This window comes from Arthrobacter arabinosi (assembly GCF_054511115.1).
Genome location: NZ_JBTNDF010000004.1, coordinates 55540 through 111587 on the forward strand (window position 1 = coordinate 55540; position 56048 = coordinate 111587).

Here is a 56048-nt window from a genome sequence, read left to right on the forward strand (position 1 = left end):
CGACGTCGACGGCGGCCTGCCGGTGACACTGGGGAACCTGCTGGCTCCCCCGTCGCCCCTGACCCTGCTCAGTGACCGGGACGTCGCCCTCGCATCGGCCTCCGTCGCCACGGGAGAGGTGGGCCTCCTGCTCGCACTGGAGCATCGCTGGGCGCGCCGGCTGACCGAGCGCATCCAGGACGGGGGCGGCGAGACCCGGCTGCACGAACGCGTGCCGCACGACGCCGTGGTCCGCGCGTTCCGGGCCGACGGCGCAGCAGCGACCTGATCCGCTGCCGGTGAATCCGCCGGGCACCTAATTCCTATTCATGCATTCACCCCTGAATAGGGGGAATTCGGCGATTGCTACCGCCCGCACTACTTCCCGCGATAGGCTCGGAACAATGGGGCTGATGATCTTGATTCCGGACGACACAGGAGAGAATAATGGCCCAGCGCGTGCAGGTACACCTGGTGGACGACCTCAGCGGAGAGGAAGCACAGGAGACCGTGCGATTCTCCCTCGACGGCACGGACTACGAGATAGATCTCACCGAGAAGAATGCGGAATCATTGCGGACTGCTTTGTCCGATTATGTGGGCAAGGGGCGCAAGGCCGCATCGGGCAAGCAGCCGTCCGGCAGCCAGAAGGCGGCATCCTCCCGCTCGAAGCGTGAGGACACGCAGCAGATCCGCCGGTGGGCCGAGGAGCACGGATTCAATCCGAGTTCGCGTGGGCGGATCACGCAGTCCATCATCGACGCCTACAACGAGAGCCGTTGAGGTAATCCCTCCCCCCCGATATCGGGAGTGCCGGTGCATTCCGGGATCGGGGGGAGGGTTGCCCTTTCCCGTTCCGGACCCGGAGAGAGCGGCGTCAGGTCCGTCCGTCCGTCCCGGGTGACATGCCGCGGGCCCACGCTTCAGCGTCGGGGGCGCTCTCGAAATAGCGCGTCTCCGACAGCGCGTGCGCCAGGAAGGCAGCGATGACCTGGTCCACGGGCCCCGTGCCGACGAAGGCGATGCGGGAGGTCAGGGCTCCCTCGAGGATGATCAGCCGGGCCGCCGACGCGATCCCCGCCAGTCCCTGCAGATGGACGACCAGCGGCAGGACATAGCCGTCGGACAGGCTGCGGAGACCCTCGTAGGCCGCCAGGACGTCCGGGAGGGTCAGGAGCGAGCCGGGCGCCCACCAGAGGACGAGCAGCCCGTCGCGTACTTCGACGCAGTGCCTGCCGGCGCAGTGGCGCCGCGCGTGGGGTGCGTGCCCCGGACCGGGACACACCCGCGGCGGCGCGGGGCTCCCGACGTGGATCTGACGCAACGGTGCCTCCCGGTGAACGTGGCTTCAGCTCCCCAGCGACCGCACCGTTCCACTGTGGCACAGTGCTCCCGCCCGTCGGCGGAATGCGGACAAAAGGGGGTAGCCGGCCCTGTACAAAACGAGTGGCCGATGGCAGTCTCCCAAGTGCTATCGATCACATGCGCGCTTTCGCGGCCGCTTCCATGCACGGGGGACACCATGACAGCATCAGGGACGACGCTCCTCGCCATCGGCACCAAGAAGGGTCTGTGGCTCGCGTCGAGCGCCGACCGGAAGGAGTGGACGCTCTCCGGACCGATGTTCCTCATGGAGGAGATCCCCAGTGTGGGCATCGACACCCGGGGCGGACGCACCCGCCTGTTCGCGGGCCGGATGTCGTGGCACTTCGGCCCCTGCATCGCCCATTCCGACGACCTCGGCGAGACCTGGGTGGAGCCGCAGGAAGGCGGGATCCGGTTCGCCGCCGACGACGGCGCCGCCCTCGAGCGGATCTGGCAGATCCAGCCGGACGCGGAGGAACGCCCCGGGGTGGTCTGGGCCGGCTGCCAGCCCATCTCCGTCTGGAAATCCACGGACCACGGGGAGACGTTCACGCTGAACCGCGGCCTGTGGGACCACCCGCACCGCAGCGAGTGGGGCGCGGGCTTCGGCGGTGCAGCCGCCCACACCGTCCTGCCGAGCCCCGTCGACGACACGCTCCACGTCGCGATGAGCACGGGCGGTGTCTACCGGTCCGACGACGGCGGGGCGTCCTGGGAGCCCCGCAACAGGGGCATCAGCGCGTATTTCATGCCGGATCCCGATCCCGAGTTCGGCCAGTGCGTGCACAAGGTGGCCCGCGACGCCGTCGACCCCGACCGCCTGTTCGCGCAGAACCACCACGGCGTGTACGCGAGCACCGACCGCGGTGATTCCTGGCAGTCGATCGCCGACGGCCTTCCCGCCGACTTCGGTTTCGTCATGCTCACCCACCCGCACCGCAGCGGCACGGCGTGGGTCATCCCCCTCAAGGCCGACGGCGAGCGCATCCCGCCCGACGGGCGCCTCCAGGTGCACCGGACGGACGACGGCGGGTCCACCTGGGAGGGCAGCAGCACCGGACTGCCGCAGGCGGAGTACAACGCGGTGCTGCGCGACGCCGCCTGCGTCGACACGGCGGACGTCCCCGGCGTGTACTTCGGGACGCGCGGTGGGTCCGTCTACGCGAGCGCCGACGAGGGACGCACCTTCCGGGAAGTGGCCAGTCACCTGCCGGACGTGCTCTCCGTGCGCGCCGCCGTCCTGCCCGCCTGAGCGGACGGCCCATGTCCCCCGCCTCCCCATCGTCCGCGTCCTCGGTGATCGTCCTGATCCCCACGCTGCTGCGCCCGTACGTGGAGGGCCGCAGTGCCGTCCGCGTGAGCGTGGCCGACGACGGCGACGTGGCCTCGCTGCTCGACGGACTGGCCGAGGGGCGACCCCTGCTCGACCAGCGGATCCGCGAGGAGACGGGGACGCTGAGGCGCTACGTGAACATCTACGTCGACGGCGAGGACGTGCGGCGCCTGGACGGCCTGGCCACGGCGGTTCCGGCGGGCGCCACGGTCATGATCATGCAGTCCGTGGCCGGCGGCTAGGGGTGGGATTCCGCTTAATCCAGAGTTAACGGCGCCCGCCCGGAGCTGAAACCCGGCACTGCCTACCATGGCTCAGCGCGGCGTGCCGTCCCGGGGCCGCACCACCCGCGGTGCGGTCCCGGGCCCAGTCCCGTCCGGTACGCCCAGGCGCTGTCACGGAAATGGACTCCCCATGGACTCTGGAAACGTCGCCTGGATCCTCGCAAGTGCAGCGCTCGTCTGCCTGATGATCCCCGCCCTGGCCCTGTTCTACGGAGGAATGGTGGGTTCCCGCCGCATCCTCAACATGATGATGATGTGCTTCGGCGGGGCGAGCCTCGTCGCCGTGCTGTGGGTACTGTTCGGCTACTCCATGGCCTTCGGCAACTCGCTCGGTGGACTCGGACTCGTCGGGGACGTCGTGGAACACGCCGGAATGGGCCGGCTGCTGGCGGAGGATCCCTCCGCGTCCATCCCGCCGGTCCTCTTCGCGGCCTTCCAGCTCTTCTTCGCCTGCGTGACGACGGCGCTGGTCGCCGGCGCGGCCGCAGGCCGCATGAAGTTCGGCGCGTGGATGACCTTCGCGGGCATCTGGGCCACGCTGGTGTACTTCCCGATCGCCCACTGGGTGTTCGCCTTCAGCTCGGAGGACGGCACGGTGGTGGGCGGCTGGACCGCGAACAGCCTCGGCGCGATCGACTTCGCGGGTGGCCTCGCCGTGCACATGAACGCCGGGATCGCCGCCCTCGCCCTGTCGGTGGTGCTCGGCCGCAGCCACGGCTGGCCGAAGGCGGACCACGCCAGGCCGCACAGCCGCCCGCTCGTCCTCGTGGGCGCGGGCCTGCTGTGGGTGGGCTGGTTCGGCTTCAATGCAGGCTCCGCCCTCTCCGCGGGCCAGTCCGCGTCGGTGGTCTTCCTCAACACGGCCGTCGCGGCGTCGGCGGGCCTGCTGGCCTGGGCCGTCGTCGAGCGGGCCCGCAACGGTGCGGCGACCAGCATGGGGGCTGCGTCGGGGCTGGTCTCGGCGCTCGTCGCCATCACTCCGGCCTGTGGCGCGGTCAGCCCGATGGGCGCCCTCGCCATCGGCGCGATCGCCGGGGCGGTCTGTTCCCTCGCGATCGAGCTGAAGTTCCGCCTCGGCTTCGACGATTCGCTGGACGTCGTCGGAGTGCACCTCGTCGGCGGGATCCTGGGGACGCTGCTGATCGGCCTCTTCGCGACGGCGGATGCCCCCAACGGGGTCTCGGGCCTGTTCTACGGCGGCGGCTTCGAACTGCTGGGCATCCAGGCGCTCGCCACCGTCGCGGTCCTGGCCTACTCCTTCGTCGTCACCTGGGTGATCGCCGCGGTCCTCCAGCGCACCGTCGGCCTGCGGATCGAGGAGGCGGACGAACTGCGGGGCATCGACCTCGCCGCGCACTCCGAGTTCGCCTACCTGACGGACGAGGATCCCGTGCAGCTGGGCGCGCCCCGCACGTGACCGCCGGTCCGGGGACCTGCGGCGCGACGCGGCTCGACCGGCGGCGGGCGGCCTCAGCGGACCAATCGGAAGCGGACCTCCGATCCCGGCGGGAGCTGCGCTGCGCGGTCCAGGTCCTCAGGAATGACGACTGCGACCACCGGGTAGCCGCCCGTGACCGGATGATCGGCGAGGAACAGCACCGGCAGGCCCGACGGCGGCACCTGGAGTGCGCCGCGCACGGCGCCCTCGCTCGGCAGTTCCCCCTCGAGCCGCCGTGTCAGGGCCGGCCCGTCGAGGCGCAGGCCGATCCGGTTGGACTGGGCCGTCACCGTCCACGGCGCGGCGCCCAGGCGGGCCGGACCGTCGTCGAACCAGTCGTCCCGCGGGCCGGGCACCACCCGCAGGATCTCCGGCGATGCGGGGCGGCGGGGCGCCTCGGGGTCCCCCACCATGGACCCCGGCACGGGCGGGTCCACGGGCAGCCGCGTACCCCGCGAGAGGGCGGGCGGCCCGAGGCCCGACATCGAATCCGTCGACCGGCTGCCGAGGACCGGTTCCGCCCCGAATCCCCCACGCACGGCCGTGTAGGAGTACAGGCCCGCCGCGGGCGCGGACTGCCGGAGCACCTCGCCCGCCCGCAGGAGGAAGGGCGCGCAGGGAGCGGGCTCGTGCTCCCGCCCCTCGGGCGTCACGATGAGCAGGCCGACGTCGGCCCCCGTGACGGCCAGCACCTGGTCCTCCGCCGCCTGGAGGGCGAGTCCCCCGTGGAGCGTCTCGATGACCGCCGCCCCGGCCTCGTTGCCCACCAGCCTGTTCGCCTGGCGCAGCGCGGCGCGGTCCAGCGCGCCGGACCCCGCGACGCCAATACGCATCAGCCCGGGCCGTCCGAGATCCTGCAAGGTGCTCGAGAGGCCCGGGGCGACGACGGTCAACCCGGCCGGCGTGTCCGGTCCGGGACGGGCGCCTTCCTCCGCGCCGGTGCCGCTCCCCCCGCCCCGGCCCCGGGGGGTGCTGAGGGAAGCGCGTACCTCGGTGCGTTCCCGTACCGCCGCGAAGCGGACCCGGGTGCCCGGCTCGATGAGGGCGGGCGGTGCCCGGTGCGTGTCCCACAGCACCGCGTCCGTGCGACCGATCAGCTGCCAGCCGCCCGGGGATTCCCGAGGATAGACGGCCGAGAAACCGCCCGCGAGCGCCACCGCGCCGGCCGGGACCGCCGTCCGTGGCACGTCCCGCCGCGGGACCTGGAGCCGGGGATCCCCGCCCGTGAGGTAGGCGAAGCCCGGCGCGAAACCCCCGAACGCAGCGATCCAGCAGGTCCCCGTATGGGCCGCGACGACGGCGTCGACGCTGAGGCCCGTCAGGTCGGCGACGACGGCGAGGTCGGCGCCGTCGTACCGGACCTCGAGCGTGACGGACGCGCCCTCCCGGACCACCGGGACGGCAGGGTCGAGGAGGCGGAGCCGGGCCGTGAGGGCGTCCACCTGCCGGGCATCGCCGACGGTGACGAGCACTGTGCGCGCCGCGGCGACCACGTCCACCTGCCCGTCCACCGGGTGCTCCAGCAGCTGCGCCTGCACGCTGAGGACCTCCGGCAGCCCGGGCAGTTCCGCGAGCACGGCGCGGTCGCCGACCCGCCTCAGGATCAGGGCCGGCCGGTCAGGGCCGGCGGGATCAGGCGAACGCACCGACCGTCACGCCGGCGGCGTCGAGGGCCCTCCGCACCGCCGCAGCCATGCTGACGGCGCCAGGGGTGTCGCCGTGCACGCAGATGCTCTCCGCGGTGATCGGGATCCGGCTGCCGTCCACGGCCACGACCTCGCCGTCGGTGGCCATCCGCAGGACCTGCGCGACGACGTCGGACTCTCCGTGCAGCACCGCGCCCGGTTCGCGCCGTGGCACCAGCGCACCGTCGGGCGTGTAGGCGCGGTCGGCGAACGCCTCGACGATCGTGCGCAGCCCTGCCGCCCGCGCCTCGGCCTCGATCGCACTGCGGGGCAGGACCAGGACGGGCAGGGTGTCGTCGACGTCGCGGACGGCCCGCACCACGGCGCGTGCCTGCTCTTCATGGACGGCGATGGCGTTGTAGAGGGCTCCGTGGGGCTTGACGTACCGCACGCCCGTCCCGGCAGCCCGGGCCAGCGCCTGCAGGGCACCGATCTGGTACACCACGTCGTCGGTCAGTTCACGAGGGTCCACGTCCATGAAGCGGCGGCCGAAGCCCGCGAGGTCCCGGTAACCCGGGTGCGCGCCGACCGTCACCCCCGCCTCGGCCGCGGCAGTGCACGTGACACGGATCCCGACCGGGTCGCCGGCATGGAAGCCGCAGGCCACATTCACGCTCGAGACCGACTCGATGATGCGGGCGTCGTCGCCGAAGGTCCAGTTCCCGAAGGACTCCCCGACGTCGCTGTTCAGGTCGATCACCATGCGCGGACTCCCTCCGGTGTTCCACCAAGCATGCCGTACGGGCCAGGATCGTCCATCGACAGCGGGAAGGGGACGTGCCGCGCGTCAGGGCTCCGAGCGGAAGCCGGTCAGTTTGTGGGAACCGTCGCAGTAGGGCTTGAGCACGGAGGCGCCGCACCGGCACAGGGCCACGGTCCGCCGTGTCCGGGGCAGTTCCTCGCCGTCGGCACCGAGGAGCGTGAAGTCGCCGCGGACGAGCAGCGGTCCGTCAGGGCACGCGACCACGGATACCGGGGCGGCGGTGCCGGAGTTCAGCCGATGGTCCGCCCGGGCATCCGGGGTGTCGGTCGTGGCGGCGACCCCCTCCGCGTCCGTCACGCCGCCACCATCGAAGTACGCAGCGAGGACCGCCCTGACTCCCAGGCCTCCATGATGTGCACCGTCATGAGGGTGTCGATGGCCAGGCCGGCCGCAGCACCGAACAACACGTCCTCGAGCAGCTGCGGGTCGGACTCGACGAGCCCGCCGGCCATGTCCCGGCCGGCGATCTGCTCGTGGACGGCGTCGGCCGCGACGTGCTCGTCGAAGTACTCGGTGGCGTCGGGACCGTATCCGTGGCGCTTGAAGCCGCGGGAGTACAGGCGGTTGGGCTGGGAGGACGTCATCTCGTAGGCGGTGAGGTGCCCCACGATCGCCCCCCGGAGGCGGCGGTGGAGTCCGAACAGCGACATCAGGTTGTTGACGGCGAGCGTGATCGCCGGGACGGCGTCGAGATAGGACCCGTAGGCGTCGTCCATGCCGAGTTCGCGCATCGTCCGCGCGAAGAGCGCGGAGTGCATCCGTGCGGGCATCCCGTTGCCGTACTCGTCCGCCTGGATCTCCACCATCGCGGCCTTCGCTCGACCCGCCAGGCGGGGGATGGCGAAGGTGTGCGGATCGGCTTCCCTCAGCTGGTTGATGGACTTGTGCACGAGGAACTCCCGCAGCTGGTCGTCCGAGGCCGTCTTCGCCACGAAGCGGGACATGCTGGGCCCGCCGTCCTCGCCGGTCATCCGGAAGAGCTGCGCGCAGACAGCGTCACTGGTGGGCGCCGGGAGGGTTCCGACGGCGGTCTCGTCGCGGACCCTCTGCTCGAAGGCGGCCTCGATGCGATGCCGGACCGTGAGGAGCTCCGGATTCCACTCCCAGTCGTCACCCGCCTCGTCGATGCCGCTGTAATGCAACTCGTACAGGCAGAAGAGTGCGAGCTGGAGGTCGTCGTCGTGCAGGATGTCCGGCGTCCGGGACAGTGTCTCCGCGGCGAGCGCGTCGAGCCCGGCGAGTGCTTCCTGCCCGGACTCCACGGACCCGGCGATGACCGACAGGACCTGGGCGCTGAGTGCTCCGCGCGGGGAGGGCTGCTTCATTCCGGACCTCTTCTGTGGGCGGGGGAGCCCCTGTGAGCCGGGGCCGATAATGGTAAGCGTACTTCGCTTCTGCACTGGTGGCACACCCGGCACGCGCGCCTCCGCACGGCCTCCGGCGCGGTCAGGCGCGAGTCCTCGACCGCGCGTCGCGGCCGAGGACCAGGGCGAGCGCGATCATGCCGGCCGCGAGCACGAAGTGGAGCCAGTTGTCCGCACTGTTGAGCGGGACGAAGTTGGCTGCCGACTCCTGGCCGATGAACAGGCCGTAGAGCCAGAGGACGGCGTAGACCACGCCGCCGCCCAGCAGGTAGTTGCGGGCACCGGAGACGGTCTTCGCCATGGCCAGACCGGCGACACCGAAGAGCAGGTGGACGATGTTGTGGAGGACCGACACCTGGAAGATGCCGAGCAGCATCGCCTCGGACTCATGTCCCGCGAACATCATGCTGCCGTAGTTGGAGGTGACTCCCGGGACGAACCCGAGGATCCCGACCAGCAGGAAGACGACGCCCACCGCCTGGGCGGCGCGCTGCACGGTGGTCCGACGTCCGTCCGCCGTGCGGTTGTTCGTGTTCGTCATGCGAATCCCCTTCTCTCGGGATCCCGGGTGGATCCACTCCTTCTGGAAGCGGCCGTACGAGATCCTGTCGTGTCGACGCTAGCGTCGGGCCCCCGGCTTCCGTAGGGTACTAAGTCTACTTGTTTTCGTTTTGCGGTTCTGGAAGAAAGAGCTTGCGAGATTGAAGCTAAGCATGCTTAGCTTCAGGGACAAGTCCAGCACGAACTGCCGGACCATCGCATCGAGAACACGATGGAGCATCCGCTTTAACGGCAATATCAACGTTAGGAACAACCATGACTACGCAGAATTGGCCGCAGGATCCCCTGGTTCCCTCCACCACCGGGCCTGAGTCGTCCACCGCGGACCTCAGCACCCACGAGCTCGGCAGCTCGGACTTCTCCGGTGGCAGCACCGGCTCCGGCGACTCCAAGAAGTCCGCGGCCAAGGACCAGGCCAAAAAGGTCGGCCAGGACAGCAAGGAAGCGGCGAAGAACGTCGCCGGCACCGCAGCAGCCGACGCGAAGGACGTCGCCGGAACGGCCGCTGCCGAAGCGAAGAACGTCGCGGCCGAGGTCGGCTCGCAGGCGAAGAACCTCCTGGGCACTGTGACCTCCGAGGTCAAGAGCCAGGCCGGCACGCAGCAGCAGAAGCTCACCGAGGGCATTCGCGGCGTATCCGACGAACTGCGCTCCATGGCCGACAAGTCGGACAACCAGTTCGTGTCGGGCCTCGTCGAGCAGGCATCACAGCGCACGGGATCGGCGGCGAGCTGGCTCGAGAACCGCGACGCCTCCGACATCCTCGAGGACGTCAAGGCGTTCGCGCGGCGCAAGCCCGGAGCCTTCCTCGCCATCGCGGCGAGCGCCGGCCTCGTCGTCGGTCGCCTGACGCGCGGCGCCAAGGACAACAACGATTCGGGCAGCACCTCCGATCGTGGCACGACGGGCACCTACCCCCAGTACACCCAGGTCGGCTCCGACGCCTACAGCGGCACCCCCGCTTCCGCAGGCTTCGCCGAGACCTCCCGTGGCCAGCACGTCGCGGGCTCCAACCCGGCCTTCGTCGACCCCACGGACGATTACCCGACCATCGCGCCGGGCACCCCTCCCGTAGGCACCCTGCCGAATGACGGGGGCCTGCGCTGATGAGTGAGGCATACACCGGCGGCGCGCACCAGGCCGCCGCCCCCCTGCCGACCGAGGCCGAGCAGCGCTCTGCCAACGCCTCGGTGGGAGAACTGCTCGGGGAGGTGACGAAGGACCTCTCCAAGCTCATGCGCCAGGAAGTGGCCCTGGCCAAGGCCGAGGCCACCGAGTCGGCGAAGAAGGCCGGCAAGGGCGCAGGCATGTTCGCCGGCGCAGCCGTCGGAGGCCACTTCGTCCTCCTGTTCCTGTCACTGGCCCTCATGTGGGGCCTCGGCGCCCTCATGCCCCTGGGCTGGGCCGCCGTGATCGTGGCCGTCATCTGGGGCATCATCGCCGCAGTGCTGGCCTCCAAGGGCAAGAAGGAAATGCAGCAGGTCAAGGGTCTTCCCCAGACAGCGGAGACCGTCAAAGAGATTCCCCCGACACTGAAACCAGGTGAGCAGACACGATGAGCCAGACGCCAGATGAGATCCGTGCAGATATCGAACGTACCCGCCTCGAACTGGGCACGGACGTCGACGCCATCGCTGACAAGGTGAATCCCGCCAACATCGCGCAGCGCCAGACCGACAAGGTCAAGCACAGCTTCAGCAACGTGAAGGAGACCGTCATGGGCAAGGCCGAAGACGTCAAGGATTCCGTGCTCGGCAAGGCCGAGGAAGTGACGGGTTCGGTCAAGGACAAGGCCGGACACGCCAAGGACAAGACCGGCAGCGGCTTCGACAGCGGACTCGGCAGCGCCCACTCGGCAGCAGACACCGCCCGCGACAAGATGCACCACGCGGGCCAGGCTGTCCAGGGAGCTCCCACTCAGATCTCGAACAAGGCTGCGGGCAACCCGCTCGCCGCGGGTCTGATCGCCTTCGGCGCCGGGCTCCTTGCGGGCTCGCTCATTCCTGCCAGCAAGAAGGAGCAGGAAGCCGCCTCGCAGCTCAGGGAGCAGGTGGCCCCCCTGAAGGACAAGGTCACCGAGGCAGCCAAGCAGGTCGTCGAGGAAGTCCGCGAGCCTGCGCAGGAAGCGGTGCAGTCCGTGAAGGAATCGGCCGCCGACTCCGTGCAGACCGTCAAGGACCAGGGCCAGCACGCCGTGGCCGACGTCAAGGGTGAGGGCCAGAAGGCCGCCGGCGACGTCAAGGGCAGTGCCCAGGACGCCAAGGCGAACGTCCAGCAGCGCTGATCCACCACGTACGCACGGCGGTGGCCATCGGATCGTCTCCGGTGGCCACCGCCGTCGTCGTATGCCGAGAGCCGAGACGCCGGGGAGGCGGTCCCGCCTGGTCCTGCCGGCCGGGCCTCAGGCGAACAGTGACTCTGCTTCCGTCCGGCCGAGGACAGGCTGTCGATAGCTCACGGAGAGAATCTCCAGCATCGCCTCCGCGTATTGCTGGTTCGTGCCGGCGATGGCCTCGAGCGCGTAGCTGACCCCGAAGTCGTGGGCGAAGGCGTCAGCCCCGGTCTGAGCGATGCAACTGTGCGCGGATACGCCCGCCAGGACCAGGTGGTCCACGTCCAGGCCGCGCAGACGCGCGGCGAGATCGGTGCCGAAGAAGGCGCTGTCGCGTACCTTCGTCACCACCTCCAGGCCCTCCGCGCGGAGTCCCTCGACGAAGGCCGCCTGGTGTGTGCCGCGGAAGATGAAGCCCTGCCCGTCGTCGAGCATGGACCGGGTCCACGTGGACCCGTCCCGGAGGTGTTCAGTACGGGCCAGGACCACCGGAGCCTGTCTACGCTGCGCGGCCCCGATCAGTCCGTTGCAGGCCGCGACGAGGGCTTCCTGTCGCCGGGCGAGGTCCTCGTTCTCGAAGAAGGCGTTCTGCATGTCGACGATCAGCAGCGCCGTCCGGGACCCGCTCACGCCGGCACCGGATGACGGGAGATGCCTGGTGTCAGGCTGTGACATCCGGCTCCCGCGCCGCCTCGTGGGACAGGTCGAGGAATGCCCGTCCCTCGCGGTGGCGCACCGCGGTCATCAGCGAGGGATCGAGGTGGATCAACGATGCGTCCTGGGCCCGGGCCGGCGACGCCCCGCCGAGGACGTCGGAACCGCCCAGCGGCGCTTCCGCGAGGCGTCGGACCTCCCCCTCGGAGAGGCCTGCAGCGAGCCCTATCTCGGCGTGCGTGAGGCCCGTCGCAAGAGCCTGCCGAATCGCCTCGCCGCAGGCGAGCGCCAGCCGGTCACGTTCGAACTCGGCGTTCTCGAGGTCCGCGGCGGCGATCAGGACCTCGTTGATGAAGGGGGGACGTGGAGCTGACATGGATGCCCTTTCCTGGGGGCTCAGCGAGTCGTCCGCCGGCGTGTCGGTGCATGCTCCGGATCCCGCTCCGTCATCGGGCGTCCCGGGTGGCTCACCGGCGCTCCGCCCTGACGACTGCAGCGGATCCTTCGCGTCGCACGCGTGCGTGGGTCGACTCGGAGGGAGGTAGGCCGGTGGCTGGACCTGCTTACGATGATACGGAAGTGAACCCCGCCGTGGAAGCAGCCGTTCCCCCGTCGGCGTGCCCGGAGGAGAGACCACCGTGCCGCCCGGTTCGAAGAAAGACGCTAAGCCTGCTTCCCATTCGGTACTAAGTATGCTTACTCTAGAGGCCGGTGGTCTCGGGGGCTCTTACCCCCGGTGGAACCTCCCGGTGGTATCAACAGCCGAGAAATCCATACCCTCACAGTGAGATTACTCAGAAGGAGAAGGAAATGATTACTCAGGAACACATCGACACCATGCTCGGCAACGGCGGCAACGTGGTCGGTTCCGATGGAGAGAAGATCGGCTCCATCGGCCAGGTCTACCTCGACGACCAGACCGGCGAGCCCAGCTGGGTCACGGCGAAGACGGGCCTGTTCGGCACCTCCGAGTCCTTCATCCCGCTGCAGGGCGCCGACCTCGAGGGCCATGACGTCCGGGTGCCCTACAGCAAGCACCAGGTGAAGGATGCCCCCCGCATCGAGTCCGACGGCAACCTCAGCCCCGAGGAAGAGGATCGCCTCTACCGCCACTACGAGATCGGTGGCGGCACCAGCGGCTACACCGACACCACCCGCACAACGACCGGCACCGCCGGCACCGCCGGCCTCACGGACCGCGACGTCGACATCGACACCAGCGGCCGCCGTGCGGACCTGACGGACACCGACCGCGGCACCGTGGGTCACGACACGTCGGGACCCACCACGGACGAGGCGATGACCCGCTCCGAGGAGCAGCTGCGCGTCGGCACGGAGCGTCGCGAGGCAGGCCGTGCGCGCATGCGCAAGTACGTCGTCACCGAGAACGTGACGAAGACCGTCCCCGTCAGCCGCGAGGAAGTCCGCGTGGAGCGCGAGCCCATCACGGAAGCCAATCGCGGCAATGCGATGTCCGGCCCGGCCATCAGCGAGGAGGAGCACGAAGTCGTCCTCCACGCCGAGCGCCCCGTCGTCGAGAAGGAAGCGGTTCCCGTCGAGCGCGTGCGCCTCGACAAGGAGACCGTCACCACCAACGAGACTGTCAGCGAAGAAGTTCGCAAGGAGCAGATCGAAGTTGAGGGCGACGAGAGCACGCGCCGGGGCAACAACCTCTAGCATGTGCTGATCGCGGAAGGCCCGGGGCGTCGCCCCGGGCCTTCCGCCGTCGGGCGCCGCCCGGCCGGACGACGGCGTCACGACGCCCACGAAGACGTCTCACCCGTAAGGCAGGAAATATCATAAGCCTGCTGTCTATTTCGGGTATTGTTATCTCAAGTAAGTAGCAGGAACGAGCGGATTCTCCGCTGACGACCGAGGGGAAGGACACCTATCGTGCCCGAATTGAACGATTGGTCGACCAGCCGCCTGTTGACGACCGCGGCCCGCATCGTCGAGCATTCCTGGAACGAGAAGCTCCTGAACATCGGCATCACCCACGCCGGTCTCACGACGCTCGGCGTCCTGGAGCGCGAGGGCACCCTCACCGGCGTGCGGCTCGCCCAGCTGGTCCACGTTCAGGCGCAGACGGTCGGACGCACCCTGGATCGCCTCGAGAAGCGCGGCCTCGTGACGCGGCTCCGCAACACCGCCGACCGGCGCAGCCAACGCATCACGATCACCTCGGCCGGCCTGAAGGCCCTCGAACGGGCGAAGAACATCGAGCACGAGCTGATGGCCGAGGACGGCCTCGCCTCCGAGGACCTGCGGGACCGCCTCAAGACCGTGATCCTCGAGCTGGGGCCCAAGAAGGACTAGTAGCCCCCGCCGTCGGCGGCCATGTTGTTGAAACGCGAATAATGGCCCTGGAACCCGACGACGAGCGTCTTGGTCGGACCGTTACGGTGCTTCGCAACGATGACATCGGCTTCGCCGGCACGCGCCGACTCCTTGTCGTACACGTCGTCGCGATGCAGCAGGATCACCATGTCGGCGTCCTGCTCGATCGATCCCGATTCACGCAGATCGGACACCTGGGGCCGCTTGTCGGTCCGCTGCTCGGATCCGCGGTTCAGCTGCGAGAGGGCGACGACGGGGACATTGAGTTCCTTCGCCAGCAGCTTCAGGGCTCGTGAGAACTCCGAGACCTCCTGCTGGCGCGACTCCACCCGTTTGCCGGAGGACATGAGCTGCAGGTAGTCCAGCACCACGAGCTTGAGGTCGTGGCGCTGCTTCAGCCGCCTGCACTTGGCCCTGATCTCCATGAGCGACATGTTCGGGCTGTCGTCGATGAACAGCGGGGCGTCGTTCATGCGCCCCATGGTCGTGGCGATCTTCCCCCACTGCTCGTCCTTGATCGTGCCCTTGCGGAGATCCTGCAGCCCGATGGTGGCCTCGGCGGAGAGCAGGCGCATCGCGATCTCGTTGCGGCCCATCTCGAGGGAGAAGAAGACCGTCGTCATGTTGTGCTTGATGGCCGCGGACCGCGCCCAGTCCAGGGCGAACGTCGACTTGCCCATCGCAGGCCGCGCAGCGATGACGATCATCTGTCCGCCGTGGAGGCCCTGGGTGAGTTCATCCAGCTCGTAGAACCCGGTGGGCACGCCCGTCATGCCCTCGCCCTTGTGCCCTGCGGACTCGATCTCATCGACCGTGCCCTCGATGATGTCCTTGAGCGCCACGTAGTCCTCGGCCGTGCGACGCTCCGCCACCGCGTACACCTCGGCCTGGGCGGCATTGACGAGGTCGTCCACCTCCCCGTCGTTGGAGTAGCCGAGCTGGACGATCTTGGTGCCCGCGTCGACCAGCCGGCGCAGGACGGCGCGCTCGCGCACGATCTCCGCGTAGAAGCCCGCGTTGGCCGCTGTCGGCACGGACTGGATCAGTGTGTGGAGATAGGCGGGGCCGCCGATGCGCGAGATCTCGCCGCGCTTGGTGAGTTCGTCCGACACGGTGACGGCGTCGGCCGGCTCGCCGCGCCCGTAGAGGTCGATGATGGCCTCGTAGATGCTCTCGTGGGCGGGCCGGTAGAAGTCCAGGCCGCGGAGCACCTCGACGCAGTCCGCGATCGCGTCCTTGGACAGCATCATGCCGCCGAGTACGGACTGCTCCGCGACGAGGTCCTGCGGTGGAGTGCGCGAGAATTCAGGGATCCGTGTGTCCGGTGATGAATCTGCATGTGCCAGGGACACTGAAGGGCCTTTCTCTTACTGTCGAAGCGGTTGCGCCGGGGCGCCGACCGGACGCCCGGGGCGGGTCCGACAGGGACAGGCCTATCACCCGGCACCCTCACTTTCGCGAATCCCCCGCAACGCTATCCCCCTCTTGCTGCCCTGCAAAGCGCTGTCCCAACAGGGGCTGTGGGTAAGTGTGAATAACCTGTGGATTGCGGGGCGAATCTTGTGCACAGGATGGGGACAACCCTGTGGACAAAGAAGAAGTTTTGGATGAAATAGGCCTCTGACCTGCGGAAACGTTATCCCCGGGCTGTGGAGGGAAACTAGTGTGGGGGCCTGCGCCATCCACAGGACTGCTGTTGACAACGGGTCCTAGGGCACTTCGCGCGCGGCGTCAGGAGATATATACGCGCCCGGTGACCCCGTCCGGAAGCCTCCGTCCGCGGCGATCCGCCCAGCCCGCAGGCATATACTGCGGGGCGCACGTCTCACCCCTCCGGAGGGCTGCCGGATGGAGTCGCCCACGGGTATGGATACGGGCCACTCCGGACGGAGAGATGCCTGCGAAGGGATGGCCGGAAGTGCCCGCCGGTTAAACAGCAGGGAGCCCCCGCGGATACACGGGGGCTCCCTGGGCGGTTGACGCCGGGCCGCCCAGAGCCAGGCGGCCCTCCCCGAACTCGCTTCGCGAGTTCCGGGCACCTCGCTGCTAGCTTGCGACGACGTCCAGGTCGATGACCGCCGCTACGTCCTCGTGGAGACGGACGTTGGCCTGGTACGAACCGACCGACTTGATGTGGGCCGGGAGTTCCACCTTGCGCTTGTCGATCTTGCCGAGGCCGGCGGCCTCGACGGCCTTCGCGACGTCGTCGGCCTTGACCGTGCCGAACAGGCGGCCGGAGCCGCCCGCCTTGACGGTCAGGGTGACGGGCTTGGCCGAGAGCACGGCGGCCTGGCGCTGGGCGTCCTCGAGTGATGCGTGCTCGCGTGCGGAGCGGGCAGCCTTGATCGACTCGACCTGCTTCTCGCCACCCTTGCTCCACATCAGGGCGAAACCGCGGGGCAGAAGGTAGTTACGTGCGTAACCGTTCTTCACCTCGACGACGTCGCCTGCGGCACCGAGTCCGGTGACTTCCTGGGTCAGAATGAGCTTCGACATAGTGTGTCCCTTTCCCTAGCCGCGGCCGGCGCCGGAGTACGGCAGGAGGGCGACTTCGCGGGCGTTCTTGATTGCCTGAGCGATCTTGCGCTGCTCCTGGACGGTTACGCCGGTGACGCGACGGGCGCGGATCTTTCCGCGATCGGAAATGAACTTACGCAGCAGGGCTACGTCCTTGTAGTCGATGACGGTGACGTCAGCGGCCTTCAGGGGGTTGGACTTTGGTTTGGGCTTACGGAGTTCAGCCTTAGCCATCGTGGTGCTCCTTTGAATGGTGGAGCCCGCAGAACGATTCTGCGGGATGGGACGTGCCAGTCACCTGTGGGCGACTGCGGCAGGAGTTCCGGGAACGGAACCGCTGCCTGGAGGGATGCCTAGAAGGGAGGCTCGGAGTCCTGGCCGGTGCCCCAACCCTGCGAATTCCCGCCTGAGGGAGCACCCCAGGGGTCGTCCGCGGGCTGCTGCGCCTGCTGGGTCTGCTGGCCGCCGCCCCAACCCGAACCCGACTGCTGGTTCGAGCCGCCGGAGTTGCCTCCGGAGTTGCCACCGAAGCCACCGCTGTTCCCGCCGCCGGAGCGCTGGGTGCGGGTGACCTTGGCGGACGCATAGCGCAGGGATGGACCGATCTCGTCCACCTCCAGCTCCATGACGGTGCGCTTCTCGCCCTCTTTGGTGTCGTACGAACGTGACTTCAGTCGGCCCTGGGCAACCACGCGGGTTCCCTTGGTCAGGGTCTCGGCGACGTTCTCCGCGGCCTCACGCCACACCGACGCCCGGAGGAACAGCGTTTCGCCGTCCTTCCAGTCGTTGCTCTGGCGATCGAAGGTGCGAGGAGTGGACGCGATGGTGAAATTGGCGACCGCCGACCCCGACGGTGTGAACCGCAGTTCGGGGTCGTTGGTGAGGTTGCCGATCACCGTGATGACTGTTTCGCCTGCCATGGTGCCTCCTTGAGTCACTTCCCGCCGGAGCGGGGTGGGTGGATAAGGGATCTGCCGAGATTATTCGGCGGAAACCTTCTGCTCCTCGGGGCGGATGATCTTGGTGCGCATGATCGTCTCGTTGAGGCTCAGCTGGCGGTCGAGCTCGGAAGCCACGGCCGGGGTCGCGGTGAAGTTGACGACGGCGTAGATGCCCTCGGTCTTCTTCTGGATCTCGTACGCAAGGCGCCGGCGTCCCCAGATATCCACCTTGTCCACGGTGCCGCCGCCATTGCGGACGACATTCAGGAACTTCTCGAGTGTTGGGTCGATGGAGCGTTCCTCGACGTCGGGGTCGATGATTACCATCAATTCATATGCACGCATGTGTGAACCCACCTCCTCTGGGCTGAGCGGTCGCGGTCTTTCCGCAACAGGAGGTTCTTTAGCGTTGGTCCGGCCGCCGTTCCCGGTACTTACCGGGGAACGTCTGCGGCACAGACCTCTCAATGCTACCGGACGGACCGGCGGGGGCGAACTCCTGGGGAAGCCCCCTACTGTCCGCCACGGAAGAAGGCACCGCCGACCCGCGCGAGGTACCCGGGATCGTCGGCGCCGCAGAGCTCACGCGCCGAGTGCATGGACAGCAGCGGTATCCCGACGTCGACCGTGCGGATCCCGAGCCGGGTCGCCGTGAGCGGGCCGATCGTGGAGCCGCAGGGCATCACGTTGTTGGACACGAACTCCTGGTACGGGACGCCGGCGGCGCGGCAGAGCGCCGCCCAGTACGCCGCGCCGGGCGCGTCGGTGCTGTAGCGCTGGTTGGCGTTGATCTTCAGGAGCGGCCCGCCGTTGAGGACGGGCAGGTTCGCCGGGTCGTGCCGCTCCGCGTAGTTGGGGTGGACGGCGTGGCCGGCGTCGGCGGAGACGCAGAACGACGCCGCGAGGGCCCGGAGCCGTTCCTCCGTGCCCGCGCCCAGCCCCAGCGAGATCCGCCGGAGCATGTCCTCGAGGAAGGGGCCGCTGGCACCGGACCGGGAGCCGCTACCCACCTCCTCGTGGTCGAACGCCGCCAGGACGGCGATCGGCCCGTCCGCGCGCGCGTCCGGGGACGCCTCGATGATGGCTGCGAGCCCGGCGTGCACCGAGGACAGGTTGTCGAGCCGCCCGGAGGCGAAGAACTCCTCCCGCGCGCCGAAGACGCGGGGTTCCTGCGTGTCGGCGACGACGACGTCGAACCCGCCGACCGCGTGCGGGTCGACGCCGGCGCGCGCGGCGAGGAGCCCGAGGAGGTCCGCGTCGGCAGGCTCGCCGAGACCCCAGACCGGGTTCATGTGGCGCTGCTTGTCCAGCGCCAGGCCGTCGTTGACGGCGCGGTCGAGGTGGATGGCGAGTTGGGGGAAGCGGAGGATCGGCCCGGTCGCCACGAGGTGTTCGGTGCCGTCGCGGAGGGTGAGGCGGCCGGCGAGCGCGAGCTCACGGTCCAACCAGGAGTTCAGGAGGGGCCCGCCGTACACTTCCACGCCGGCCTGCAGCCAGCCGTACTTCCCGGTGGTAGGGCGTGGCTTGAGCTTGAACGACGGCGAGTCAGTGTGCGCACCGAGGATGTGGAACCCTGTGGTGGGTCCGGCCGCCGACGGGACGGTCCACGCGACCAGGGCGCCGTCGCGGACGACGAAGAAGCTGCCGGCACCTCCCTCCCACGCGTCCTGCTCCGCGAGCTGCCGGAATCCCGCGGCCGAGAGCCGGCGGCCGGCCTCCGCGACGGCGTGGAAGCTCGACGGCGACGCCGAGACATAGGCTCCGAGGTCCTGGATGTGCGCGGGTGCTGGGCTCATCCTCCGATTCAACCAGACGCCGTCCCGGTCAGTGCGGGCCGGCCGGCCCCGGCACCACGATCGCGTTCTCGTACGCGTACACCACGGCCTGCACCCGGTCGCGCAGATCCAGCTTGGTCAGGATCCGCCGCACGTGCGTCTTGATGGTCGCCTCGGACAGGAAGAAGCGGGCGGCGAGTTCGGCGTTGGACAGGCCCTCGGCGATCGCCTCGAGCACCTCCCGCTCCCGCGGCGTCAGCTCGGCCAGGCGCCGGTCCGGAGCGGCCGCGGTCCTCTGCACCGGGGGAAGCGACCGCACGTAGGTCTCCAGGAGCCGCTGCGTGACGCGGGGTGCGACGACGGCATCGCCGCTCGCGACCACCCGCACCGCCTGCACCAGGCCCTCGGGTGCCACGTCCTTGAGCAGGAACGCGGAGGCACCGGCCTGCAGGCCGGCGAAGGCGTACTCGTCCAGGTCGAAGGTCGTCAGGATGATGATCCGCGCGGACGACCCGGACGAGGTGATCCGGCGCGTCGCCTCAATGCCGTCCCCCTGGGGCATCCGAACGTCCATCAGCACGACGTCGGGCGACAGGTCGGCAGCGAGCCGTACGGCTTCGGCCCCGGTGGACGCCTCGCCGACGATCTCCAGGTCGGGTTCCCCCTCGAGGATGAGCCGGAAGCCCATCCGAAGGAGGGGCTGGTCGTCAGCGAGGAGAACCCTGATGGGCCTGGTCGGCGTGCTGTGCTGCGTGGTCATCTTTCTCTTTCCCCCGTCGGTTTCCCGGTCCGCCCGTGGTGTCGGGGACCGTCAGCGATACCTCGACGAGCCATCCGCCCGAGGGGCGTCCGCCGCACTCGACGGTGCCCGCGTAGATGGCGGCGCGCTCCCGCATGCCGGCGATGCCCTGGCCGGAGCCGAGGGACGCCACGGGTCCCATGCCACCCCGCCCGTCGTCCGCGACGCGGAGCGCCACGTCGTCCCCCGCCCGGGAGATCGCGACGTCCACCAGCGTAACGCCCTTGCCGTAGCGCAGGACGTTGGTCAGGGACTCCTGCAGGATCCGGTACACGGTCAGCTGGAACGCGGGATCGTCGGGCAGCCTCGGCCCGCTCGTGGTCACCCGAAGCGGCAGGCCGGCCGCACGGAAGCCTTCCAGCAGGTGGGCCAGCGAACTCGACGCCGGCAGCGGTTCGAGGGAACCGGTCACCGCTTCCGCGCGCAGGACCCCGAGGACCCGCCGCATGTCGGCGATGGCCGTGCGGCCCGTGCCCGACAGCTCACCGAGCACCGCGGCGGCGCGTTCCGGGTCGCGCTTCATGAGGACGGCCGCGCCGTCGGACAATGCCACCATCACCGTGAGCGAGTGCGCGACGACGTCGTGCATCTCGCGAGCAATCCGGTTGCGCTCACTGGCGGACGCCAGCTCGGCGTTACGGGCAGCCCACTCGCGCAGCACGCTCTCGTGTTCGCGATCCCGGCGCACGGTGACTCCGGTGCCGACGGCGACGGCCAGGAACATCACGACGAACCCGCTCAGGAGCCAGATCACGCCCGGCGCGTCGCCGAAGGTGCTGACCGGGATGAGGAACAGGGCGCTCACCGAGACGACCGTCGCCGCCGCAGCGGCGAGGAGTGTCTGCCGCAGCGGGTGTGTCGCGGCCACGGTGTAGAGCGCGAACATCGTCGCGACTCCGCTGCTGCCGGCACCCTCGGTCAGGATGCTGACGGGGACGTCGAGGACCGAGACGAACGCGAGGACGAGCAGCGGCCGGTCCCGGCGGAAGGCCAGCGCCGCGGCGGCCAGCGCCACACCGCCCACGCCGAGCCAGTTGTCGCCATCGAGGACGACGAGCAGGGCGTTGGGGAAGGCGAACAGGACGAACAGGAGCATGACGACGGCGTCCATCGCCCGGGGATGGCGTCGGAAGAACCGACGGAACGGCCCGAGCCGGCGGGCATTGAGCTCGGAGAAGGAGACCACGGCCGTTCGTTCCGCGGTCTCCCCCGCCAGGGGTCTGTCAGTCATGGCCACCCATCAGGGGCTCCGGTCGCAGGGATCCCTACACGTCCCGCTTCCGGGTGACCACGAGGGATGCCACCAGGAGCACGAGCGCCCAGGCGCCCATGACGAGGCCGCCCTGGACCTGGGTCAGGGCGTCGCTCCCGGTCGAGATGGCGATCAGCTGGTTGCCGGCGTTGGTCGGGAGGAAGCGTGCGGCGTCGGGGATCCAGTCGGCAAGCCCGGACAGCAGGTTCACGATGATCACCGGAACGACGAAGAACAGGGCGACGGCCGTGACCACGCCCCCCGCCGTGTTGCGCAGCAGCGTCCCGATGCCCATCGAGATGATCGCGATGAAGGCGAGGTAGCTGCCGGAGTTCAGGATGCTGGGCAGGACGCCGTCGGTCGTGATGGCGAAGTCGAGGTCCTCTCCGGCGAGGATCGGCTGGGCCACGGCGTAGGAGAGGAAGGCGGACACGGCGCCGATGACGAAGGCGATGATCGCGATGATTCCGTTCTTCGCCAGCAGGGCCGGGAGGCGCTTCGGGACGGCGACCATCGTGGACCGGATCATGCCGGTGGCCCACTCGGACGCGATGAGCACCACGGCGAGGGATGCGATCAGCAGTTGCCCGAAGATGAGGCCCGAGGACGGGACCTCCCACGCCTGGCTGGCCGGGTCGAAATCGGGGGGCGGTCCGCCCTGGCCCCCAGGACCGCCACCCTGGGGCACTCCGGCGGACTCCAGGTTCTGCTGCGTGATCGAGATGGCCCAGGCGGCGAGGGCGGCCAGTCCCACCATCACCACGACGGTGGAGACGATCAGGATGACGGTCGAGGGGACCGTGGTCACCTTGATCCACTCGGACTTCAGGACACGGCCGAAGTTCACGCCGGGACCGGGTCCGGCCTGCCGGCGGGACTTCTGGGGGGCGGGAGCCGCAGGGGTCGAGGTCGACATGGTCAGCGTCCTTCCACGGGGGCCGGGCCGACGGGCAGTGCGTGCGAGTGGTACTCGACCTCGGTCTGGGTGAGTTGCATGTAGGCGTCCTCGAGGGACACCTGCAGGGGCGTGAGTTCGTACACCAGGACGCGCTCGCGGAGCGCGACCTCGGCGATGCGGCGGGGCTCGACCCCGGTGATCTCGACCAGCTCGGGCTCGAGGACCTGGGAGGTGACCCCCTCACCTGCGAGGCCGCCGAGCAGGTCCTCGGGGCGGTCCGCGCGGACCCTCACCCGGGCCTTGCCCTGGCCGTCGATGATCGACTGGATGGGGGCATCGGCGATGATGCGGCCGCGGCCGATGACGATCAGGTGGTCCGCCGTCAGTGCCATCTCCGACATGAGGTGGGAGGACAGGAAGACCGTGCGCCCCTCGGATGCGAGCCCCTTCGCGAGGTGACGCACCCACTGCACGCCCTCCGGGTCGAGGCCGTTCACCGGTTCGTCCAGGATGACCGTATGGGGGTCGCCGAGGAGGGCCGCCGCGATGCCGAGCCGCTGGCCCATGCCGAGGGAGAACCCCCCGACCCGCTTCCTCGCGACGGGGCCGAGTCCGGTGAGTTCGATGACCTCCCTGACCCGGCTGTTCGGGATGCCGTGGGTCGCCGCCATGGCCCGGAGGTGGTTGTAGGCGGAGCGCTTGGTGTGGACGGCCTTCGCGTCGAGGAGCGCACCCACCTCCCGCAGCGGGGCCCTGTGCTGCGCGTAGGGCCGGCCGTTGACGGTGACGCGCCCGCCGCTCGGGTTGTCGAGCCCCACGATCATGCGCATCGTGGTCGACTTGCCGGCACCGTTCGGGCCGAGGAAGCCGGTCACCCTCCCGGGCTGGACGGTGAAGGAGACGGCGTCGACCGCCGTCTTGGCGCCGTACCGCTTCGAGAGGGCCTGTGCCTCGATCATGGCTGCGTCCTTTGACTTGTATCCGCCGACCGGTATCCGCGCCCGCGGTGCCGCAGGTGCGGCTCCCTACCAACAGTAGGCCGGGGGCCGGTGGGGGTCACCGGCCCCAGGGATGATCGAGGGGGCGCAGCAGTACCTCTTTCGGACGACGGCGCGACCCCTCGCCAGGAGCGCGGACCCCTACCGGCTGCTGATGGACGCGAACTTCCTGACGCAGAGCGGGACGAAGACCACGAGCATGAGCACGGCCCCGATCAGCACGGTCAGGACGGCGTTCTGCATGGGCCATGCGTCGGGCTTGGGGACGGTCCCCGTGTTACCGAACAGTTCACGGACCGCCTGGACCAGCGCGGAGACCGGGTTCCAGTTCGCGAAGGTCTCCAGGGGCCCCGGGAGGTTCTGGGCCTGCACGAACGCGTTCGAGATGAACGTGAGCGGGAACAGGATCATGAAGGAGGCGTTGTTGATGACCTCCGGGGTCTTCACCGACATGCCCAGCAACGCCATGACCCAGCTGAACGCGTAGGAGAAGAGCAGCAGCAGGCCGACGCCGGCGAGCGCGCTGGCCAGCGAGGTGTTGACGCGCCAGCCGACCAGGAAGCCCGTACCCATCATGATCAGCACGGAGAGCGTGTTGAGCACGAGGTCGCTGTTGGTCCGCCCGATGAGGACGGCCGACGAGCTCATGGGCAGGGTGCGGAAACGGTCGATGATGCCGTCCTTGAGGTCCTGGGCCATGGCGGAGCCCGAGAACGTGGATCCGAAGATCACCGTCTGCGCGAAGATACCCGCCATCAGGTACTGGGTGTAGTCGCTGCCCTCCACCTGGATGGACCCACCGTAGATCTGGCTGAAGAGCAGCACGAACATGATGGGCTGAAGGACGGCGAAGACCAGCATGTCCGGCGAGCGCTTCAGCTTGATGAGGTTGCGTTTGGTGACGGTCCAGCCATCCGAGAACCACATGGCCACATCGGACGGGGGTCGGGACGTCGGGCCCTGGGTGCGCGGGCCCCGGTTCTCGGGCTGCCGGTCCTCGGGCGCCAGGACGCTCATGCTGCTGCCTCCTTCTGGGGTGCCGGCTGCTCGGCGTCCTCGGCGCGGTGCCCCGTCAGCTTGAGGAACACGTCGTCGAGGCTCGGGCGCCGCATGCCGGCGTCGTGCAGGGGGATCCCGCGCTCCCCGAGATCGGACAGGATGTACTGGAGGGCGCGCGGACCCTGGGTGACGGCCACCTCGATGCTCCGGCCGTCGGCGCCGACCACGGGCACGCCCTCGCCGTGGCGTGCGAGGACCTCCGTCGCGGTTCCGGCGTCGGCGGCGTCGACGAGCGACACCACGACGCGGTGCCCGCCGATCTGCGCCTTCAGCTGGTCCGAGGTGCCCTCGGCGATGGTCCTGCCCCCGTCGATCACGGCGATGTCGTCCGAGAGCTGATCCGCCTCCTCGAGGTACTGCGTGGTCAGGAGCAGCGTGGTGCCGTCCTGGACGAGGTCCTTGATGACGCCCCACAGGGAGAGGCGGCTCCGGGGATCGAGGCCCGTCGTCGGCTCGTCGAGGAAGAGGATCTTGGGGTTGATGACCAGCGCCCCGGCCAGGTCGATCCGGCGTCGCATGCCGCCGGAGAAGCCCTTGACCGGACGGTTGCCGGCTTCCGTGAGCTCGAACTGGTCGATCAGTTCCTGTGCCCGGCGTCGTGCGTCCCGCGCGCCGAGGTGGTACAGCCGGCCCACCATCTCGAGGTTCTCGAGGCCGGTGAGGTTCTCGTCGACGGCCGCGTACTGGCCGGAGACGCCGATGATCCGGCGGGCGGCCTTCGGGTTCCGCCGGACATCGATGCCGTCGAGGCGCGCGGTGCCCTCGGTCGGCTGGATGAGCGTGGTGAGGATCTTGACCACGGTGGTCTTCCCCGCGCCGTTGGGCCCCAGCAGGGCCTTGACCGTCCCCTGGGGAACGGAGAGGTTCATGCCGTCGAGAGCATGCACGGGGCCGCTCTTCGACGAATACGTCTTCTTGAGTCCTTCTGCCTCGATGATCGCCATGGGGAAAAGGGTAGGGCCCGTTCTCCGGCGTTTCCTAGGGGATTCGGTCAGGAGTTGTCCGCAATGCCTCGCGGGCGACGGTCCGCTCACGGGCGGTGGGCGCGACGAGGAAGGACGCCAGGACGGCGACCCCCACGGCGAGCAGGGCGGTGCGTATCCCGACCGCGTCCCCCAGGAACCCGAGGAGCGGCGGGCCGGCGAGGAATGCCGTATACCCGATGGTGGACACCACCGAGACCCGCGCGGCGGCACGCTCTGGCTCGTCCGCCGCGGCGGACATCCCCATGGGGAAGCCGAGGGCGGCCCCTGCACCCCAGAGGATGGCACCGACGGCGGCCAGCGGCACGTTGGGCGCGACGACGAACAGGACGAGTCCCCCGAGGGAGGAGCCCAGGCTGGCCTGGAGGACGCGCACCCGGCCGAACCGGTCGATCAGGGGGCCGCCGACGAAACGCAGCCCCGTCATGGCGGCGACGAAGACGGCGAACATGAGCGCTCCGGTGCTCTCCGTGGTCCCCAGGCCGTCCACGGTGGCCTTCGCCACCCAGTCGTTCGCGGCACCCTCGGTCAGTGCGGCACCCAGCACGACGAGGCCGATCAGCAGGGTCCTGGACTCGCCCCACGCGCCGAGGCCCCTGCTCCCGGACCGGCCCGACGTCGCGGCGGCCACGGCCCCGCCGACCGCGGTGTCCGGCAGGAAGTAGCGCGGCGTCCACAGCGACACCGCCAGGCTGAGGGCCGCCACCGCCACGAGGTGCGCCGCGAGCGGGACGTCGAGCGCCGACAGTCCCGCCCCGATCAGGGCGCCCAGGAAGGCGCCGCCGCTGAAGGCGGCGTGGAAGCGCGGCATGATGGTCCGGCCCACCCTGCGTTCGACGTCGGCCCCCTCGATGTTCTGTCCCACGTCCCACAGGGCGACGCCGCTGCCGAAGAGGAACAGCCCGACGGCGACCACGGGGACGGAGACGGCGAGGAGGCCGGCCGCGACGACGAGCGCCGCCAGCGCAGCCGCGGTTCCCCCGAGGCGCACCGTGTTCCCGGTGCCGAAACGCGCGGAGGCGAGGCCCGCGAGCGGCAGGGACAGGACCGAGCCGATGGCTCCGACGAGCAGGATCGTGCCCGTCTGGCCGGAGCTGAGGCCCAGGGTGCTCGAGGCTGCGGGGATCCGTGCGGCCCAGCTGGCGAACACGAGGCCGTTGAGCCCGAAGATGATGTACGTGGCGACCATGGCGGCTCGGACCGAGGGCTTCATCCTGCAACCGTAGGGGCCGCCGCCGCCGCACTCCAAACGGATGTCGCCCGCACGTCCTTCCTCTCCAGGCCGACCTCGATCGCCTCGGCCGTGACGGTCACGGTGGCCCTGATGGTGAGGTGCCGTGCGTCCTGCTCCAGCTCCCGGGGCAGCCGGTCCTCGGGCTCGGCGTTCCGCTCGTACGAGAAGGTGGCCGATCGGACGCGTTCAGGCGGGTGCGGAGGACGGCGCTACTTATCCACCGGTTGGGGATAAGTCTGTGGACAGCGTGTGGAGGACGTGTGGACGACGGGTCCTAGCGTGCGCGGACGACGCGGCTCTCGTCCCAGACGGGTTCCTTCGTCTCGTACACCTTGCCGTCGGAGCCGAAGACCAGGAAGCGGTCGAAGCTCCGCGCGAACCAGCGGTCGTGGGTGACGGCGATGACCGTCCCCTCGAAGGCGTCGATGGCGTGCTCGAGCGCCTCCGCCGAATGCAGGTCCAGGTTGTCCGTGGGCTCGTCCAGCAGCAGGAGGGTGGCGCCGGAGAGTTCCAGCAGCAGGATCTGCAGGCGGGCCTGCTGGCCGCCGGACAGGGAGTCGTACGGCTGCTCGGCCTGCGGGGCGAGTCCGTAGCGGTCGAGCACGGCGGACGCGGCCTCCCGGCCGAGCCCCGACCGGTGCTCGTCGCCCCGGTGGAGGATGTCGATGAGGGTCCGCCCGAGCAGATCCGGGCGGGAGTGTGTCTGGGCGAAGAACCCGGGGCGGATCCGCGCACCCAGCTTCACGGAGCCCTCGTGCGGCACGGCGGCGATGTCGACGTCGGACACGGGCTGGTGCTCCTTGTCCGGGTCGGACCCGCCGCTCGCGAGCAACCGCAGGAAGTGCGATTTCCCCGAGCCGTTGGATCCGAGGACGCCCACCCTGTCACCGAACCAGATCTCGGTGCTGAAGGGCTTCATGAGGCCCGTGAGTTCGAGCTTCCGGGCGACGACGGCGCGCTTCGCGGTCCGTCCGCCCGCCAGCCGCATCGACACGTTCTGCTCGAGGGGGATGGCCTCCGGCGGCCCGGCCTCGAGGAACTTCGCGAGCCGCGTCTGCGCCGCGTGGTACCGGTTGGCCATGTCCGAGCGGAACGCCGCCTTGTTCTTGTACATGTTGACGAGTTCCTTGAGCTTGAGGTGCTCCTCGTCCCAGCGCTTGCGCAGTTCCTCGAACCGCGCGTTGCGGTCCTCCCGCGCCTTCAGGTAGGTCTCGAACCCTCCGCCGTGGGTCCACGACGACGCCCCGAGGGCTCCGGGCTCCAGCGTCACGATGCGGGTGGCCGCGTTGGCGAGCAGCTCGCGGTCGTGGCTGACGAACAGCACCGACTTCTTCGACTCCCGGAGCTTCACCTCCAGCCAGCGCTTGCCGGGCACGTCCAGGTAGTTGTCGGGCTCGTCCAGGAGCAGGAGTTCGTCGGGGCCCGAGAACAGGGCCTCCAGCACGAGGCGCTTCTGCTCCCCACCCGAGAGCGACGACGCCGCACGGTACTGCGCGCGATCGAACGGGATACCGAGGGCGGCCATCGTGACCTCGTCCCATGTGGTCTCCAGCTCGTAGCCGCCCGCGTCACCCCAGTCGGCGATCGCCTGCGCGTACGCCATCTGCGTGGGTTCGTCGTCGGTCTCCATCATGGCCAGTTCGGCGTCGTCGATCCGTTGCGCGGCCGCCGCGAGCATGGGGGGCGCGGCGGAGACGAGGAGGTCCCGGACCGTCGAGTCGTCGCGCACCTGGCCGACGAACTGCCGCATGATGCCCATCGCCCCCGAGCGGCTCACCGAGCCCTCGTCGGGGGACAGGTCCCCGGAGATGATGCGCAGGAGGGTCGTCTTGCCGGTGCCGTTGGGGCCGATCAGGGCCGTCTTGTGGCCGTCGCCGACCCTGAAGGCCACGCCGTTGAGGAGCTGCCTGCCGTCGGAGAGGAAGTAGTCGATACCGGAGATGTCGAGATGTGCCACGATCCAAGTGTTTCATCCGGCGACAAGTCGAGGCCGCGCCCGGGACGGCGCGGGGACGAGGCCGGTCACGCTCAGCGCCGGGGGTCCCCCGGCATCATGCGGTACCCGACGCCGCGGACGGTGCGGATGAAGCGGGGGTTGGCCATGTCCTCCCCGAGCTTCTTGCGCAGGTTGCGGATGTGCACCTCGACGAGGTGGTGGTCCTGGCTCCAGCCGTCCCCCCACACGCGGTTGAGCAGCGCCTCCCGCGTCCACACGCGGTGCGCGCCGGTGAGGAGCGTCTCGAGGAGGTCGAATTCGATGCGGGTCAGCGCCAGCTCCTGGCCCGCCAGGGTCACCATGCGCCCCTCCACGTCCATGGTGAGCTCGCCGTGCCGCAGCAGGCCGTCCGCCTCGGGCTCCGACGGCTCCTGCTGCGGCGACGCGGTGCGGGGGCGGCGGAACATCGCCGAGACGCGGGCGGAGAACTCCCGCGGGCTGAAGGGCTTCCCGATGAAGTCGTCAGCCCCGATCTCCAGGCCGATCAGCCGGTCGATCTCGTCCTGCCGGGCGGTCACCATCACGATGTAGGCGTCGCTGACGGCCCGACACTGGCGGCAGACCTCCACGCCGTCGAGATCCGGCAGGTTCAGGTCGAGGGTGATGAGGTCCGGTCGGTGCTCCTTCAGGGCGGCCAGGCCCTCGAACCCCGAGGACGCTTCGATGACCGTGAATCCGTTCATGCGCAGGGTCGTCGCCAGCAGGTCCCGGATATCCGGATCATCCTCGACGATGAGCGCCGAGCGCTGCGGCGTGGGAACGGACATACGACAAGACTTTCACAGAATGCGGCCTCCCGTGCGCGGGAGTTGACCTGACCGTGAACAGAACGTGAGGCAGGGTTGAGACGTGCCCGTAGACTGCCCCGATGCAGCCGACCATACTCCGAACCGTGCAGGTGGGCGGCCACACCCTCCGCATCCGCACCACCCCCGGGCCCGAGACCCCGGTCTCCCCGCGCAGCCCCTACGTCCTCGTGCACGGGCTGGGCATGACCCACCGTTACCTCGACCGGCTGCGCGCCGAGCTGGCGGTCGACGCCGTCGTGCATGCGGTGGATCTTCCGGGGTACGGCCCGGACCCCCGGCCCCGGACGCCGCTCGGCGTCGAGGACCATGCCGCGCTGATCGTCGAAGCGCTCGGGGCGCTCGGCATCCGGTCCTGCACCCTGGTCGGGCACTCGATGGGCGTGCAGTTCGTCACGGAGGCCGCCCTGCAGTCCCCGGCCCTGGCGGAGCGGGTCGTCCTGATCGGACCGGTGGTGGACCGGCTGCGCCGCACCGTCCTCCAGCAGGCCGTCTCCCTCGCCCACGACACGTTCCGCGAGAGCCCGTCCGCCAATCGGATCGTCTGCAGGGACTACCTGCAGACCGGCACGCGATGGTACCTCCGCCAGCTGCGGCCCATGATGGAGTACCCCCTGGAGCGCGCCGTCGAGCGCCTGCAGTGCCCCGTCCTGGTGGTGCGGGGCGGCCGGGATCCGGTCGCGCGACGGCGCTGGTGCCAGGAGCTCGCGGCCCGTGCCCGGAACGGCGCCCTGGTCGAGATCCCCGGTCAGCCGCACGTCGTGCAGCATTCCGCGGCCGACCGCGTCGCCGCCGAGGTCATGGCCTTCAGCCGGCGCCGGGACCTCGCGCCGGCGGTCTTCTTGCCGGAAGCTTCGGACGGACCGTCGGGAAAACTTGAAGATCGAAGCGCATAGTGGGTGTAGTGCGATTGCCGGCGCCGGCAGGGTGCTCCAAGTCTTCGGGAGGAAGATCGTATGTCTGAATTGGAAGAGTGGTCCACCAGCCGCCTGCTCACCACCGCCGCCCGCCTCGTGGACCACGCGTGGAACGAGCGCCTGCTCGACATCGGGATCACCCATGCCGGTTACACCACCCTCGGTGTGCTGTCCCGGGTGGGCACCATGACCGGCGCGAAGCTGGCTCTCGCCGTCCACGTCCAGGCCCAGACGATCGGCAAGACGATCGAGAAGCTCGAACGCCAGGGGTTCATCTCCCGCATCCGTGACAGCATCGACCGCCGCAGCCAGCGCATCACCATCACCCAGGCGGGCATCGAAGCGCTCGCGAAGGCCGAGGACATCGAGCGCACGCTGATGGTCGGCGAGGGACTCGAGTCCTTCGAACTCCGCAGCCTCCTGCGCGGCATCATCGGCGAACTCGCTCCGCAGCGGCAGAAGCCGGCCGCCGCCGCCGTCTGACCCCGGACTCCGGGACCCTCCTGGTCGAGGTACGGCCGTCCTTCGGGGCGGCCTTTCCTGTGAGCGGGACCCGACCGGCGCCGAGCCTGCTGGGGACGCCGGCTCACCGGACGGGGCGCGCCACCCCTGACGCCGCGAGTCCGGCGAGGTCGTTGAAGCTGTACAGGTGGAGCCCCGCGTATCCGGCGCCGTCGAGCGCGGCCACCAGGGGTGCCGGATCGTAGGAGGCCGAGGACAGCAACTGCCGGACCACGGACCCTGCGTCGGCACCGCCGGCGGAGCGCCGGAGGAACCCGACCGACTGTCCCACCCCGATCGTCCCCGCCAGCCGGAGCAGGCGGCTGACGCGGACGGGTCCGGGGATCCCCGCCCAGACCGGCAGCGCGACCCCGTCCCCCCGGAGCCGGGACGCATAGGCGCGCAGGGTGTCCGGGGAGAAGCAGAGCTGGGTGACGCACCAGGAGGCCAGGACCTGCTTCGCCAGCAGCGTCCTCGTGAGCTCCTCGTCCGGGGTGTCCGGGTGCCCTTCCGGGTACGCCGCGACGCCCAGGCGCAGCGCCCCGCCGGAGAGCTCCGCGATGTCCTCCATCAGCGCGCCGCTCCAGGCATAGGGGCCCGCCGCGTGCGCGGCATCCCCGCCGACCACGAACACGTCACCGATCCCCGCGTCCATACACCGCGCCACGTGGTCGGCGAGCTCGGACCGCCCGCCGACGGACCGTGCGGCCAGGTGCGGGATCGCCGTGTACCCGGAAGCCGCCAGTCGCACTGCGGTGTCCACGGCCTCCCGCGGCCCGTGGTGCGGCAGGCAGGTCACGGTGACGACGGCGGGGGCGGGCAGGTGCGCCCGGAGCCGGTCCTCGAGGCCGTCGCCGGGGATGACCTCGATCCGGACCGGGAGGTCAGGCACGAGCGCTCAGCACTCCACGACGTTCAGGGCCAGCCCGCCGCGCGCGGTCTCCTTGTACTTGTCCATCATGTCGGCGCCGGTGTCCCGCATGGTCTTGATGGCGACGTCGAGCGAGACGTGGTGCTGCCCGTCACCGCGGACGGCCATCCGCGCGGCGGTGATCGCCTTCATCGCCCCGACGGCGTTGCGTTCGATGCACGGGATCTGCACGAGCCCGCCCACGGGGTCGCAGGTCAGCCCGAGGTTGTGTTCGATCCCGATCTCGGCGGCGTTCTCGACCTGCTCGGGGGTTCCCCCGAGCACCTCGGCCAGCGCCCCGGCCGCCATCGCGCACGCCGAGCCGACCTCGCCCTGGCAGCCCACTTCGGCGCCCGAGATCGAGGCGTTCTGCTTGAACAGCGAGCCGATGGCGGTCGCCGCGAGCAGGAACCGGACGACGCCGTCCTCGTCCGCTCCGGGGACGAAGTCCACGTAGTACTTCAGGACCGCCGGGATGATGCCGGCCGCGCCGTTGGTCGGAGCCGTGACCACGCGGCCGCCGGCCGCGTTCTCCTCGTTGACGGCCAGCGCGAAGAGCGTGACCCATTCCGTCGTGCCGAGGCGGTCGTTCGGATCGTCGGCCTTCTCGAGGAGCTGCCGCTGCCGCTCGGCCCTGCGCCGGACGCCCAGTCCGCCGGGGAGGATCCCGCCCGTCGTGGTGCCGCGCCGGATGGTGTCCTGCATGACGGCCCAGATGGCGAGCAACCCCTCCCGGACCTCGGCCTCGGTCCGCCAGGACAGTTCGTTGGCGAGGACGACGTCGGAGAAGGACCAGCCGGTCCGCCGGCAGAGATCCAGCAGCTGGTCCGCGGTGTCGAACGGATGGGACACCGGGACGGCCGGCAAGACAGCCGTCTCCGAGCCGATCTCGTCCTCGTCGAGGACGAACCCGCCCCCCACGGAGAAGTATTCCCTTGTAAGCACAGGTTCTGCGCCGGCGGTGTATGCCGAGAAGCGCATGCCATTGGTGTGGTAGTCGAGGCGCCGGCCGCGGTGCAGGAGCACATCCGTCTCCGGGTCGAAGGTGATGCGTCGACGACCCGCGAGGTTGAGGGACCGGCACTCCCCGATGTACGCCACGCGGGCATCGGCGGACGTCGGGTCGACGAGGTGCGGCTGGTCACCCTCCAGCCCCAGCAGCACGGCCTTCACCGTACCGTGGCCGTGGCCCGTCACACCGAGGGAACCGAAGAGATCAACCTGCACGCGCTCCACGTCGGCCAGCACGCCCTTCGTGGCGAGCAGCCCGGTGAAGAGGTGGGCGGCGGTCATCGGCCCGCCGGTGTGCGAACTGGAGGGGCCGATCCCGATCTTGAAGAGGTCGAAGGCGCTGATCGTCATTGCGGGGTACCGGCAGCCTTCTCGCGCCGGTAGAACGGGGTGGGGATCACGGTGAAGGGCTCCGGCCGGCCACGGAGGTCCACCTGCACCTCGCTGCCGACGGCGGCGTGCGCGGCGTCCACGTAGGCCAGGGCGATCGGGTAGCCGAGGGTCGGGCTGGGCAGTCCGGAGGTGACGGTGCCGACGGGGGAACCGTTGACGACGACCTCGTACCCGGCGCGGGCGGAACGGCGCCCGACGGCGCGCAGCCCCACGAGGCGACGGGCGGGTTCGACGGCCTTGAGGGGCTCGAGCACGGCGCGGCCCACGAAGTCGTCGGCCTTCTTGGTGCTGACCACGGGGCCGAGGCCGGCCTCGAAGGGATTGGTGTCGAGCCCGAGTTCGTGCCCGTACAGCGGCATGCCGGCTTCCAGCCGGAGCGAGTCGCGGGCCGCCAGGCCGCAGGGAAGGAGCCCGTGGGCGCCCCCGGCCTCCAGGGCGGCGTCCCACAGGCGCACCGCGAAGCTGGTGCCGATGAAGATCTCGAAGCCGTCCTCACCGGTGTATCCCGTGCGGGCCAGCAGGACCGGGAGCCCCGCGAGTTCCACCTCCACGGCGGCGTAGTACTTCAGGTCGCGGATGGTGTCCGCGTCCTCGGGGCGCGCCAGGTCGAGGAGGACGGCCTCGGCGGTGGGGCCCTGCACGGCGACGAGGGCCGTGGTGTCGGACTGGTCCTCGACGGCGACGTCGAATCCCTTGGCGCGCTGGCGCAGTTCCTCGGCGACGACGGCCGCGTTGGAGGCATTCGGCACCACGAGGAAGGTGTCCTCCGCGAGCCGGTACGTGATGAGGTCGTCGATCACCCCGCCGTCGGCGGTGCAGATCAGGGAGTACTTGGCCTTGCCGACGATCATCACAGCGAGGTTGCTGACGAGGGCGTAGTTGAGGAACGCGGCGGCCTGGGGGCCGCTGACGAGGACCTCGCCCATGTGGGACAGGTCGAAGAGGCCGGCCGCCCGGCGGACCGTGTGGTGCTCCTCGAGTTCACTCCGGTACTTCAGGGGCATCTGCCACCCGCCGAAGTCCGTGAAGGACGCTCCGTGCGCCTCGTGCCGGGTGTACAGGGCCGTGTGCTTGCTCTGCTCGCTCATGGTCGGTCTCCTAGTCTTCGAAGGCTTCGATGGGCGGGCAGGAGCACACGAGATTGCGGTCGCCGTGGGCGCCGTCGATCCTGCGCACCGGCGGGAAGTACTTGTCGTGGTGCAGCGAGCGCAGCGGGTAGGCGGCGAGTTCGCGCGGGTAGGCCTGCGCCCACTCGTCGGCGACGAGGACCCGCGCGGTGTGGGGTGCCTGCCGGAGCGGGCTCTGCTCGATGCTGAACTCGCCGGCCGCCACGCGGTCGATCTCGCCCCTGATGGCGATCATGGCGTCGATGAAGCGGTCCAGCTCGGCGAGGTCCTCGGATTCCGTCGGTTCCACCATGAGCGTCCCCGCGACCGGGAAGGACAGTGTGGGAGCGTGGAAGCCGTAGTCGATGAGGCGTTTGGCGACGTCCTCGGCCGTGACGCCGGTGGCGGCCGTCAGCGGGCGGAGGTCCAGGATGCATTCGTGGGCCACGAGCCCCTGCACCCCGGTGTAGAGCACGGGGAAGTGCTCGGTCAGGCGTGCCGCGACGTAGTTGGCGGCGAGCAGGGCGTGCGCGGTGGCGCTGGTGAGGCCGTCGGAGCCCATGAGCGCGATGTAGGCCCAGGAGATCGGCAGGACACCGGCCGAGCCGTACATGGATCCGGAGACCGGCGTGCCGCCCTCGGCGCCGGGGCCGCCGTCCGTGGCGATGTCGCGGTTCGCGTCGCCGGGCAGGAACGGGGCGAGGTGCGCGGCCACCGCCACGGGGCCGACGCCGGGTCCGCCGCCGCCGTGGGGGATGCAGAACGTCTTGTGCAGATTCAGGTGGGAGACGTCGCCGCCGAACTCGCCGGGCTGCGCGAGCCCCACCAGCGCATTGAGGTTGGCGCCGTCGATGTAGACCTGGCCGCCGGCCTCGTGGACCTTCTCGCAGACCCAGCGCACGTCCTCCTCGAACACCCCGTGCGTGGAGGGGTAGGTGATCATGATGGCGGAGAGGTTCCCGGCATGCTGCTCGATCTTCGCGAGGAGGTCGTCGTGGTCGATGTTGCCGTTGGACGCGGTGCCCACCACCACGACCTTCATGCCGGCGAGCACGGCCGACGCCGCGTTGGTCCCGTGCGCCGAGGACGGGATGAGGCAGACGGTGCGGTCCTCGTCGCCGCGGGAGCGGTGGTAGCCGCGGATGGCGAGCAGGCCCGCGAGTTCACCCTGCGAACCGGCATTGGGCTGCAGGGAGACACGCGCGTAGCCGGTGATCTCCGCGAGCCGCTCCTCGAGGTCCGTGACCAGCTCACGCCACCCCTCGGTCTGGCTCTCCGGCGCGAACGGGTGGATCGACGCGAATTCGGGCCAGGAGATGGATTCCATCTCGACCGTCGCGTTGAGCTTCATGGTGCAGGAGCCCAGCGGGATCATGGTGCGGTCCAGCGCCAGGTCCCGGTCCGAGAGCCGGCGCAGGTAGCGGAGCATGGCCGTCTCGGACCGGTGCAGCGAGAACACCGGGTGCGTCATGAACGCGGACGTGCGGTGCAGGTCCGCGGGGATCCGCTCGCCGTGCGCCGCAGCGGCGTCGGCGGTTGCACCGAAGACGGCGGCGACGGCGGCGACGTGCTCGGGCGTGGTCGTCTCGTCGCAGGAGATGCCGAGGTGGTCGGCGTCGATGCGGCGGAGGTTGTAGCCGGCGGCCTCCGCCGCGTCGGCGTACTCGGCGGCCCTGCCGGGAACCCGGACGAGGAGGGTGTCGAAGAACGCGTCGTGCACCACGGTCGCCTCGGACCCCTCGAGCGCGGCGGCGAGCGCGACGGCGCGGCGGTGGGTGGTGCGCGCGATCGCCCTGAGCCCCTCGGGGCCGTGGTAGACGGCGTACATGGAGGCGACGATCGCGAGCAGCGCCTGCGCGGTGCAGATGTTGCTCGTGGCCTTCTCGCGGCGGATGTGCTGCTCGCGGGTCTGCAGCGCCAGGCGGTAGGCGGGGGCGCCGTCGGCATCCTTGGAGACGCCCACCAGGCGGCCGGGCAGCATGCGCTCGAGGCCCTTGCGGACCGCCATGTACGCGGCGTGGGGGCCACCGAAGAAGAGGGGGACGCCGAAGCGCTGCGCGGAGCCGACCGCGATGTCGGCGCCCTGCTCGCCCGGGGCGGTGATGAGGGTCAGGGCGAGGAGGTCGGCGGCGACCGTGACGAGGGCGCCGCGCTCCCTGGCGGCACCGATGACGGCGGTGTGGTCGCGCAGGGCACCGGAGGCGCCGGGCTGCTGGAGGACGACGCCGTTGATGTCGCCGTCGGGCAGGCCGTCCGAGAGGTCCGCCACCTCGACCTCGAATCCGAGCGCCTCCGCGCGGCCTCGGACGACGGCGACGGTCTGCGGGAGGGCATCGGCGTCGATCACCGTGCGGCCCTTGTTCCTGCCTGAACGGCGCATGAGCAGGACGGCCTCGGCGACGGCGGACGCCTCGTCGAGCAGCGACGCGTTGGCGATGTCGAGGGCCGTGAGGTCCTGCACCATGGTCTGGAAGTTGAGCAGCGCCTCGAGGCGGCCCTGGGAGATCTCCGGCTGGTAGGGCGTGTAGGCGGTGTACCAGGCGGGCGACTCGAGGACGTTGCGGCGGATGACGGGCGGCGTGACGGTGTCGAAGTAGCCCTGCCCGATCATCTGGACGGCCGTCCGGTTCCGGCCCGCGATGCGGCGCAGCTGCGCCAGGACCTCCGTCTCGCTGAGGGCCGCCGGGAGGTCCAGTGCCCGATCCAGCCGGATGCTGGCGGGGACCGCCAGGTCCACGAGCTTGTCGAGGCTCGGGTAGCCGAGGACCTCGAGCATGTGCCCGGCGTCCGAGGTACGCGGACCGATGTGGCGGTCGGCGAAGGTCGACGCGATGTCGGGGGAGGCAGTCATGGGAACTCCGTACGTCGGATGTGGTGCGCGAGCGCGCGCGTGCCTGGTCGGGTTCCTCCCCGCTCTGTAGGGAACCTGAGAGTTTCCGCAGGGCTCCGCGCCTGCTTGCACCGTCGGTGAGCGCCGGACGCCGTCCGGGGCTGCTTTCCAGAGTTGCCTAGCCGCAGCGGTACGTTCGCCTGAGAGATTCCTGGGGAGGATTTGCTCCTACGGCGCCTGCCGGTGTGTGGTCAACGGCAGAACTCTCCCGCTGCAGATCGATGGCGTATTCAGTTGGGATGATGCGGCATGTGAGCCGTCCCACAGCGTACCGCGAGCAGCGGAGCGGAGGCAAAGGGCGGAACCCTACCCCGCCGGCATCGTCCGAGGGAAGGTTCGGGCAGGAGTCGTCGTCGGACCCCTCCCGCGCGCGCCCGCGCAGGACTAGCGTGGCCTCATCAGCCCCGTCCGCACCTGGAGTATCAATGACGATCCCCCGCCTCCGGTCCACCGTCGCCTCCCTCGCCCTGCTGGCCGCCGTCGTCGTCCCTGCATCCCCCGCGACCGCGGCACCGGCCTCGTACGTCGCCCTCGGGGACTCGTACTCCTCGGGGACCGGCACGCGCACCTACCTGGCGGACGGGACGACCTGCCAGCGCTCCGTCCACGCCTTTCCGGTGCTCATCGCGAGCTCCCGGGGGTACGCCCTGGATTTCCGGGCCTGCTCGGGTGCGACCGTCGCCGACGTCGCTGCCGGCCAGCTGGGAGCGCTGACGCCCGCGACGTCCTACGTGTCCGTGAGCGTCGGCGGCAACGACGCCGCGTTCACGGCCGTCCTGACGGAATGCGCGAAGCCGGCGTGGATGAGCAACTGCACCGCGGCGATCGATCGGGCCCAGGCCGTCGTCACCCAGCAGCTCCCCGGGCGCCTCGCCTCGCTGTACGCGCAGATCCGGGCCCGGGCACCGCAGGCGTCCGTCACGGTGGCGGGCTACCCGCGTCTCTTCAACGGCGAGGACTGCAACGCGGCCACCTGGTTCTCCCCCCTGGAGGAGGCACGGCTCAATGCGACGGCGGACCTGCTCAACCGGACGACGGCGGCGGCGGCGGGCGCGGCCGGTTTCACCTTCCGGGATCCGTCCCCGGCGTTCGCGGGACATGCGGTGTGCGACGACGTCGAATGGCTGAACGGCCTGTCCAACCCCGTCTCCGACTCGTACCACCCCAACCGCTCCGGCCACACCGCGGGCTACGTCCCCCTGATGGGCCCGGCGCTGACGGGCGCCCCCGTGGCCGTGACCGCAGCAACGCTGCAGGCCGCCGCGCTCTCCGGCCCCGCGCTGGCCCGCGACCAGCGCGCCCACGCCGCGCAGGATGCCCGGATCCTCCCGGAGCGGTTCGTCCTGCCCGACCTCGAGTCCCCCGCCGCGCGGACCGCCGCAGCCCGTGCCGGCGTCGACCTCGCCGATCCGGCGAGCATCGCCCGGGCGGACCGGGCCGCGGAGGTCCGGCAGACCCGATCGGAGGGGGTTCCGGCGGGTCCCAAGTAGATACGTATGCATGGAATAAGCGGAGGGGAGTGCCCGTTCTACCAGCAGGCCCAGGGCGGGCCCGCACGCTGAGCACGGGAGCACCACGATGGCACGCGAACTGGAACTCGGACTGGATACCTTCGGGGACGTCACACGCGGTGAGGACGGCACCCCCGTCCCGTACCCGCAGGTCATCCGCAACGTGATCGCCGAGGCCGTCCTCGCCGACCAGGTGGGTGTCGACTTCATCGGCGTCGGCGAGCACCACCGCGACGACTTCGCCATCTCCGCACCCGAGACGGTCCTCGCGGCGATCGCGGGGCAGACGCAGCGCATCCGCCTCGGGTCCGCCGTGACAGTGCTCAGCTCGGATGATCCGGTGCGGGTCTACCAGCGGTTCGCCACGCTCGACGCCGCCTCGAACGGCCGCGCCGAGGTCATCCTCGGGCGCGGCTCCTTCACCGAGTCCTTCCCGCTCTTCGGCTACGAGCTGTCCGACTACGAGCGCCTGTTCGAGGAGAAACTCGACCTCTTCTCGGAACTCATCGAGGAAGGGCCCGTCACCTGGTCCGGCAGCACCCGTCCCGGCCTGAAGGACCACGAGGTCTACCCGAAGACCGAGGGCGGACGCCTGAAGACGTGGATCGGCGTGGGCGGCAGCCCAGAATCCGTGGTGCGCGCGGCCCGCTACGGCATGCCGCTGATGCTCGCGATCATCGGCGGCGACCCCGCACGCTTCGCCCCCTACGTGGACCTGTACCACCGTGCCCTGGACCAGCTCGGCCGGCCCACACTGCCCATCGGCGTCCACTCGCCCGGGTACATCGCCGACTCCGACGACCAGGCGCGCGAGGAACTGTGGCCGGACAACCGGATCATGCGCGACCGCATCGGCCGGGAACGCGGCTGGGGGCCGACGACGCGCGAGGAGTTCGACCACGAGGCGGACTCCGGTTCCCTCTACGTCGGGTCGCCGGAGACCGTCGCACGGAAGATCGCGGCGACGGCACGACACCTCGGGATCGACCGCTTCGACATGAAGTACAGCGCCGGACCGCTGCCCCACGGGAAACTCATGCACAGCATCGAGCTCTACGGCACGAAGGTGATCCCGATGGTGCGGGAGATGCTCGCGTAGGCACGCAGCGGACGACGACGGGGCGGGCGGCCTTCGGCCTTTCTTCGGTCTTCTTTCGCACTAAGACCACGGCGTGTTTGAGCGGCGGCGGCCAGAGTGGAACGCAGGAGCACCCCTCCGTGATCGTCCCGCCGGTTCCGGTCCGTCCACCGGAGCCGGCGGGCAGCCTCGACGAGGGGGCTCCCGCTCCGCGCAGGGTCAGCCACCAACCGACAGGACCGACGTGTCACAGCTTCCCGCGCTCGACCGGCGGATCCTCGAGAACCTCGGGGAGGAACTGTCCAACCCGGCCGGAGCCCTCGAGTTCGCACGGATGTTCGTGCAGATGCTCCCGCAGCGGATCAGCGCCGTGGAAGCCGCCTTCGCCGCGCGGGCACCGGACGACGCCGTCGTCGCCCTGCTCAGCCTCCACGCGAGCGCGTCCATGGTCGGCGCGCGCCTGCTCGCGGAAGCCTCGTCCTCCGCCCTGGAACTCATCGACACCCCTGCGGAGCACGGCCCGGCGATCGCACGGCTGCGGTGCCTCGCGACGGACTGTCAGTCCGCGCTGGGCGGCATCATCCTGTAGCCGACGCCGCGCACCGTCCGGATGAACCGCGGTGCCTTGGTGTCCTCGCCCAGTTTCTTCCGCAGGTTCCGGATGTGCACTTCGACGAGATGCTGGTCGTTGACCCACCCGTCACCCCAGATCCGCGAGAGCAGCGTCTCGCGTTGCCAGACCCGGCGGGGTCCGGAGACGAGCGTGGCCAGCAGGTCGAACTCGATGCGCGTGAGCGGGAGCTCGACGCCGTCGAGCATCGCGATCCGCCCCTCGGTGTCGATGCTGAGGGGGCCGTGGATCAGCATCCCCGCCACGGGCTCCGGGACGGCCTGGGGCGCCGGGCGGGGCAGCGGCGCGTCCGCGCCCAGCAGGGGCTGGGAGACGCTCCGCACGGTGCTCCGCGGGCGGCGGAACATCGCATTCACCCGCGCCCCCACCTCGCGGGGGCTGAACGGCTTGATCACGAAGTCGTCCGCCCCGATCTCCAGCCCGATGAGGCGGTCGACCTCGTCCTGCCGCGCCGTGATCATGATGACGTAGGCGTCCGTCAGCGGACGGATCTGGCGGCACACCTCCACGCCGTCGATGTCGGGGAGGTTCAGGTCGAGGGTCACGAGGTCGGGCCTGCGGTCGCGCACCAGGGCGACGCCCTGGCGCCCGTTCTCGGCCTCGATCGTGGTGAAGCCGTTCATGCCGAGGGTCATGACCAGCAACTGCCGCACGTCGGCGTCGTCCTCGATGATGAGCGCGACACGCGCATCGGGGTCAGGTGTCATGGCCAATACCCTGCCAGATGTCGGTAACGGCACCGAGCGCATCGGAGCGGTTCTGCGTACTTTCCGTCCCGTCCCGCCGGCTCTGCCCGGCGACCGTTCCCATCAGCGGCCCGCTGCCACGACACGGGCGGCGAGCCACGGCCCGACGTCGGACGCCGGGAGCGGCATGCCGAGGTGGAAGCCCTGCCCGAAATCGCAGCCGCGGTCCAGCAGTTCCTCCCGGGTCTCCTCGCCGTTGACGCCCTCCGCGACCACGCGGAGGCCCAGGCTGTGGGCCATGTCGATGATCGAGCCCACGAGCGCGCCGGCCCGCCGGTCGCCCCCCATCGCCGTGATGAAGGAGCGGTCGAGCTTCAGTTCGTCGACGGGAAGGTCCCGGAGGTAGGCCAGGGAGCTGTACCCGGTGCCGAAGTCGTCGATCGAGATCTGCACGCCCGCGGCCCGCAGCTGCGCGAGGATCCCCGCGGTCCCGGTCGGCGTGGACATCAGGACGTCCTCGGTGATCTCGAGCATGAGGCTGGACGCCGGCACGTCGTGCTGCTCGAGCAGGCCCAGGATCTCGTGCGGGAGGCACGGGAGGATGCAGGAGCCGGACATGTTCACGGCGACGACGACGTCCAGGCCCTCCGCGCGCCAGCGGGAGACGCGCCGGACGGCCCGCCGGAGGATGAGCGAGGACAGCCGGGGCATCAGGCCCGCCTCCTCGGCGAGCGGGAGGAACGCGCTCGGCGGAAGCTGCCCGCGCGTGGGATGGTTCCAGCGCACGAGGGCTTCCACCCCGGTCACCTCGTGATCCGCCAGCCGGACCTTCGGCTGGTAGTGCAGTTCGAACTGGTCCTCGGCGAGCGCCGTACGGATCTCCTGGACGGTCTGCAGCCGCAACTCGCCGTCGTCGTCGTCCGTCGTGTCGTACACGTGGTATCCGGTGCGCTGCGCCTTCGCCCGGAACATGGCGATGTCGGCCTTGCGCATGAGCAGGCTGATGTCGGTGCCGTGCTGCGGGGTCAGGGCGATCCCGATGCTGGCGCTGACCTGCAGGGAGGCCGTGCCGACCTCCACCGGGCTGGCGAGTTCGGCCCCCAGCCTCTGCGCCGCAGCCGCGGCACCCTCCTCCGTCACCCCGTCGAAGAACACGGCGAACTCGTCGCCGCCGAGGCGCGCCAGCAGGTCACCCGGGCGCAGCTGCCGCCGGAACCGTCGGCCGACCTGCACGAGGAGCGCGTCCCCGACATCGTGCCCGAGGGCGTCGTTCACGTGCTTGAAGCGGTCCAGGTCGACGATGAACAGCGCGCCGGCATCACCGACGGCCAACCGGTCGGGGACGTCGGTCAGCAGCGCGCGGCGGTTCGGCAGGCCCGTGAGCTCGTCGGTCCGTGCAAGGATCACGAGCATCCGGTTCCGGAAGGCGAGGGGAACCGACGCCAGGCCCAACGAGGCGGCCGCGAAGACCACCGCGAGCAACGGGATGTCCAGCTGGGAGCCGATGACGAGCACCGCGAGCGCCGACGCCGTGGACACCAGGGGCGCGGCGAGCTCCGGGACGCCGCGGCTCCTGCAGCCCTGGCCGGTCCCTGCCGCGCCGTCGACCCACGCCGCCACGGCCACCACCCCGGCCACCCAGCCCGCGTCGATGATGGAGCCAGAACTGTAGTCCTCGATGCCGAGCGCGTAGGCGACGTCGGAGGCCGAGAAGATGATCATCCCGGCGATCAGGACCGGCCAGCGCGGCCCCATATCGAGGCCCTTCGACGCCAGGACCCCGCCGACGGCGGTCACCACCAGCAGGTCCAGGAGCGGATAGGCGACGGTGACGGCCACCTCGAAGACCGTGCCGCCGACGGTGCCGGTCTGCAGGATCGGCGCCAGCAGCAGCGCCATGAGCGAGGCCGCCGCGAGCGCTCCGACAAGGCTGTCCAGGAGGACCGGCCACATCAGGCCGCGCAGCTTCCGCACGAGCACGACCGCGAGGGATCCCAGCATCAGCGGGTAGAACGCGAGGTACGCCACGTCCGCCAGCGAGGTGAACCCGAGCGAATCGGCCCCGTCGAGCGACGCCGCGTAGTAGGCGTCACCCGCCGTATAGGCGATGACGGCTCCGGTGCCGAGCAGGATCTGCGGGTCGGAGAAGCGGGTCCGCGCGGCAGCACCGATGCAGAGGGCCACGGCGGTGAGCTCCGTGAGGACGCACAGCCACCCGTCGGTGAACGGCTCGAACGTCTCCGGGTCCCCGACGAGGAGCCCACCGGTGTAGACGACGAGCAGGCTCACCATCACGGCGGTCAGCACCCGCGTGGGCCCCCACTGCTCGCCGACGCGCCTGTCGGCGGCGAGGGGTGTGTCGCGCCGCATGGGGCCCCATCCTCTGTTCCGGCCATGACGGTCATGGCAAGGGCCAGCATAGGCAGGCCGGCCCCGCACGGCAGGCCGACGGGGCGCGTCCTGTGGAAATCCTTGGGTGACCCTGTAGCGCGGGAAGCATCTGTACCCTCGACCTATGCTGCGTATCGTCGGACAACTCCTGATGGTCCCCGAGGTCGCGCGCCTCGCCCGGCGCACGCCCCGTGACCCGGCGAAGGCGTGGGAGGGCTACTGGAGCGGCGTCGGGGCAACAGGCACGCAGGGCGAGGTGCTCTGGGACGCGGACATCGGCCCTGAGGCGGAGCAGTACACGCAGGCGATGGAAGCGTCCATGGACCCCACGCTGCCGATACTCGACGTCGGGTGCGGCAACGGGCAGTGGACGCGCTGGCTGGCGCCCCGTTTCCCGGCCGCCGTCGGCGTGGACATCGCCGGGAGCGCCGTCGGGCGGGCCCGGCAGGAGACGGGCGCCGGGCAGGCCGTCTCCTTCCGCACGCTGGACCTGACCGAGCATGACTCAGGACACATGCTGCACGAGGAATACGGGGACATGAACGTGTTCGTCCGCGGCGTCTTCCATGTCCTGCGGGCCCGTCAGCGCAGACAGCTCGCGGAGAGCCTTCACGCCGTGGTGGGGCGGCAGGGACGCCTCCTGCTCACGGAGACCAATTACCGGGGCAATCCGCTCAGCTACATGCAGAGTCTCGGTGCGGCCCCGGGCAGCATCCCGCTCCCCCTGCGCAAGGCCATCGGCGGTATCCCCGTACCCGGCCAGTTCGGTGCGAAGGAATGCCGCGCGGCGTTCCCCGAGGCAGCGTGGCAGGTGCTGGCCGACGGACCCGTCACCATCGAGGCCGTGCCCATGGGCGGCGACGGGACCACGGCCATCCCCGGATACTTCGCTACGATGGGGGCTCGCTGATCCTCGGTCTCACGGGGTGACCCCGGGGCCGGCCGGCCCGGAAGGCATCAGCGGTCCGACCAGGAGGTCTCCATGCCCGTTCAGCGCATCGACGGCGACAAGGCCGGTCTGCAACTCCTCCCCAACGGCATCCTCCACCTCGAGTGGGATCAGGACTGCACCATCACCGCGACGGATGCCCAGGCCGCCATGCTGGCGGTCGATGCTCTCGCCGACGCCGAGGGCCACCCCATGCTGGTGGACATGGAGACCACGAGAACCGTGACGCGCGACGCGCGGGCGGTCTTCGCCACACCCTGCGCCGCGTCACGGATCGCCCTCCTGGGCTCGTCGCCGGTGGACAGGATGATCGCCAATTTCTTCCTCGGCGTGAACTCCCCGCCCTGCCCCACGCGGTTCTTCACCTCGCGCCACCTCGCCGTGGCGTGGCTGCAGAGCGGAGCGGGCGAACACGAGGACCGGGTGAGCGCCTGACAGCGCCGCCCGAGGCCGTGAGCCGGCCGAGGCACCAGAATCACCTGCGCAGGATTCTCGAAGCGTCGGCGTCCCGCTACTGACGCGGCGGACCCGGCGATGGATCCGGGCGGGACATCACGCCTCGTCCGCACCGCCGCGAGCCTCACGGAGGGCGCCGGGAGCAGCCGGCGTGCCGTCGACGGCGCAGTGCGTAGGATGATCGCTCTCCGCCAGGGCGGGATTCCGGATGGTGACAGCCGCAAGGACGCCGCTGAGCACCAGCACGACCGCGCCCATCACACACGCGGCGTCGAACCCTGCCTCGAACACCTGCGGGTTGCTGTAGGCGTCGCCGGTCAGTCCCACGGCGGCCGGCAGGACGGCAATGGCGATCAGGCCCGCTGCCCGCGCCACGGCGTTGTTCACGCCGGAGGCCAGTCCGGCCTGGCGTTCCGGCACGGCGGACAGCGCGGTCGATGTGAGGGGAGCAACGAGCAGCGACAGACCGAGACCCAGCACGATCACCGACGGCAGCACGTCCACGGGGTAGGACGCCCCCGGCCCGATCCGCAGCATGAGGACGAGTGCCACAGCGCACAGCAGCGGTCCGACCGCCATCGGTGTTCTCGGTCCGATCCGGGAGCTGAGCGCTCCCGCGCGGGGTGACAGGACGAGCATCAGTGCCGTGATCGGAAGCATCGCGATCCCGGACACCACCGGGCTGAAGCCCGCCACGACTTGCAGGTGGACGACGAGCAGGAAGAAGATACCGCCGAAGACGCCGTAGACGAGGAAGGTGACGGTGTTCGTGGCGCTGAACTGGCGGTTGCCGAAGATCCGCAAGGGAAGCATCGGGTGCTCGGTTCGCCACTCGACCACGAGGAAGGCCATGGCGCCGGCGAGGCCCAGGGCCCCCGACGCGAGGACAGCCGGAGAGTCGACCCCCTGGGTCGGAGCCTCGATCAGGGCATACGTCGTTCCGGCAAGTGCCAGCGCCCCGAGGGTAGCTCCGGCGGTGTCGAGCCGTCCGGTCGCGTCGGCGTCGCGCGTCTCCGGGACGTGCCGAGCCGCGATCCAGATGACGGTGGCGGCGAGGGGGACGTTGATGAGGAAGATCCAGCGCCAGGAGGCACTCTCCACGAGCCAGCCGCCGAGGAAGGGCCCGATGGCGGTGGCTACACCGCCGAGTCCCGACCAGGCGCCGATGGCCCGCGCGCGGTCCTCACCGGCGAAGCTGGCCTGGATGATGGCAAGGCTGCCCGGCGTGAGCAGCGCACCTCCGATCCCCTGCAGGGCGCGTGCTGCAATGAGCAAGCCGGCATCCGGGGCCAGCCCACACAGCAGGGAGGCACCCGCGAACCAGGCGACACCGACGATGAAGATACGCCGGCGCCCGAACCTGTCGCCCAGGGAGCCGCCGAGGAGGATGAAGGAGGCAAGCGTCAGGGTGTAGCCGGTGACCATCCACTGAAGGGCTGCGAAATCGGTGCCCAGGTCCACGCCGATCGTCGGTAGCGCGATGTTCACGACTGTCGCGTCGATCCCCGCAATACCCGACCCGAGAACCGTTGCCGACAGGATCCACCGGCCGGACGCCGTCCGCACGCGGATCTCACTCATGACTCACCGTCCGTCCCGGCCCCGCCGTGCCGCGGGCCCAGGGAAAGTGTGGCACCGTCATCGTGCCCGCACCATCGCCTGCGATCGACCACGGCAGCTGCGCGGGACCGGTCGGCGCCGGTAGGGACCGTCTCAGAGTCCCAGGGCCGGTACGGACAGCCCGAACTCGCGCTTCAGGGCCAGCTTCGCGGCATTGAGCCCTGCCATCCCGTGCACGCCCGGCCCGGGCGGGGTGGACTGCGAGCAGAGGTAGACGCCCTGGAGCGGCGTCGCCCAGGGCTGCAGGGACGGCACCGGACGTGCCACGATCTGGCGGAGGTTCACCGCCCCGCTGCTGAAGTCACCGCCCACGTAGTTGGCGTTGTACACCTCGAGCTCGCTCGCCGTCGTCGTGTGGCTCTGGACGACGACGTCACGGAAGCCGGGCGCGAACCGCTCGATCTGCGCCGTCACGGCCTCCGCCATGTCCCGCGTGGATCCGCGCGGCACATGGCAGTAGGTCCAGAGCGTGTGCCGGCCCTCCGGGGCGCGGGTGGGATCGAACGACGACGGCTGGGAGAGCAGGACGTAGGGGCTGTCCGGGTGGATGCCGCGGTTGACCTGCTTCTCGCCGGCGGCGATCTCCTCCCTCGTCCCGCCGAGGTGGGCGGTCCCGGCGCGGTGCAGCTCGGGATGGGTCCAGGGGACGGGCCCGGACAGGATGAAGTCCACCTTGCACGCGGCGTTGCCGTAGGTGAAGGCGGCCAGGGCCTTCTCATAGGCCGCGGGGAGGCGCCCCCGGGACATCGACCGGAACGTCGTCGGCGCGACGTCGAGCAGCACCACCCGCGCGTCGGACACCTGGGCGAGGGTCTCGATCCGGCTGTCCGTGACGATCTCCCCACCGTGCTGCAGCACGTCGAGCGCCAGGGCGTCCGCGATCGACTGCGATCCCCCGACCGGTATGGGCCAGCCCACGGTGTGGGCCAGGAGGTTCAGCACGAGGCCGGCACCGGCACCCGTCAGGGACGGGAGCGTGCCCACGGGGTGCGCCATGACCCCGGTGACGAGGCCCTTCGCCTCCTCCGTGCTGAAGCGGCGGTTCCACCCCGGGAGTCCCTGGTCGAGGACCGCGAGACCGAAACGCACGGTGGCCTCCGGGCTCTTCGGGAAGCGCACCACGTGGTTCAGGGTGAACGCGAGGATGTCCTGTTCGCGCTCGCTGAGCGGCTGCAGGAGCCGCCGGTAGGCTTCGCCGTCGGCGCCCAGTCCTTCCACCGTCTTCTCGAGGCTGCGATAGGCGATGCCGGCCCGTCCGCCGTCGAGCGGGTGGGCGAAGGAGACCTCGGGGACGGCGAAACCGATGCGGCGGCTCAGCTCGAAGGCACGGAAGAACGGCGACGCGAGAGCCATCGGGTGGACAGCCGAACAGAAGTCGTGGAGGTGGTCCTCCTGCATGAGTCCGATGGACCGGGACCCGCCGCCGATGGTCGGCGCGGCCTCGTGGATCCGGACGGACAGGCCTGCCCGCGCCATGACGACGGCGGCCGCGAGCCCGTTGGGGCCGGCGCCGACAACCTCGACATCTACCATGGCTTCCTCTCTCCCGGGCGGGGGCGATCCCCGCCGGTCAGACCTTCGTGCCCGTCCGGCCGGAACCGCCGACGCGGGCGACCGCCGCACGGACACGGCCGACGGTCCGCCGTGCGACCGCGGGCCCCCTCCGCCGCGCGGCCAGCAGCGACGACACCGCCGCGTAGCGGCCCGCGTCGAGCGGGACGTCGTACGTCGTCGGCACCACCACCACGTTCTTCGAGAAGTTCCTCTTGAACGTGGTGACGTTGGCCAGCGAAGGGTAGTTCTCGCTCTCGATGCCCGTCAGTCCGCACGCCGTGTTGCCCGCGGCCTTGAGCGTCCTGAGCGCCTCCCACAGGAGCAGGTAGGGCGCGAACGTGCTGCGCGCCGCGTGCGTGCTGCCGGCGAAGTAGTAGACGGAATAGCCCCGGTACTCCGTGGTGATCAGCCAGCTCAGCGGCTGCCCGTCGCGGTAGGCGACGAGGAGGCGGAGGTGATCACCGAGGACGGTCAGGAGCGTCTCATAGTAGGACGAGTCGAAGGACTGGAAGCCGTCGCGCTCGGCGGTCTCCTGCATGATCGGGAACAGTTCGGCTGCGAAGACCGCCTTCCATTCCTCTCTGGGAATATGCTTGATCTCGACGCCGTTGCGTTGCGCCCGACGGATGCTGTTGCGGGCATTCGGCCGGAAACTCTTCAGGAGGTCCCCTTCCGACGGCGTGAGGTCCACGACGATCTCCCGCTCGTACCAGCCGTGCTCGATCGGGCCCGTGGCCGGCGGCTGCAGGGTGGCGACCTGCAGGCGGACGTAGAGCGGATGCACCGTCGGATGGTCGCGGAACTGACGGCGCACCGTCTGCAGGAGCATTCGCTCCGCCGCCGGCGTCCGCTCGGCGTACCAGACCGGCCCGTTGACCACGACGACGGACTCCCGGAAGCGACGCACCACGTGCACGAGGCCGGCGGTCGCGACGAGCGTGCCGGCGGCGTCACGGTACGCCCAGATGCCCAGCGGCGTACGCCCGAGGGCCCGCTCGAAGTCCACCCAGTCGGGTGTCTGCTCGATCGGGATCACGACATGGGGGTGCGCGACGGCGACGGCGTCGAACGCCTGCCGGTCGAGCGGGCTGTAGGTCAGGAGGGCTTCGTTCACTGGGGGTCTCTCACTGGGGGGTCCTGCACTGGTCGAGGATCGGCCGCTGCGGGTCGGAGCGCCGGTCGGCTGGGGGGCGCTCCCGTCGGCCGGAGGGGATGCGGTTGCGTCCGCGCGGTCCTGCAAGCCTATCGGAGCACCCGTGGATCCTCGCCGGAGAGTCCCGGGTTCCGCCGCGGGTCGGCGCCAGGGTAGGGGTCGATGGACCGACAGGGTGAAGCGGTCCGGAGCACCGTCGAACGCACCGCCCTGGGGGTCGTCGATGCCGATGCGCCGCACGACGTCCCGGCGGGGTGCCAGAAGGTCGGCGACCACTACCCCCATGACGTATGCGACGCCGAGCATATGAGCGAGGACCGCCCACGAGTAGGTACCCAGTCCCAGATTGTGCTCGGCAGGACCTCCGCCCGTCATGCCGCCCAGGTACAGCCAGACCGCCGCCCAGTGGAGGATCTCCACGGACTGCCAGGCGAGGACCACCCGCCACCGGGGTACCGCGAGCGCCACGAGCGGCACCAGCCACAGGGCGTACTGGGGCGAGTACACCTTGTTGCAGAGGATGAACGCGCCCACGATCAGCAGTACCAGCTGCGCGAACCGGGGCCGGCGCCGCGCCCGCAGCGCAAGGACGGCGATGCCCGCGCAGGCGAGCACGAACAAGACGGCGGCGCCCGCGTTGATGACGCCCGGGGTGAGGGTCGCGGTCCCGGCCTGGCGCGCGAGGGCGTTGTAGACATACCAGCCCGAGGAGAATCCGGCGTCGCGCGTCTCGGAGAAGGTGAGGAAGTACCCCCACCCGGCCGGATCACGCAGCAGGAACGGCAGGTTCACCGCGAGCCAGGCGGTGAGCGTACCGGCCAGGGCCCCCGCGAGGGGACGGTAGCGTCCCGTCCGGATCGCCAGGACCAGCACCGCCCCGAGGATCAGGACCGGGTAGAGCTTCACCGCGGCGCCGAGTCCCCAGAGGATCCCCGCCAGGACGGGCCGCTCCCGCGCGAACGCCAGCATGCCCGCGGTGGCGAGCAGTACGGCCCAGAGATCCCAGTTGATGGTGCCGGACAGGACGATGACCGGGGCCGTGGCGACGACGGCCGCGTCCCAGGGTCGCCGACCGGCCAGACGGAGGGTCGCGAGGACCGTCAGGATCCACACGCCGGCGAGGAGGACGGCGTTGACGTCGAAGTAGAGGCGGGAGGCGCCCGCCGCCTCACCGCCGGCGAGCACCTCCACCAGCACGGCCGTCCCGGAGGCCAGCAGCCCCAGCAGCACCGGGTACTCGAAGAGCGCGCCCGGCGTGATGAAGGGCAGGACGCCCTCGCCGAGGCCCCTGCTCTGGTAGAGCTCGGTCCAGTCGGAGTAACACGCGCGGTAGAAGTAGTCGGGAGAGGACCAGCCCTGGAGCCGGCAGGGGTTCTTGACGACGACGGCCAGGACCGCCGCGCAGACCGTCAGGAGGATCAGTACCCGCTCCACGGTGAACCACCCGGGTGAGATGCGGCCGGGATCGGTGCGGCGCCCGAGCGGGCCTCCGATACCTTCGACCAGGGGCCGCAGCGCCGGATCGGACCGGCTCGGGACGCTGATGCGGTAGGGGCCGCGCCTGCCCGTGGCCGAGGTCATGCCCCCGAGCCTATCCGTCCCGTGCCGCGGTCGGTCGGCGCTCCGGGCATGGGACCGGGGGTTCCGGGGGCCGGGGAGGAATGACCGGGCCGCCGCCGTCGTTGGAAAGGGGACGTAGACTGGCATTTCCTGCCGATCGCGCCGCGGGCGATGACGGCCGGGGCATACTCAACTGGCTTTCGAGGAGAACTGTGGGACAGAACCCCATTCGCGTGGCAATTATTGGAGTCGGCAACTGTGCCGCGTCGCTGGTCCAGGGCGTGCACTACTACCGCGACGCGGATGCGTCGGGAGTCATTCCCGGCCTGATGCACGTGGAGTTCGGCAAGTACCACGTGGGCGACGTCCAGTTCGTGGCGGCGTTCGACGTCGACGGCAAGAAGGTCGGCCACGACCTCGCCGAGGCGATCGGTGCCAGCGAGAACAACACGATCAAGATCGCCGACGTCCCCCCGACCGGCGTCATCGTCCAGCGCGGCCACACCCTCGACGGTCTCGGCAAGTACTATCGCGAGACCATCGTCGAGTCGGACGAGGAGCCCGTCGACATCGTCGCCCAGCTCAAGGCCTCGAAGGCCGACGTCCTGGTCTGCTACCTGCCCGTCGGCTCCGAGCACGCCGCCAAGTACTACGCCCAGTGCGCCATCGACGCCGGCGTCGCCTTCGTCAACGCCCTCCCCGTGTTCATCGCGGGCACCAAGGAATGGGCGGACAAGTTCACCGAAGCCGGTGTCCCGATCGTCGGTGACGACATCAAGAGCCAGATCGGCGCCACGATCACCCACCGCGTCATGGCGAAGCTGTTCGAGGACCGCGGCGTCACGCTGGACCGCACCTACCAGCTGAATGTCGGCGGGAACATGGACTTCAAGAACATGCTCGAGCGCGACCGCCTCGAGTCGAAGAAGATCTCCAAGACCCAGGCCGTGACCTCGAACGTGAAGGCCGAGCTGCGGGCCAACGACGTCCACATCGGCCCCTCGGACTACGTCGCCTGGCTCGACGACCGCAAGTGGGCCTTCGTCCGCCTCGAGGGCCGCAACTTCGGCGACGCCCCCGTGTCGCTCGAGTACAAGCTCGAGGTCTGGGACTCGCCGAACTCGGCCGGCGTCATCATCGACGCCATCCGCGCGGCGAAGATCGCCCTGGACCGCGGGATCGGCGGACCGATCCTCTCGGCGTCGAGCTACTTCATGAAGTCCCCGCCGGAGCAGTACGCCGACGACGTCGCCCACGAGAAGGTCGAGGCCTTCATCCGCGGTGACATCGAGCGCTAGGCAGCAGGAACGAGGGGCCGGGACGCATCGCCGTCCCGGCCCCTCGTGCGTCCACGCCCGGACCGGGGGCGGGGCGCTAGAACAGCCCGACGGCGTTGCCGTCGGGATCCACGTCCATGCGGAGCGCGGCCGGTTCCTTCGGCAGCCCGGGCATCGTCATCACCGAGCCCGTGAGTGCGACGATGAACCCGGCTCCGGTCTTCGGGATGAGGTCCCGGACATGGACGGTGAAGCCCTTGGGTGCGCCGAGCAGGCTCGCGTCATCCGAGAACGAGTACTGGGTCTTCGCCATGCACACGGGCAGTCCGGACCACCCGTTCGCCTCGATCTCCTTCAGCCGCCGCAGGGCCGGGACCGAGAAGTCGACGCCGTCCGCGCCGTAGATCTCCTGCACGATCCTGCGGATCTTGACCTCGACGGGGAGGTCGAGCGGGTAGAGGTGGGAGAAGGTGACGGGACGCTCAAGGGCCGCGAGCACCTCGGCCGCGAGCTCGTCCCCGCCGGGACCGCCGCCGCCCTGGCCCCATACGTCCGCGACGGCCGCTGCTATCCCCTCGCCCGCGCACCAGGACAGCAGCCAGTCGAGCTCCTCCTGGGTGTCCGTACCGAACCTGTTGACGGCCACGACCGGTGGGATACCGAACTTCTCGATGTTCCGCACATGGCGGAGGAGATTGGCCGTGCCCTCCCGCAGGGCATCGACGTCGGGCCGGGCGAGGTCGGTCTTGGCCACCCCGCCGTGCATCTTGAGGGCGCGGACGGTCGCGACGATCACGACGGCGTCGGGGGCGAGGTCCGCGGCCCGCGCCTTGATGTCCATGAACTTCTCGGCCCCGAGGTCCGCGCCGAAGCCGGCTTCCGTGACGACGATGTCCGCGAGGCGGCGGGCCGTCCGGGTTGCGATGACGGAGTTGCACCCGTGCGCGATGTTCGCGAAGGGGCCGCCGTGCACGAGGGCGGGCGTGCCGGCGATGGTCTGCACGAGGTTCGGTTTGATGGCCTCCCTGAGCAGCAGCGCCAGCGCGCCCTCGACCCGGAGGTCGCGGACGGTCAGGGGCCGGCGGTCGTAGGTGTAGCCGAAGGTGATGTCCGCCAGGCGTTCCTTCAGATCGGCGGGGTCGCTCGCCAGGCAGAAGACCGCCATGATCTCGGAGGCCACGGTGATGTCGAAGCCGTCCTGCCGGGGCGTCCCCTGCGCGGGCCCGCCGAGGCCGATGACCACTTCGCGCAGGGCGCGGTCGTTGACGTCCAGGACGCGCTTGAACGTGATGCGTCGCGGATCGATGCCGAGCTCGTTGCCCTGGTGGATGTGGTTGTCGATGAGGGCGGCCAGCGCGTTGTTCGCGGAGGTAATGGCGTGGAAGTCGCCTGTGAAGTGCAGGTTGATCTCGTCCATGGGCAGCACCTGCGAGTAGCCGCCGCCGGTGGCGCCGCCCTTCATGCCGAGCACGGGGCCGAGGGACGGCTCGCGCAGGGCGATCATCACGCGCTGCCCCGCCCGGGCGAGTGAATCCGCGAGCCCCACGGTGCAGGTGGACTTCCCCTCGCCGGCGGGGGTGGGGCTCATGGCGCTGACCAGGACCACCTTGCCCGGCGTGCGGTTGTCCTCGGGCAGCAGGCGCGGGTCGATCTTCGCCTTGTACCGGCCGTGGAACTCGAGGGCGTCCCGCGGGATTCCTGCGGCATCGGAGATGTGTTCGATGGGCCTGACCGCGGCAGCGCGGGCAATCTCGAGATCGCTCATGCGGCCAACCTACCAGCGCCCGCGGGTCAGGCCCGCGGGAGCCCGGCCCGCCCGAGGACGTAGTCGACGAGGGGTTCGTACAGCCCCGGGCTCACGTTGTCGTCGAGCGGCACGGCGACGTCGAGCTGGCCCTGCGCCTCCGCGACGAACAGTCCGGGGTCGTTGCAGTCCGCGAATCCGACGGTCGGCAGGCCCGCACTCGCCGCATGGCCCGCCCACCCGTGATCGGCCACGACGAGGTCGGGCAGGTCATGGCCTGCACCGGTGAGCGTGTCGAGGCTCAGGCGCATGGGCTCGGGGAAGTGGGTGTGCATGAGCCCGCCGTGCTGGTGCCACACGAGCACCCCGAAAATCTGGCGGATGTCCCCCGCCCCGAAGCGGCGCCCCTCCGGGACCCGCACCACCGTGGCGCCGGCCGCGGCTACCGCCTGCGCGAGGGCGGCATGGACGGGGAGCAGGCCCGCGGGGTGGCCCGTCGCGAAGAGGATCCGCTCCCTCCGGCGGGCGGACGCCCCCAGCCGGTCGGCGAGCCGGTCGAGGGCGGCGACGCACTTCACGGCGTCGATGGTGTCCTGGCCCTCCGTGTGGTTCCGGTCCGGGCTCGTCCCCACGCGGTCGTGCATGAGGTCGAAGACGTCGTCGTAGGTCCACTCGCGCGTGTGTTCCACCCCGAACTCGAGGTGCTCGTTGCCCTCGAGGAAGAGCCGCATGTGCTTGAGGTTGTCCTGCCTCGGTGTGGCCACCGGTCCGGTGATGCGAACGGAGTCGAGGTATGCGGCGAGCTCGGCAGGATTCACGCCTCCATCCTAGGCGGCGGGGGCGGGAGCTTCAGCGGGCGGTGGCCGTGGAGAAACGCTCGACGGCGGTGCGGTAGCTCTGGGCCGTCAGCAGGGCGGTGCGCTGCCACCCGAATGCCAGCGCGTGCGTGGCGGCGCCCCGGCCCAGCGTCTCCCGGAGGCGGGTGTCGTCGTACAGCCGTTCGAGCACGTCCGCCCAGGCGCCTGCGGCGTGGCCGTCGACGAGGAGCCCGCTGCGCCCGTCGCTGACGGCCTGGGGCAGCCCGCCCACGTTGGCGGCGACCACGGGCGTGCCGCAGGCCTGCGCCTCCAGCGCGACGAGGCCGAAGGATTCGCTGAAGGACGGCATGGCCACCACGTCCGCGGACCTGAACCACTGGGCGAGGTGGGAAGCGGTGACCGGCGGGTAGAGGCGCACGTCCCCGGTGAGGCCGGCGTCGTCGATGAGGGGCTGGAGCGGGAGCGCCTCGGAGCCGCTGCCCGAGCCGAGGATGCTGACGGCCAGTGGGATGTCGGGCCGACGGCGTCGGAGTTCCGCGGCTGCGGCGACGAGGACCTGCGGTCCCTTCAGCTTCTGGATCCTGCCGGCGAACACCACGTGGAACTGCCCGGGAGGGAAGGCGAGCGAGGCCCGCGCGGCGGCCCGGTCCCCGGGGTGGAACGTCGACAGGTCCACGCCCGGGGCCACCACGTCGACCCTGTCGGGGGTGGCACCGTAGAGTGCGATGAGTTCGGTCGCCTCGGTGGTCGTGTTCGCGATGAGGCGGGCCGCCCCTGCGACGATCTCCTGCTCGCCGGCGATCCGCTCCGCCGGTTCCGGGGCGCTGAGTGTCCTCATGCGCAGGTTCTTGACCTTCGCCATCGTGTGCATGGAGTGGACCAGGGGCAGGTTCATCTGCCGGCTGAGGGTGAGGCCCACCGTTCCGGACACCCAGTAGTGGGAATGCAGGACGTCGAAGTGGCCGTCCGCGAGGAGGTCCGCCACATCGGTGATCGCGCCGGCGAGGATGTCCGACAGCCCCGGGAGGTCCTCCTTCGGGATGCGGTGGCGGGGTCCCGCGTCGAGGTGGTGGACCACGACGCCGTCGGCGAGCACCTCGCGCCGCGGGCGTCCCTCACCCGCTTCCCGGGTGAAGATCTCGACGTCGATCCCGACCGCCGCGAGTTCCAGGGCCGTGCTCCGGACATAGACGTTCATGCCGCCCGCGTCCCCGATGCCGGGCTGCTCGAGCGGGGAGGTGTGCAGGGACAGCATGGCCACGCGCCTGACGCCGGACACACCATCTCCCTTCCGACCGGCAGGGGAAAAGGCCGGTCGTATGACCTCACGACCCTATAACGCCGGATTCCCGCGCCCCATTCCGACCGCACACCGGACCATCGCCGCCCGCCGACCGCACCCGGGATCGCTGATCTGATCGCCGGTCGCAGTCGGCACGGCGGGAGCCGACGGGTCACCTGATGTAGGTGGTGTGCCGGGGCAGCGTGTACCGCTGGGACGCCTCCCGGGGGTTGCGTGGCCGTTCGGCCCGGCGCCGC

General features: G+C 70.3%; 53 protein-coding genes and 1 riboswitch (1 of these 54 running past the window's edge). Of the genes, 18 read left to right on the plus strand and 35 right to left on the minus strand.

Translation table 11 applies throughout. The features are described from left to right. Positions 1 to 268 carry the 3' portion of a DUF6325 family protein gene (locus tag ACX80P_RS11650; RefSeq protein ID WP_459278263.1) on the plus strand. 161 nt of this gene lie to the left of the window's left edge, so only the last 268 of its 429 coding nucleotides appear in the window; the start codon falls outside the window, past its left edge; the stop codon is at positions 266 to 268. Between the two features lie 158 nt (positions 269 to 426). After that, positions 427 to 762: a histone-like nucleoid-structuring protein Lsr2 gene (locus ACX80P_RS11655; RefSeq protein ID WP_459278264.1), complete on the plus strand. Its 336-nt coding sequence runs from the start codon at positions 427 to 429 to the stop codon at positions 760 to 762. A 94-nt stretch (positions 763 to 856) separates the two neighbouring features. Here ACX80P_RS11655 and ACX80P_RS11660 read toward each other — a convergent pair whose 3' ends face one another. Continuing rightward, positions 857 to 1303 (minus strand): hypothetical protein, encoded by a 447-nt coding sequence (locus ACX80P_RS11660; protein WP_459278265.1) that lies wholly within the window; start codon positions 1301 to 1303, stop codon positions 857 to 859. A 198-nt stretch (positions 1304 to 1501) separates the two neighbouring features. Between ACX80P_RS11660 and ACX80P_RS11665 the strand changes: the two genes are divergently transcribed. From ACX80P_RS11665 to ACX80P_RS11675, 3 genes are all read left to right on the plus strand, one after another. Continuing rightward, the gene (locus tag ACX80P_RS11665) at positions 1502 to 2596 is read left to right on the plus strand and encodes a WD40/YVTN/BNR-like repeat-containing protein (RefSeq protein ID WP_459278266.1); all 1095 of its coding nucleotides are present in this window, start codon (positions 1502 to 1504) and stop codon (positions 2594 to 2596) included. Positions 2597 to 2607: 11 nt separating this feature from the next. Next, a complete protein-coding gene (locus tag ACX80P_RS11670) occupies positions 2608 to 2919 on the plus strand; it encodes a MoaD/ThiS family protein (RefSeq protein WP_459278267.1) in 312 nt (103 codons plus the stop codon). A 172-nt stretch (positions 2920 to 3091) separates the two neighbouring features. Then, the gene (locus tag ACX80P_RS11675; RefSeq protein WP_459278268.1) at positions 3092 to 4378 is read left to right on the plus strand and encodes an ammonium transporter; all 1287 of its coding nucleotides are present in this window, start codon (positions 3092 to 3094) and stop codon (positions 4376 to 4378) included. Between the two features lie 53 nt (positions 4379 to 4431). On the opposite strand, the gene ACX80P_RS11680 is transcribed toward ACX80P_RS11675, so the two are convergent. The 5 genes from ACX80P_RS11680 to ACX80P_RS11700 form a co-directional block, all read right to left on the minus strand. Beyond that, a complete protein-coding gene (locus ACX80P_RS11680) occupies positions 4432 to 6045 on the minus strand; it encodes a 5-oxoprolinase subunit B/C family protein (protein WP_459278269.1) in 1614 nt (537 codons plus the stop codon). Further along, complete coding sequence (locus ACX80P_RS11685; RefSeq protein ID WP_459278270.1) at positions 6032 to 6787, minus strand: LamB/YcsF family protein; 756 nt, start codon at positions 6785 to 6787, stop codon at positions 6032 to 6034. Before ACX80P_RS11685 ends, ACX80P_RS11680 begins: the two co-directional genes overlap by 14 nt. An 84-nt stretch (positions 6788 to 6871) precedes the next feature. Next, complete coding sequence (locus ACX80P_RS11690) at positions 6872 to 7144, minus strand: CDGSH iron-sulfur domain-containing protein (RefSeq protein WP_459278271.1); 273 nt, start codon at positions 7142 to 7144, stop codon at positions 6872 to 6874. Beyond that, complete coding sequence (locus ACX80P_RS11695) at positions 7141 to 8172, minus strand: iron-containing redox enzyme family protein (RefSeq protein ID WP_459278272.1); 1032 nt, start codon at positions 8170 to 8172, stop codon at positions 7141 to 7143. Before ACX80P_RS11695 ends, ACX80P_RS11690 begins: the two co-directional genes overlap by 4 nt. 121 nt (positions 8173 to 8293) lie before the next feature. Continuing rightward, positions 8294 to 8752 carry a DUF4383 domain-containing protein gene (locus ACX80P_RS11700; protein WP_459278273.1) on the minus strand — a complete coding sequence of 153 codons (459 nt, stop codon included), beginning with the start codon at positions 8750 to 8752 and terminating at the stop codon, positions 8294 to 8296. A gap of 275 nt (positions 8753 to 9027) precedes the next feature. Here ACX80P_RS11700 and ACX80P_RS11705 point away from each other — a divergent pair, with 275 nt between their 5' ends. The 3 genes from ACX80P_RS11705 to ACX80P_RS11715 are packed head-to-tail and all read left to right on the plus strand — an operon-like array spanning position 9028 to position 11056. Continuing rightward, a complete protein-coding gene (locus tag ACX80P_RS11705) occupies positions 9028 to 9879 on the plus strand; it encodes a hypothetical protein (protein WP_459278274.1) in 852 nt (283 codons plus the stop codon). Further along, on the plus strand, positions 9879 to 10331 hold the full coding sequence (locus ACX80P_RS11710; RefSeq protein ID WP_459278275.1) for a phage holin family protein: 453 nt from the start codon (positions 9879 to 9881) through the stop codon (positions 10329 to 10331). Before ACX80P_RS11705 ends, ACX80P_RS11710 begins: the two co-directional genes overlap by 1 nt. Then, a complete protein-coding gene (locus tag ACX80P_RS11715) occupies positions 10328 to 11056 on the plus strand; it encodes a DUF3618 domain-containing protein (protein WP_459278276.1) in 729 nt (242 codons plus the stop codon). Before ACX80P_RS11710 ends, ACX80P_RS11715 begins: the two co-directional genes overlap by 4 nt. Before the next feature lie 117 nt (positions 11057 to 11173). Here ACX80P_RS11715 and ACX80P_RS11720 read toward each other — a convergent pair whose 3' ends face one another. After that, a complete protein-coding gene (locus tag ACX80P_RS11720; protein ID WP_459278277.1) occupies positions 11174 to 11734 on the minus strand; it encodes a cysteine hydrolase family protein in 561 nt (186 codons plus the stop codon). Between the two features lie 31 nt (positions 11735 to 11765). Then, complete coding sequence (locus ACX80P_RS11725; RefSeq protein WP_459278278.1) at positions 11766 to 12134, minus strand: hypothetical protein; 369 nt, start codon at positions 12132 to 12134, stop codon at positions 11766 to 11768. Positions 12135 to 12568: 434 nt separating this feature from the next. Here ACX80P_RS11725 and ACX80P_RS11730 point away from each other — a divergent pair, with 434 nt between their 5' ends. Together ACX80P_RS11730 and ACX80P_RS11735 are read left to right on the plus strand one after the other, a co-directional pair. Then, the gene (locus tag ACX80P_RS11730) at positions 12569 to 13435 is read left to right on the plus strand and encodes a DUF2382 domain-containing protein (RefSeq protein ID WP_459278279.1); all 867 of its coding nucleotides are present in this window, start codon (positions 12569 to 12571) and stop codon (positions 13433 to 13435) included. Between the two features lie 216 nt (positions 13436 to 13651). Then, positions 13652 to 14074, plus strand: coding sequence for a MarR family winged helix-turn-helix transcriptional regulator (locus ACX80P_RS11735; RefSeq protein ID WP_459278280.1), 423 nt, complete (start codon positions 13652 to 13654; stop codon positions 14072 to 14074). Here ACX80P_RS11735 and dnaB read toward each other — a convergent pair. From dnaB to ACX80P_RS11810, 15 genes are all read right to left on the minus strand, one after another. After that, complete coding sequence (gene dnaB / locus ACX80P_RS11740; protein WP_459278281.1) at positions 14071 to 15447, minus strand: replicative DNA helicase; 1377 nt, start codon at positions 15445 to 15447, stop codon at positions 14071 to 14073. The two genes, ACX80P_RS11735 and dnaB, sit on opposite strands and share 4 nt — an antisense overlap. Positions 15448 to 16141: 694 nt before the next feature. Beyond that, positions 16142 to 16591: a 50S ribosomal protein L9 gene (rplI, locus tag ACX80P_RS11745; RefSeq protein ID WP_459278282.1), complete on the minus strand. Its 450-nt coding sequence runs from the start codon at positions 16589 to 16591 to the stop codon at positions 16142 to 16144. A gap of 15 nt (positions 16592 to 16606) precedes the next feature. Further along, positions 16607 to 16846: a 30S ribosomal protein S18 gene (rpsR, locus tag ACX80P_RS11750; protein WP_005273147.1), complete on the minus strand. Its 240-nt coding sequence runs from the start codon at positions 16844 to 16846 to the stop codon at positions 16607 to 16609. A 119-nt stretch (positions 16847 to 16965) separates the two neighbouring features. Next, the gene (locus ACX80P_RS11755; protein WP_459278283.1) at positions 16966 to 17532 is read right to left on the minus strand and encodes a single-stranded DNA-binding protein; all 567 of its coding nucleotides are present in this window, start codon (positions 17530 to 17532) and stop codon (positions 16966 to 16968) included. A 60-nt stretch (positions 17533 to 17592) separates the two neighbouring features. After that, positions 17593 to 17898 (minus strand): 30S ribosomal protein S6, encoded by a 306-nt coding sequence (gene rpsF, locus ACX80P_RS11760; RefSeq protein WP_043442549.1) that lies wholly within the window; start codon positions 17896 to 17898, stop codon positions 17593 to 17595. A gap of 167 nt (positions 17899 to 18065) precedes the next feature. Continuing rightward, on the minus strand, positions 18066 to 19349 hold the full coding sequence (locus tag ACX80P_RS11765; RefSeq protein ID WP_459278284.1) for a M18 family aminopeptidase: 1284 nt from the start codon (positions 19347 to 19349) through the stop codon (positions 18066 to 18068). Positions 19350 to 19377: 28 nt separating this feature from the next. Further along, on the minus strand, positions 19378 to 20088 hold the full coding sequence (locus ACX80P_RS11770) for a response regulator (RefSeq protein WP_459278285.1): 711 nt from the start codon (positions 20086 to 20088) through the stop codon (positions 19378 to 19380). Next, positions 20036 to 21358 carry a sensor histidine kinase gene (locus tag ACX80P_RS11775; RefSeq protein WP_459278286.1) on the minus strand — a complete coding sequence of 441 codons (1323 nt, stop codon included), beginning with the start codon at positions 21356 to 21358 and terminating at the stop codon, positions 20036 to 20038. Before ACX80P_RS11775 ends, ACX80P_RS11770 begins: the two co-directional genes overlap by 53 nt. 34 nt (positions 21359 to 21392) lie before the next feature. Next, positions 21393 to 22295: an ABC transporter permease gene (locus ACX80P_RS11780; protein ID WP_459278287.1), complete on the minus strand. Its 903-nt coding sequence runs from the start codon at positions 22293 to 22295 to the stop codon at positions 21393 to 21395. A gap of 2 nt (positions 22296 to 22297) precedes the next feature. Beyond that, positions 22298 to 23236 (minus strand): ABC transporter ATP-binding protein, encoded by a 939-nt coding sequence (locus ACX80P_RS11785; protein WP_459278288.1) that lies wholly within the window; start codon positions 23234 to 23236, stop codon positions 22298 to 22300. Between the two features lie 180 nt (positions 23237 to 23416). Continuing rightward, on the minus strand, positions 23417 to 24202 hold the full coding sequence (locus ACX80P_RS11790) for an ABC transporter permease (protein WP_459278519.1): 786 nt from the start codon (positions 24200 to 24202) through the stop codon (positions 23417 to 23419). 86 nt (positions 24203 to 24288) lie between these two features. After that, complete coding sequence (locus ACX80P_RS11795; protein WP_459278289.1) at positions 24289 to 25278, minus strand: efflux ABC transporter ATPase subunit, DrrA-related; 990 nt, start codon at positions 25276 to 25278, stop codon at positions 24289 to 24291. Between the two features lie 34 nt (positions 25279 to 25312). Beyond that, positions 25313 to 26530, minus strand: a complete 1218-nt coding sequence (locus tag ACX80P_RS11800; protein ID WP_459278290.1) for an MFS transporter — start codon at positions 26528 to 26530, stop codon at positions 25313 to 25315. Positions 26531 to 26825: 295 nt separating this feature from the next. Next, entirely contained in the window at positions 26826 to 28508 is a 1683-nt protein-coding gene (locus ACX80P_RS11805) for an ABC-F family ATP-binding cassette domain-containing protein (RefSeq protein ID WP_459278291.1), read from the minus strand. 71 nt (positions 28509 to 28579) lie between these two features. Next, on the minus strand, positions 28580 to 29314 hold the full coding sequence (locus tag ACX80P_RS11810; protein ID WP_459278292.1) for a response regulator: 735 nt from the start codon (positions 29312 to 29314) through the stop codon (positions 28580 to 28582). 101 nt (positions 29315 to 29415) lie between these two features. Here ACX80P_RS11810 and ACX80P_RS11815 point away from each other — a divergent pair, with 101 nt between their 5' ends. Both ACX80P_RS11815 and ACX80P_RS11820 read left to right on the plus strand, forming a co-directional pair. Beyond that, positions 29416 to 30249: an alpha/beta fold hydrolase gene (locus ACX80P_RS11815; protein ID WP_459278293.1), complete on the plus strand. Its 834-nt coding sequence runs from the start codon at positions 29416 to 29418 to the stop codon at positions 30247 to 30249. A gap of 60 nt (positions 30250 to 30309) precedes the next feature. Further along, the gene (locus ACX80P_RS11820; protein ID WP_459278294.1) at positions 30310 to 30753 is read left to right on the plus strand and encodes a MarR family winged helix-turn-helix transcriptional regulator; all 444 of its coding nucleotides are present in this window, start codon (positions 30310 to 30312) and stop codon (positions 30751 to 30753) included. 103 nt (positions 30754 to 30856) lie between these two features. On the opposite strand, the gene ACX80P_RS11825 is transcribed toward ACX80P_RS11820, so the two are convergent. Genes ACX80P_RS11825 through gcvP form a run of 4 tightly spaced genes read right to left on the minus strand, consistent with a single transcriptional unit; the run spans position 30857 to position 37042 of the window. Then, positions 30857 to 31663: a methylenetetrahydrofolate reductase gene (locus ACX80P_RS11825; RefSeq protein WP_459278295.1), complete on the minus strand. Its 807-nt coding sequence runs from the start codon at positions 31661 to 31663 to the stop codon at positions 30857 to 30859. Positions 31664 to 31669: 6 nt separating this feature from the next. Beyond that, positions 31670 to 33043 carry an L-serine ammonia-lyase gene (locus ACX80P_RS11830; protein WP_459278296.1) on the minus strand — a complete coding sequence of 458 codons (1374 nt, stop codon included), beginning with the start codon at positions 33041 to 33043 and terminating at the stop codon, positions 31670 to 31672. Further along, positions 33040 to 34173 (minus strand): glycine cleavage system aminomethyltransferase GcvT, encoded by a 1134-nt coding sequence (gcvT, locus tag ACX80P_RS11835; protein WP_459278297.1) that lies wholly within the window; start codon positions 34171 to 34173, stop codon positions 33040 to 33042. Before gcvT ends, ACX80P_RS11830 begins: the two co-directional genes overlap by 4 nt. A gap of 10 nt (positions 34174 to 34183) precedes the next feature. Continuing rightward, entirely contained in the window at positions 34184 to 37042 is a 2859-nt protein-coding gene (gcvP, locus tag ACX80P_RS11840; protein ID WP_459278298.1) for an aminomethyl-transferring glycine dehydrogenase, read from the minus strand. 157 nt (positions 37043 to 37199) lie between these two features. After that, positions 37200 to 37302, minus strand: a riboswitch (glycine riboswitch). Positions 37303 to 37506: 204 nt separating this feature from the next. Between gcvP and ACX80P_RS11845 the strand changes: the two genes are divergently transcribed. The 3 genes from ACX80P_RS11845 (at position 37507) to ACX80P_RS11855 (ending at position 40259) form a co-directional block, all read left to right on the plus strand. Then, complete coding sequence (locus ACX80P_RS11845) at positions 37507 to 38571, plus strand: SGNH/GDSL hydrolase family protein (protein ID WP_459278299.1); 1065 nt, start codon at positions 37507 to 37509, stop codon at positions 38569 to 38571. Between the two features lie 88 nt (positions 38572 to 38659). Further along, positions 38660 to 39691 (plus strand): LLM class flavin-dependent oxidoreductase, encoded by a 1032-nt coding sequence (locus ACX80P_RS11850; RefSeq protein WP_459278300.1) that lies wholly within the window; start codon positions 38660 to 38662, stop codon positions 39689 to 39691. A gap of 223 nt (positions 39692 to 39914) precedes the next feature. Next, a complete protein-coding gene (locus ACX80P_RS11855) occupies positions 39915 to 40259 on the plus strand; it encodes a hypothetical protein (RefSeq protein WP_459278301.1) in 345 nt (114 codons plus the stop codon). Here the strand turns inward: ACX80P_RS11855 and ACX80P_RS11860 are convergent. Further along, a complete protein-coding gene (locus ACX80P_RS11860; protein ID WP_459278302.1) occupies positions 40229 to 41008 on the minus strand; it encodes a response regulator transcription factor in 780 nt (259 codons plus the stop codon). The two genes, ACX80P_RS11855 and ACX80P_RS11860, sit on opposite strands and share 31 nt — an antisense overlap. A 102-nt stretch (positions 41009 to 41110) precedes the next feature. After that, the gene (locus tag ACX80P_RS11865) at positions 41111 to 43357 is read right to left on the minus strand and encodes a putative bifunctional diguanylate cyclase/phosphodiesterase (protein ID WP_459278303.1); all 2247 of its coding nucleotides are present in this window, start codon (positions 43355 to 43357) and stop codon (positions 41111 to 41113) included. A 145-nt stretch (positions 43358 to 43502) separates the two neighbouring features. Between ACX80P_RS11865 and ACX80P_RS11870 the strand changes: the two genes are divergently transcribed. Both ACX80P_RS11870 and ACX80P_RS11875 read left to right on the plus strand, forming a co-directional pair. Then, the gene (locus ACX80P_RS11870) at positions 43503 to 44288 is read left to right on the plus strand and encodes a class I SAM-dependent methyltransferase (RefSeq protein ID WP_459278304.1); all 786 of its coding nucleotides are present in this window, start codon (positions 43503 to 43505) and stop codon (positions 44286 to 44288) included. A gap of 72 nt (positions 44289 to 44360) precedes the next feature. After that, entirely contained in the window at positions 44361 to 44762 is a 402-nt protein-coding gene (locus tag ACX80P_RS11875) for a DUF7793 family protein (RefSeq protein WP_459278305.1), read from the plus strand. Positions 44763 to 44879: 117 nt separating this feature from the next. Here the strand turns inward: ACX80P_RS11875 and ACX80P_RS11880 are convergent, their stop codons facing one another. From ACX80P_RS11880 to ACX80P_RS11890, 3 genes are all read right to left on the minus strand, one after another. Continuing rightward, positions 44880 to 46364: an MFS transporter gene (locus ACX80P_RS11880; RefSeq protein ID WP_459278306.1), complete on the minus strand. Its 1485-nt coding sequence runs from the start codon at positions 46362 to 46364 to the stop codon at positions 44880 to 44882. Positions 46365 to 46496: 132 nt separating this feature from the next. Next, positions 46497 to 47936, minus strand: a complete 1440-nt coding sequence (locus ACX80P_RS11885; RefSeq protein WP_459278307.1) for a phytoene desaturase family protein — start codon at positions 47934 to 47936, stop codon at positions 46497 to 46499. A 37-nt stretch (positions 47937 to 47973) separates the two neighbouring features. Beyond that, the gene (locus ACX80P_RS11890) at positions 47974 to 50691 is read right to left on the minus strand and encodes a peptidoglycan bridge formation glycyltransferase FemA/FemB family protein (protein WP_459278308.1); all 2718 of its coding nucleotides are present in this window, start codon (positions 50689 to 50691) and stop codon (positions 47974 to 47976) included. A 191-nt stretch (positions 50692 to 50882) separates the two neighbouring features. Here ACX80P_RS11890 and ACX80P_RS11895 point away from each other — a divergent pair, with 191 nt between their 5' ends. Further along, a complete protein-coding gene (locus tag ACX80P_RS11895; RefSeq protein ID WP_459278309.1) occupies positions 50883 to 51968 on the plus strand; it encodes an inositol-3-phosphate synthase in 1086 nt (361 codons plus the stop codon). A gap of 76 nt (positions 51969 to 52044) precedes the next feature. Here ACX80P_RS11895 and ACX80P_RS11900 read toward each other — a convergent pair whose 3' ends face one another. The 3 genes from ACX80P_RS11900 to mshA are packed head-to-tail and all read right to left on the minus strand — an operon-like array spanning position 52045 to position 55788. Then, positions 52045 to 53712, minus strand: coding sequence for a formate--tetrahydrofolate ligase (locus tag ACX80P_RS11900; RefSeq protein ID WP_459278310.1), 1668 nt, complete (start codon positions 53710 to 53712; stop codon positions 52045 to 52047). A gap of 26 nt (positions 53713 to 53738) precedes the next feature. Next, positions 53739 to 54509 carry a phosphatase gene (locus tag ACX80P_RS11905; protein ID WP_459278311.1) on the minus strand — a complete coding sequence of 257 codons (771 nt, stop codon included), beginning with the start codon at positions 54507 to 54509 and terminating at the stop codon, positions 53739 to 53741. Positions 54510 to 54540: 31 nt separating this feature from the next. Then, complete coding sequence (gene mshA / locus ACX80P_RS11910; protein WP_459278312.1) at positions 54541 to 55788, minus strand: D-inositol-3-phosphate glycosyltransferase; 1248 nt, start codon at positions 55786 to 55788, stop codon at positions 54541 to 54543. Positions 55789 to 56048: the final 260 nt, after the last annotated feature.

Excerpts from the sequence above, each read along its gene's own strand:
- gcvP (WP_459278298.1), bottom strand. The coding sequence starts at position 37,042 with ATGACTGCCTCCCCCGACATCGCGTCGACCTTCGCCGACCGCCACATC.
- ACX80P_RS11795 (WP_459278289.1), bottom strand. The coding sequence starts at position 25,278 with ATGGCGATCATCGAGGCAGAAGGACTCAAGAAGACGTATTCGTCGAAG.
- ACX80P_RS11815 (WP_459278293.1), top strand. The coding sequence starts at position 29,416 with ATGCAGCCGACCATACTCCGAACCGTGCAGGTGGGCGGCCACACCCTC.
- ACX80P_RS11785 (WP_459278288.1), bottom strand. The coding sequence starts at position 23,236 with ATGATCGAGGCACAGGCCCTCTCGAAGCGGTACGGCGCCAAGACGGCG.
- ACX80P_RS11900 (WP_459278310.1), bottom strand. The coding sequence starts at position 53,712 with ATGAGCGATCTCGAGATTGCCCGCGCTGCCGCGGTCAGGCCCATCGAA.
- ACX80P_RS11700 (WP_459278273.1), bottom strand. The coding sequence starts at position 8,752 with ATGACGAACACGAACAACCGCACGGCGGACGGACGTCGGACCACCGTG.
- ACX80P_RS11880 (WP_459278306.1), bottom strand. The coding sequence starts at position 46,364 with ATGAGTGAGATCCGCGTGCGGACGGCGTCCGGCCGGTGGATCCTGTCG.
- ACX80P_RS11865 (WP_459278303.1), bottom strand. The coding sequence starts at position 43,357 with ATGCGGCGCGACACACCCCTCGCCGCCGACAGGCGCGTCGGCGAGCAG.
- ACX80P_RS11755 (WP_459278283.1), bottom strand. The coding sequence starts at position 17,532 with ATGGCAGGCGAAACAGTCATCACGGTGATCGGCAACCTCACCAACGAC.
- ACX80P_RS11730 (WP_459278279.1), top strand. The coding sequence starts at position 12,569 with ATGATTACTCAGGAACACATCGACACCATGCTCGGCAACGGCGGCAAC.
- ACX80P_RS11665 (WP_459278266.1), top strand. The coding sequence starts at position 1,502 with ATGACAGCATCAGGGACGACGCTCCTCGCCATCGGCACCAAGAAGGGT.
- ACX80P_RS11890 (WP_459278308.1), bottom strand. The coding sequence starts at position 50,691 with ATGACCTCGGCCACGGGCAGGCGCGGCCCCTACCGCATCAGCGTCCCG.
- ACX80P_RS11725 (WP_459278278.1), bottom strand. The coding sequence starts at position 12,134 with ATGTCAGCTCCACGTCCCCCCTTCATCAACGAGGTCCTGATCGCCGCC.
- ACX80P_RS11810 (WP_459278292.1), bottom strand. The coding sequence starts at position 29,314 with ATGTCCGTTCCCACGCCGCAGCGCTCGGCGCTCATCGTCGAGGATGAT.
- ACX80P_RS11800 (WP_459278290.1), bottom strand. The coding sequence starts at position 26,530 with ATGAAGCCCTCGGTCCGAGCCGCCATGGTCGCCACGTACATCATCTTC.
- ACX80P_RS11770 (WP_459278285.1), bottom strand. The coding sequence starts at position 20,088 with ATGACCACGCAGCACAGCACGCCGACCAGGCCCATCAGGGTTCTCCTC.
- ACX80P_RS11775 (WP_459278286.1), bottom strand. The coding sequence starts at position 21,358 with ATGACTGACAGACCCCTGGCGGGGGAGACCGCGGAACGAACGGCCGTG.
- rplI (WP_459278282.1), bottom strand. The coding sequence starts at position 16,591 with ATGTCGAAGCTCATTCTGACCCAGGAAGTCACCGGACTCGGTGCCGCA.
- ACX80P_RS11780 (WP_459278287.1), bottom strand. The coding sequence starts at position 22,295 with ATGTCGACCTCGACCCCTGCGGCTCCCGCCCCCCAGAAGTCCCGCCGG.
- ACX80P_RS11875 (WP_459278305.1), top strand. The coding sequence starts at position 44,361 with ATGCCCGTTCAGCGCATCGACGGCGACAAGGCCGGTCTGCAACTCCTC.
- ACX80P_RS11850 (WP_459278300.1), top strand. The coding sequence starts at position 38,660 with ATGGCACGCGAACTGGAACTCGGACTGGATACCTTCGGGGACGTCACA.
- ACX80P_RS11765 (WP_459278284.1), bottom strand. The coding sequence starts at position 19,349 with ATGAGCCCAGCACCCGCGCACATCCAGGACCTCGGAGCCTATGTCTCG.
- rpsR (WP_005273147.1), bottom strand. The coding sequence starts at position 16,846 with ATGGCTAAGGCTGAACTCCGTAAGCCCAAACCAAAGTCCAACCCCCTG.
- ACX80P_RS11715 (WP_459278276.1), top strand. The coding sequence starts at position 10,328 with ATGAGCCAGACGCCAGATGAGATCCGTGCAGATATCGAACGTACCCGC.
- gcvT (WP_459278297.1), bottom strand. The coding sequence starts at position 34,173 with ATGAGCGAGCAGAGCAAGCACACGGCCCTGTACACCCGGCACGAGGCG.
- ACX80P_RS11695 (WP_459278272.1), bottom strand. The coding sequence starts at position 8,172 with ATGAAGCAGCCCTCCCCGCGCGGAGCACTCAGCGCCCAGGTCCTGTCG.
- ACX80P_RS11675 (WP_459278268.1), top strand. The coding sequence starts at position 3,092 with ATGGACTCTGGAAACGTCGCCTGGATCCTCGCAAGTGCAGCGCTCGTC.
- ACX80P_RS11860 (WP_459278302.1), bottom strand. The coding sequence starts at position 41,008 with ATGACACCTGACCCCGATGCGCGTGTCGCGCTCATCATCGAGGACGAC.
- ACX80P_RS11655 (WP_459278264.1), top strand. The coding sequence starts at position 427 with ATGGCCCAGCGCGTGCAGGTACACCTGGTGGACGACCTCAGCGGAGAG.
- ACX80P_RS11845 (WP_459278299.1), top strand. The coding sequence starts at position 37,507 with ATGACGATCCCCCGCCTCCGGTCCACCGTCGCCTCCCTCGCCCTGCTG.
- rpsF (WP_043442549.1), bottom strand. The coding sequence starts at position 17,898 with ATGCGTGCATATGAATTGATGGTAATCATCGACCCCGACGTCGAGGAA.
- ACX80P_RS11870 (WP_459278304.1), top strand. The coding sequence starts at position 43,503 with ATGCTGCGTATCGTCGGACAACTCCTGATGGTCCCCGAGGTCGCGCGC.
- ACX80P_RS11670 (WP_459278267.1), top strand. The coding sequence starts at position 2,608 with ATGTCCCCCGCCTCCCCATCGTCCGCGTCCTCGGTGATCGTCCTGATC.
- ACX80P_RS11885 (WP_459278307.1), bottom strand. The coding sequence starts at position 47,936 with ATGGTAGATGTCGAGGTTGTCGGCGCCGGCCCCAACGGGCTCGCGGCC.
- ACX80P_RS11820 (WP_459278294.1), top strand. The coding sequence starts at position 30,310 with ATGTCTGAATTGGAAGAGTGGTCCACCAGCCGCCTGCTCACCACCGCC.
- ACX80P_RS11705 (WP_459278274.1), top strand. The coding sequence starts at position 9,028 with ATGACTACGCAGAATTGGCCGCAGGATCCCCTGGTTCCCTCCACCACC.
- ACX80P_RS11710 (WP_459278275.1), top strand. The coding sequence starts at position 9,879 with ATGAGTGAGGCATACACCGGCGGCGCGCACCAGGCCGCCGCCCCCCTG.
- ACX80P_RS11830 (WP_459278296.1), bottom strand. The coding sequence starts at position 33,043 with ATGACGATCAGCGCCTTCGACCTCTTCAAGATCGGGATCGGCCCCTCC.
- ACX80P_RS11790 (WP_459278519.1), bottom strand. The coding sequence starts at position 24,202 with ATGTGGTTCTCGGATGGCTGGACCGTCACCAAACGCAACCTCATCAAG.
- ACX80P_RS11685 (WP_459278270.1), bottom strand. The coding sequence starts at position 6,787 with ATGGTGATCGACCTGAACAGCGACGTCGGGGAGTCCTTCGGGAACTGG.